The sequence below is a fragment of the Mesorhizobium sp. ES1-3 genome (genome assembly GCF_020164795.1).
Classification (GTDB): Bacteria; Pseudomonadota; Alphaproteobacteria; order Rhizobiales; family Rhizobiaceae; genus Mesorhizobium.
Map to the genome: position 1 here is coordinate 1 of NZ_JAIUGW010000026.1, position 56,461 is coordinate 56,461.

General features: G+C 59.9%; 52 protein-coding genes and 7 pseudogenes (1 of these 59 cut by a window edge). 36 read left to right on the top strand and 23 right to left on the bottom strand.

What is annotated here, in order from left to right; all coding sequences use genetic code 11:
- The 5 genes from groEL to LB536_RS25865 all read left to right on the top strand — a co-directional run.
- On the top strand, window positions 1-878 hold an 878-nt coding region (gene groEL / locus LB536_RS25845), incomplete at its 5' end, for a chaperonin GroEL (RefSeq protein ID WP_224597623.1).
- A gap of 63 nt (window positions 879-941) precedes the next feature.
- Window positions 942-1,196 (top strand): hypothetical protein, encoded by a 255-nt coding sequence (locus LB536_RS25850; protein ID WP_224597626.1) that lies wholly within the window; start codon window positions 942-944, stop codon window positions 1,194-1,196.
- Window positions 1,193-1,483 (top strand): DUF982 domain-containing protein, encoded by a 291-nt coding sequence (locus LB536_RS25855; protein ID WP_224597628.1) that lies wholly within the window; start codon window positions 1,193-1,195, stop codon window positions 1,481-1,483. The genes LB536_RS25850 and LB536_RS25855 overlap by 4 nt, the downstream gene beginning before the upstream one ends.
- 240 nt (window positions 1,484-1,723) lie before the next feature.
- Window positions 1,724-2,209: a cupin gene (locus tag LB536_RS25860; protein ID WP_318013499.1), complete on the top strand. Its 486-nt coding sequence runs from the start codon at window positions 1,724-1,726 to the stop codon at window positions 2,207-2,209.
- Window positions 2,210-2,745: 536 nt separating this feature from the next.
- A complete protein-coding gene (locus LB536_RS25865; protein ID WP_224597630.1) occupies window positions 2,746-2,919 on the top strand; it encodes a hypothetical protein in 174 nt (57 codons plus the stop codon).
- A gap of 281 nt (window positions 2,920-3,200) precedes the next feature.
- Here the strand turns inward: LB536_RS25865 and LB536_RS25870 are convergent, their stop codons facing one another.
- From LB536_RS25870 to LB536_RS25880, 3 genes are all read right to left on the bottom strand, one after another.
- Window positions 3,201-3,665 carry a hypothetical protein gene (locus LB536_RS25870; protein ID WP_140765623.1) on the bottom strand — a complete coding sequence of 155 codons (465 nt, stop codon included), beginning with the start codon at window positions 3,663-3,665 and terminating at the stop codon, window positions 3,201-3,203.
- Between the two features lie 175 nt (window positions 3,666-3,840).
- Window positions 3,841-4,329: a hypothetical protein gene (locus LB536_RS25875; RefSeq protein WP_224597633.1), complete on the bottom strand. Its 489-nt coding sequence runs from the start codon at window positions 4,327-4,329 to the stop codon at window positions 3,841-3,843.
- A gap of 59 nt (window positions 4,330-4,388) precedes the next feature.
- On the bottom strand, window positions 4,389-5,243 hold the full coding sequence (locus LB536_RS25880; RefSeq protein ID WP_140765625.1) for a PRC-barrel domain-containing protein: 855 nt from the start codon (window positions 5,241-5,243) through the stop codon (window positions 4,389-4,391).
- Between the two features lie 425 nt (window positions 5,244-5,668).
- Between LB536_RS25880 and LB536_RS25885 the strand changes: the two are divergent.
- The 3 genes and pseudogenes from LB536_RS25885 to LB536_RS25895 form a co-directional block, all read left to right on the top strand.
- Window positions 5,669-6,591, top strand: a pseudogene (locus tag LB536_RS25885) (IS3 family transposase); the annotation flags it as partial.
- A gap of 279 nt (window positions 6,592-6,870) precedes the next feature.
- Window positions 6,871-7,974: a flavodoxin family protein gene (locus LB536_RS25890; RefSeq protein WP_224597637.1), complete on the top strand. Its 1,104-nt coding sequence runs from the start codon at window positions 6,871-6,873 to the stop codon at window positions 7,972-7,974.
- A gap of 99 nt (window positions 7,975-8,073) precedes the next feature.
- Window positions 8,074-9,039 carry a YihY/virulence factor BrkB family protein gene (locus LB536_RS25895; protein ID WP_263489350.1) on the top strand — a complete coding sequence of 322 codons (966 nt, stop codon included), beginning with the start codon at window positions 8,074-8,076 and terminating at the stop codon, window positions 9,037-9,039.
- Between the two features lie 273 nt (window positions 9,040-9,312).
- On the opposite strand, the pseudogene LB536_RS25900 reads toward LB536_RS25895, so the two are convergent.
- From LB536_RS25900 to LB536_RS25915, 4 genes and pseudogenes are all read right to left on the bottom strand, one after another.
- A pseudogene (locus LB536_RS25900) lies at window positions 9,313-10,406 on the bottom strand (IS3 family transposase).
- A gap of 132 nt (window positions 10,407-10,538) precedes the next feature.
- A complete protein-coding gene (locus LB536_RS25905) occupies window positions 10,539-11,939 on the bottom strand; it encodes a hypothetical protein (protein ID WP_140765779.1) in 1,401 nt (466 codons plus the stop codon).
- Window positions 11,929-13,059: an MFS transporter gene (locus LB536_RS25910; protein WP_224597641.1), complete on the bottom strand. Its 1,131-nt coding sequence runs from the start codon at window positions 13,057-13,059 to the stop codon at window positions 11,929-11,931. Before LB536_RS25910 ends, LB536_RS25905 begins: the two co-directional genes overlap by 11 nt.
- A gap of 174 nt (window positions 13,060-13,233) precedes the next feature.
- Window positions 13,234-14,025: a helix-turn-helix domain-containing protein gene (locus LB536_RS25915; protein ID WP_224597644.1), complete on the bottom strand. Its 792-nt coding sequence runs from the start codon at window positions 14,023-14,025 to the stop codon at window positions 13,234-13,236.
- Between the two features lie 374 nt (window positions 14,026-14,399).
- Between LB536_RS25915 and LB536_RS25920 the strand changes: the two genes are divergently transcribed.
- The gene (locus LB536_RS25920; protein WP_140765773.1) at window positions 14,400-15,395 is read left to right on the top strand and encodes a class I SAM-dependent methyltransferase; all 996 of its coding nucleotides are present in this window, start codon (window positions 14,400-14,402) and stop codon (window positions 15,393-15,395) included.
- Between the two features lie 149 nt (window positions 15,396-15,544).
- Window positions 15,545-16,534: a LysR family transcriptional regulator gene (locus LB536_RS25925; protein WP_224597648.1), complete on the top strand. Its 990-nt coding sequence runs from the start codon at window positions 15,545-15,547 to the stop codon at window positions 16,532-16,534.
- 774 nt (window positions 16,535-17,308) lie between these two features.
- On the opposite strand, the gene LB536_RS25930 is transcribed toward LB536_RS25925, so the two are convergent.
- Together LB536_RS25930 and LB536_RS25935 are read right to left on the bottom strand one after the other, a co-directional pair.
- Entirely contained in the window at window positions 17,309-17,923 is a 615-nt protein-coding gene (locus LB536_RS25930) for a class I SAM-dependent methyltransferase (protein ID WP_140765769.1), read from the bottom strand.
- 112 nt (window positions 17,924-18,035) lie between these two features.
- Entirely contained in the window at window positions 18,036-18,353 is a 318-nt protein-coding gene (locus LB536_RS25935; RefSeq protein ID WP_140765768.1) for a YMGG-like glycine zipper-containing protein, read from the bottom strand.
- Between the two features lie 238 nt (window positions 18,354-18,591).
- Here LB536_RS25935 and LB536_RS25940 point away from each other — a divergent pair, with 238 nt between their 5' ends.
- Window positions 18,592-20,157 carry a recombinase family protein gene (locus tag LB536_RS25940; RefSeq protein WP_140765766.1) on the top strand — a complete coding sequence of 522 codons (1,566 nt, stop codon included), beginning with the start codon at window positions 18,592-18,594 and terminating at the stop codon, window positions 20,155-20,157.
- On the top strand, window positions 20,154-21,017 hold the full coding sequence (locus LB536_RS25945) for a plasmid partitioning protein RepB C-terminal domain-containing protein (RefSeq protein WP_224597651.1): 864 nt from the start codon (window positions 20,154-20,156) through the stop codon (window positions 21,015-21,017). The genes LB536_RS25940 and LB536_RS25945 overlap by 4 nt, the downstream gene beginning before the upstream one ends.
- A 324-nt stretch (window positions 21,018-21,341) precedes the next feature.
- Here LB536_RS25945 and LB536_RS25950 read toward each other — a convergent pair.
- Window positions 21,342-21,947 (bottom strand): annotated as a pseudogene (locus tag LB536_RS25950) (integrase core domain-containing protein); the annotation flags it as partial.
- Window positions 21,948-22,549: 602 nt separating this feature from the next.
- On the opposite strand from LB536_RS25950, the gene LB536_RS25955 reads away from it, so the two are divergent.
- The 3 genes and pseudogenes from LB536_RS25955 to LB536_RS25965 all read left to right on the top strand — a co-directional run bounded on the left by LB536_RS25955 (window position 22,550) and on the right by LB536_RS25965 (window position 24,582).
- A complete protein-coding gene (locus tag LB536_RS25955) occupies window positions 22,550-22,855 on the top strand; it encodes a preprotein translocase subunit YajC (RefSeq protein ID WP_140764545.1) in 306 nt (101 codons plus the stop codon).
- Between the two features lie 318 nt (window positions 22,856-23,173).
- The gene (locus tag LB536_RS25960; protein ID WP_224597653.1) at window positions 23,174-23,995 is read left to right on the top strand and encodes a Ku protein; all 822 of its coding nucleotides are present in this window, start codon (window positions 23,174-23,176) and stop codon (window positions 23,993-23,995) included.
- Between the two features lie 66 nt (window positions 23,996-24,061).
- Window positions 24,062-24,582, top strand: a pseudogene (locus tag LB536_RS25965) (SOS response-associated peptidase family protein).
- A gap of 11 nt (window positions 24,583-24,593) precedes the next feature.
- Here LB536_RS25965 and LB536_RS25970 read toward each other — a convergent pair.
- Window positions 24,594-24,857, bottom strand: a complete 264-nt coding sequence (locus tag LB536_RS25970; RefSeq protein ID WP_140764539.1) for a hypothetical protein — start codon at window positions 24,855-24,857, stop codon at window positions 24,594-24,596.
- Window positions 24,857-25,156 (bottom strand): hypothetical protein, encoded by a 300-nt coding sequence (locus LB536_RS25975; RefSeq protein WP_224597657.1) that lies wholly within the window; start codon window positions 25,154-25,156, stop codon window positions 24,857-24,859. Before LB536_RS25975 ends, LB536_RS25970 begins: the two co-directional genes overlap by 1 nt.
- Before the next feature lie 106 nt (window positions 25,157-25,262).
- Between LB536_RS25975 and LB536_RS25980 the strand changes: the two genes are divergently transcribed.
- The 4 genes from LB536_RS25980 (at window position 25,263) to LB536_RS26000 (ending at window position 27,081) form a co-directional block, all read left to right on the top strand.
- On the top strand, window positions 25,263-25,487 hold the full coding sequence (locus tag LB536_RS25980; protein ID WP_140764533.1) for a hypothetical protein: 225 nt from the start codon (window positions 25,263-25,265) through the stop codon (window positions 25,485-25,487).
- Window positions 25,487-25,948: a hypothetical protein gene (locus tag LB536_RS25985; RefSeq protein WP_140764531.1), complete on the top strand. Its 462-nt coding sequence runs from the start codon at window positions 25,487-25,489 to the stop codon at window positions 25,946-25,948. Before LB536_RS25980 ends, LB536_RS25985 begins: the two co-directional genes overlap by 1 nt.
- Window positions 25,949-25,962: 14 nt before the next feature.
- A complete protein-coding gene (locus LB536_RS25990) occupies window positions 25,963-26,304 on the top strand; it encodes a hypothetical protein (protein ID WP_140764528.1) in 342 nt (113 codons plus the stop codon).
- A 336-nt stretch (window positions 26,305-26,640) separates the two neighbouring features.
- Window positions 26,641-27,081: a hypothetical protein gene (locus LB536_RS26000; RefSeq protein ID WP_224597665.1), complete on the top strand. Its 441-nt coding sequence runs from the start codon at window positions 26,641-26,643 to the stop codon at window positions 27,079-27,081.
- 1,463 nt (window positions 27,082-28,544) lie between these two features.
- On the opposite strand, the gene LB536_RS26005 is transcribed toward LB536_RS26000, so the two are convergent.
- The gene (locus tag LB536_RS26005; protein ID WP_224597668.1) at window positions 28,545-28,976 is read right to left on the bottom strand and encodes a hypothetical protein; all 432 of its coding nucleotides are present in this window, start codon (window positions 28,974-28,976) and stop codon (window positions 28,545-28,547) included.
- Between the two features lie 448 nt (window positions 28,977-29,424).
- Here LB536_RS26005 and LB536_RS26010 point away from each other — a divergent pair, with 448 nt between their 5' ends.
- Entirely contained in the window at window positions 29,425-29,706 is a 282-nt protein-coding gene (locus LB536_RS26010) for a hypothetical protein (RefSeq protein ID WP_224597671.1), read from the top strand.
- 2,097 nt (window positions 29,707-31,803) lie between these two features.
- The gene (locus tag LB536_RS26015) at window positions 31,804-31,950 is read left to right on the top strand and encodes a hypothetical protein (RefSeq protein WP_181182871.1); all 147 of its coding nucleotides are present in this window, start codon (window positions 31,804-31,806) and stop codon (window positions 31,948-31,950) included.
- 318 nt (window positions 31,951-32,268) lie between these two features.
- Here LB536_RS26015 and LB536_RS26020 read toward each other — a convergent pair whose 3' ends face one another.
- Window positions 32,269-32,472, bottom strand: coding sequence for a hypothetical protein (locus tag LB536_RS26020; protein WP_140810090.1), 204 nt, complete (start codon window positions 32,470-32,472; stop codon window positions 32,269-32,271).
- 121 nt (window positions 32,473-32,593) lie between these two features.
- Here LB536_RS26020 and LB536_RS26025 point away from each other — a divergent pair.
- A pseudogene (locus LB536_RS26025) lies at window positions 32,594-32,793 on the top strand (hypothetical protein); the annotation flags it as partial.
- Between the two features lie 439 nt (window positions 32,794-33,232).
- On the opposite strand, the gene LB536_RS26030 reads toward LB536_RS26025, so the two are convergent.
- Window positions 33,233-33,379: a hypothetical protein gene (locus LB536_RS26030; RefSeq protein WP_181178801.1), complete on the bottom strand. Its 147-nt coding sequence runs from the start codon at window positions 33,377-33,379 to the stop codon at window positions 33,233-33,235.
- Window positions 33,380-33,684: 305 nt separating this feature from the next.
- The gene (locus tag LB536_RS26035; protein ID WP_140764508.1) at window positions 33,685-33,993 is read right to left on the bottom strand and encodes a hypothetical protein; all 309 of its coding nucleotides are present in this window, start codon (window positions 33,991-33,993) and stop codon (window positions 33,685-33,687) included.
- A gap of 74 nt (window positions 33,994-34,067) precedes the next feature.
- Between LB536_RS26035 and LB536_RS26040 the strand changes: the two genes are divergently transcribed.
- Entirely contained in the window at window positions 34,068-34,160 is a 93-nt protein-coding gene (locus tag LB536_RS26040; RefSeq protein WP_140764505.1) for a DUF768 domain-containing protein, read from the top strand.
- Window positions 34,161-34,676: 516 nt separating this feature from the next.
- On the opposite strand, the gene ligD is transcribed toward LB536_RS26040, so the two are convergent.
- Window positions 34,677-35,822: a non-homologous end-joining DNA ligase gene (gene ligD / locus LB536_RS26045; protein WP_224597673.1), complete on the bottom strand. Its 1,146-nt coding sequence runs from the start codon at window positions 35,820-35,822 to the stop codon at window positions 34,677-34,679.
- Window positions 35,823-35,941: 119 nt separating this feature from the next.
- Between ligD and LB536_RS26050 the strand changes: the two genes are divergently transcribed.
- Entirely contained in the window at window positions 35,942-36,085 is a 144-nt protein-coding gene (locus LB536_RS26050; RefSeq protein ID WP_181182872.1) for a hypothetical protein, read from the top strand.
- Here LB536_RS26050 and LB536_RS26055 read toward each other — a convergent pair.
- Both LB536_RS26055 and LB536_RS26060 read right to left on the bottom strand, forming a co-directional pair.
- On the bottom strand, window positions 36,071-36,388 hold the full coding sequence (locus LB536_RS26055) for a hypothetical protein (RefSeq protein ID WP_224597677.1): 318 nt from the start codon (window positions 36,386-36,388) through the stop codon (window positions 36,071-36,073). The genes LB536_RS26050 and LB536_RS26055 overlap by 15 nt on opposite strands.
- Window positions 36,384-36,742, bottom strand: a pseudogene (locus LB536_RS26060) (IS5/IS1182 family transposase); the annotation flags it as partial. The gene LB536_RS26055 and the pseudogene LB536_RS26060, both read right to left, overlap by 5 nt.
- Window positions 36,743-36,858: 116 nt before the next feature.
- Between LB536_RS26060 and LB536_RS26065 the strand changes: the two are divergent.
- On the top strand, window positions 36,859-39,537 hold the full coding sequence (locus tag LB536_RS26065; protein ID WP_224597679.1) for a PAS domain S-box protein: 2,679 nt from the start codon (window positions 36,859-36,861) through the stop codon (window positions 39,535-39,537).
- Entirely contained in the window at window positions 39,534-40,031 is a 498-nt protein-coding gene (locus LB536_RS26070; RefSeq protein WP_224597680.1) for a response regulator, read from the top strand. The genes LB536_RS26065 and LB536_RS26070 overlap by 4 nt, the downstream gene beginning before the upstream one ends.
- A gap of 311 nt (window positions 40,032-40,342) precedes the next feature.
- Here LB536_RS26070 and LB536_RS26075 read toward each other — a convergent pair whose 3' ends face one another.
- A complete protein-coding gene (locus LB536_RS26075; protein WP_140764496.1) occupies window positions 40,343-40,642 on the bottom strand; it encodes a DUF1236 domain-containing protein in 300 nt (99 codons plus the stop codon).
- A gap of 953 nt (window positions 40,643-41,595) precedes the next feature.
- Here LB536_RS26075 and LB536_RS26080 point away from each other — a divergent pair.
- Window positions 41,596-41,838 (top strand): hypothetical protein, encoded by a 243-nt coding sequence (locus tag LB536_RS26080; protein ID WP_224597682.1) that lies wholly within the window; start codon window positions 41,596-41,598, stop codon window positions 41,836-41,838.
- A 273-nt stretch (window positions 41,839-42,111) separates the two neighbouring features.
- Here LB536_RS26080 and LB536_RS26085 read toward each other — a convergent pair.
- A pseudogene (locus LB536_RS26085) lies at window positions 42,112-42,258 on the bottom strand (endonuclease/exonuclease/phosphatase family protein); the annotation flags it as partial.
- Window positions 42,259-42,393: 135 nt separating this feature from the next.
- Between LB536_RS26085 and LB536_RS26090 the strand changes: the two are divergent.
- Together LB536_RS26090 and LB536_RS26095 are read left to right on the top strand one after the other, a co-directional pair.
- On the top strand, window positions 42,394-42,825 hold the full coding sequence (locus LB536_RS26090; protein WP_224597684.1) for an FAD-dependent oxidoreductase: 432 nt from the start codon (window positions 42,394-42,396) through the stop codon (window positions 42,823-42,825).
- A gap of 222 nt (window positions 42,826-43,047) precedes the next feature.
- Window positions 43,048-43,611 (top strand): DUF1003 domain-containing protein, encoded by a 564-nt coding sequence (locus LB536_RS26095; RefSeq protein WP_411908752.1) that lies wholly within the window; start codon window positions 43,048-43,050, stop codon window positions 43,609-43,611.
- Window positions 43,612-45,010: 1,399 nt separating this feature from the next.
- Here the strand turns inward: LB536_RS26095 and LB536_RS26100 are convergent.
- A complete protein-coding gene (locus LB536_RS26100; protein WP_140764490.1) occupies window positions 45,011-45,247 on the bottom strand; it encodes a DUF6894 family protein in 237 nt (78 codons plus the stop codon).
- An 18-nt stretch (window positions 45,248-45,265) separates the two neighbouring features.
- Window positions 45,266-46,000, bottom strand: a complete 735-nt coding sequence (locus LB536_RS26105; RefSeq protein ID WP_140764551.1) for a Crp/Fnr family transcriptional regulator — start codon at window positions 45,998-46,000, stop codon at window positions 45,266-45,268.
- A 241-nt stretch (window positions 46,001-46,241) separates the two neighbouring features.
- Here LB536_RS26105 and LB536_RS26110 point away from each other — a divergent pair, with 241 nt between their 5' ends.
- From LB536_RS26110 to cyoD, 7 genes are all read left to right on the top strand, one after another.
- Entirely contained in the window at window positions 46,242-49,601 is a 3,360-nt protein-coding gene (locus LB536_RS26110; RefSeq protein WP_224597686.1) for a DEAD/DEAH box helicase, read from the top strand.
- Between the two features lie 395 nt (window positions 49,602-49,996).
- Window positions 49,997-50,356, top strand: coding sequence for a hypothetical protein (locus LB536_RS26115; protein ID WP_224597691.1), 360 nt, complete (start codon window positions 49,997-49,999; stop codon window positions 50,354-50,356).
- Window positions 50,357-50,365: 9 nt separating this feature from the next.
- The gene (locus LB536_RS26120; RefSeq protein WP_224597694.1) at window positions 50,366-52,462 is read left to right on the top strand and encodes a pyrroloquinoline quinone-dependent dehydrogenase; all 2,097 of its coding nucleotides are present in this window, start codon (window positions 50,366-50,368) and stop codon (window positions 52,460-52,462) included.
- Between the two features lie 225 nt (window positions 52,463-52,687).
- A complete protein-coding gene (cyoA, locus tag LB536_RS26125) occupies window positions 52,688-53,647 on the top strand; it encodes a ubiquinol oxidase subunit II (RefSeq protein ID WP_224597697.1) in 960 nt (319 codons plus the stop codon).
- Entirely contained in the window at window positions 53,637-55,640 is a 2,004-nt protein-coding gene (cyoB, locus tag LB536_RS26130; RefSeq protein ID WP_140764478.1) for a cytochrome o ubiquinol oxidase subunit I, read from the top strand. Before cyoA ends, cyoB begins: the two co-directional genes overlap by 11 nt.
- Window positions 55,637-56,344, top strand: a complete 708-nt coding sequence (locus LB536_RS26135) for a cytochrome (ubi)quinol oxidase subunit III (RefSeq protein ID WP_224597700.1) — start codon at window positions 55,637-55,639, stop codon at window positions 56,342-56,344. The genes cyoB and LB536_RS26135 overlap by 4 nt, the downstream gene beginning before the upstream one ends.
- Window positions 56,341-56,461 carry the beginning of a cytochrome o ubiquinol oxidase subunit IV gene (gene cyoD, locus LB536_RS26140; protein ID WP_140764472.1) on the top strand. The gene runs 344 nt beyond the window's last position, so 121 of the gene's 465 nt are visible here — the first part of the coding sequence; it begins with the start codon at window positions 56,341-56,343; its stop codon lies beyond the right edge, outside the window. The genes LB536_RS26135 and cyoD overlap by 4 nt, the downstream gene beginning before the upstream one ends.

The window sequence follows — 56,461 nt, forward strand, 5'->3', positions numbered from 1 at the left end:
AGGATGTCGAGGGCGAGGCGCTGGCGACGCTGGTCGTCAACAAGCTGCGTGGCGGCCTCAAGGTCGCGGCTGTCAAGGCTCCGGGCTTCGGCGACCGCCGCAAAGCCATGCTGGAGGATATCGCCATCCTCACCGGCGGCACGGCGATTGCGGAAGATCTCGGCATCAAGCTCGAGAATGTGACGCTGGAGATGCTGGGCCGCGCCAAGAAGGTGGTGATCGAAAAGGAAAACACCACCATCGTCGATGGTGTCGGGCGCAAGGAAGAGATCCAGGGCCGCGTCGCCCAAATCAAGGCCCAGATCGAGGAAACCACCTCCGACTATGACCGCGAGAAGCTGCAGGAGCGGCTGGCCAAGCTCGCCGGCGGCGTCGCGGTGATCCGCGTCGGCGGCTCGACCGAGGTCGAGGTCAAGGAGCGCAAGGACCGCGTCGACGATGCCCTGCACGCCACCCGCGCGGCTGTCGAGGAAGGCGTGCTGCCCGGTGGCGGCGTCGCGCTGCTTCGGGCGGCCAAGGCGCTCGATGCAGTCCAGACGGACAATGCCGACCAGAAGACCGGGGTCGAGATCGTCCGCCGCGCCATCGAGACGCCGGTTCGCCAAATCGCCGAGAACGCCGGCGCGGAAGGCTCCATCATCGTTGGCAAGCTGCGCGAGAAGAGCGAATTCGGCTGGGGTTGGAACGCCCAGACCAACGAGTTCGGCGATCTCTATGGCCAGGGAGTGATCGATCCGGCCAAGGTGGTACGCACGGCGCTGCAGGATGCCGCGTCGGTCGCCGGCCTGCTGGTGACCACCGAGGCAATGGTTGCCGAGAAGCCGAAGAAAGAAGGCGCCGCTCCGGCGATACCGGCCGGCGCCGGCATGGACTTCTGAGGTCCCGACCAGTGCGCCCGCTCCCTTGGACAGGGAGCGGGCATCAGTTGAAGGGAGAGAGACATGGATGCAATGGCTGACCTTGGGCCCGTGCCCGGGCCGACACATCAGGCAAAGGAGTTTCTGGCCTATGAAAGCGAATGCCGCGGCGTGCTGAAGCCGCTGCTGGCGGGACTGCTCGACACGGCCGAAGCCGCCGGCTGGAAACGGCGGACCGCCGCCTCGGCGCTGATGTTCCTGGCCGCGCAACAGGTGTCGGACGCGTCCCGAGGCACGGCCGGCGCGGCCCTGCACAATCGAGAGGAGGCAAAGCCATGAATCGCGGGCAGTTTGAAGAACCGGTCACCCTTCTGGTCGGAATGGGGTTTCCGAGGAAGATCGAAAGCGTGATGGACGGGTATGTGCTGTTGCAGGACTGGCCCGCCGCCTGCCGCAACGGCGCCCATGCCGTCGCCCTCAATGCCTGCAAGGCGGGCATCGCCGGTGAGATCGACCCGGAGACGGTGCGAGCGACGCTGGTCACCTTCGCACGCCGCAACGACATATTGCTGCCGGATATGGTTTCGCCGGCCGCGGCGATGGGCAATGAGATGCATTCGGGGTAAGGCGACAGGTCCGTCCGATGTGCAGCGATCGCCTCGCGCACCTCGCGGGGCGCAGAGCCCTGCCGGGAACCAGCGACGGCCACGCAGGTTGAATCAGCGTCGGGTCCCCGAGGCGAGGCAACGTCATGAGCATCCTGCAAAGCATCAAGGAAGCGGCCGAACAGGTGACCGGGGCCGCCAGACCGGACAGACAACAGGCGGTCGATCTTGTCAGGCCGCGAAAAGCGAACGAGTTCAGGCTTGGGATCTGGGCTGGTACCCAACCGTCCGTCCTGGCCGCTGGTGGTCTACCGCGGTGCCGTCACGCTGCCGGAGGAGTTCGATCCCGCGGCAGTCATGGAGGAGCTTTTCTCGGCCAACGGCTGGGGGGACAGTTGGCGCAACGGCATCTACGACTATGTCCACTACCATTCGCGCATCCACGAGGTGCTGGGCGTGGCCCGCGGTATCGCGAAAGTCCGGTTCGGCGGCAAGAAGGGACGAACGCTGGCGCTGAAGGCCGGCGATGTCGCGGTTCTTCCGGCCGGCACCGGGCACCAGCGCATCTCCGCCTCCGACGACTTTCTCGTGGTTGGCGCCTATCCGCCGTCCGGCACCTATGACGAATGCACGACCGCCGCCGATCACGCCAAGGCGGTGGTGACGATCCCCAGGGTCGGTCGTCCGGGCAAGGACCCCGTCTATGGAAGCAAGGGCCCGCTGCTGGCGGCGTGGAAGAAAGACTGAGTTCGCCGAAGCCCAGGAGAGCAAAGCTCATTGGCGCAAGCCCTGCCTCCGCACGAATGCGCGGTGACGCAATAGTCGTCATGTCGGTGGAACGCTCTCGGCCGCTTCCATGCCAGACAGAGAGCTTCGGCCATGGTCCGGAGTGACCGGTTGCTTGCTTGACTGGCGAAGCCAATTGCTTCGCTGTTGGGCCGCCATGACCTCGCATACGGTCGAATGCCTGCGGCAGGGTAGTGGCGCTGCCATTCTTTTGCGGTCAATCTGAAGCGGAGGATGAGCGGAACGCAGCGCTTCCAAGTTGGTTGCTGCATTGCAGCATAAATTGCTGCACGTCCCGCCTATCGCCTAGGGAAAACCGAAACGCCCCATAGGGCTTCTTACAAGGGGACAGCGACAGGAGGAGGCTCTTATGATTCGTGGAAGCTGCTTGGCTTTTGGCGGTCCTGTTTTCTATCGGGTTTGTCGTGTTGGTTGCAGGCTTGGTGCGGGCTAGATGGAACCCGGCACTCGACCGCTTATTCCTAGGACATCCATGATTGCTGGACGTCAAAGGCGCCAAAATCGGGCAATTGCAGCGTCACAAGAGCAAGGAGGCCGGCACTGCCGCGCCTTTCGCCATCCCGCTGATCGGGCATCGGCTTCGCTGCAAAGCCAGCGTTCACCATTGCCTGTCGAGATTACGGTTCGATCGTAATATTGCTGCCCCGTAGCTGCGCCCGACGTCTGCCCAGTTGGGGCAGCGAGCCTTTTTGGCGGGTCATCCTATGGACCGGGGGCGAGATGCCGATAAAACGCCATCGCATAGCGCGGTCGTCGTTCGCGCCCGCCTCGTCAATGATCAGAGGCCGCGGACCGGCTCGATTGGCAAAAGGAAACGGGCGACGCTCGCCCGTTGTTGTCACGTAAGCGACGTCGAGGTCCAAAACACGTCGTCGTTCACGTGCTTGCACCTTGTCAGATCGCTGGCTAGTTCAGCGCCCTGAGGCGTCTTTTACTCCCTCGCATGGGTTAAAATGCGGAATACCGGCCAATGGGCAATCGCTTCGCGCAATTTGCTGAAAAGCTTGCCTTCTTTGTTGATGGCAGATCGAACTTGAACGGCAGCCCATCCGGCTTTCATCGCGCCGCCGACATGGCAATGGCAGACAACAGCGTGCAACTGCCAATCCGTAAGCTCGAAGAAGCGCTTCGCTTCGCCATACGTATCGTTCTTCAGCCCTTCAGCCCGCAAAGTTGGATCGGCGAAAGCGATGCTGAGCGCGGAGCCGAGGGACTGGGTTTTGTCGCGCACGTCCAAGGTCATGTATTCCGTCCCGGGGAAGGCGGCGAGGTACTGCTCGGGATTTCGCTCGAGCAGCATGGCCCAATGTTCCAAACGCTGGCGCCGCGTCATAGCCGGAAAGGATGCTTCGACCTCCGCGACCCCATGCAGTTCTGCAAGTGTCTGATGTTTCATGGCCGTCTCCTGTTGGCGAGGCGCTCCGTCTGCAACACAGGCCGAAACAGCCTCAATCGTCCCTATGCAGGCGAACCAGCATTCCGTCGGGAAGTTCCATTGGCGAGAAAATTTGACAGTGTGCCTGCTTCAATTTCCCGATGTCTCCGTGCCTTGCACCATCCCACGCAACGAGCTACTGCGATGCTTGGACCAGCCGCCGGAGCAACGGGTAATCCTTCAGGTCCTTGTAAGGGGTGAGATCTAACTCCCTTGGCACGCAGCGAAGCTGTTCCTCATCAATTGCTTTCTCATGCCCTTTAATGACGCTTTGGTAGTGCCGCCAAGTCAGGCCAGCCCCTCTGACCGCGTCTCTCTCGATGCGCGAAGCGATTTGATGGGCGTGCAGATAATGAAGCCGCAATTCGTCCAAGAGAGCTTTTTCAACAATTTCGTGGCACACCAAAAACGGCTCCAGCCGCACGTCCTTGGCTTTCCATCTGATGGTGCGCGGCAGATGTCGGTCGATGTAAATTGTAGTTGCATCCCTGCTGTACCCAGCGATGTAGGGAATATCGAATTCGTGGCTAACCTTAACTCGTCGATGAAGCGCAGAAACGACATCAGACAGAACGAGGTCGCTGATATCTTCAGAGCTATGACGGACTTCGTCGGCTAATTTCAAGCCCGCTCCTACCCATAGACGGCCGAAGCGCCCGCCACAGGCGAGCGCTCCAGGTGTTTTTACTTGTTGACGATGATGCGCTGCTTGTCCCGGTTTTGTGCGTAAGTAGCCTTGTCGTAGGCAGTCTGCGCCTCCAACTGGTCCTTGGTGAAGTTCGTATAGAGGTAACGGTTGCCGTTTTTGTCGGTCATGAACTTGAGGTTCTCCATGCCGACCGCAACCTTCTTTTCGCCAATGCCCAGAAAGCCGCCTACATCAACGATTATCGAGTCGACCTTCTTATCACCGGTCAGGATAACGTCGCCGATCTCGCCGACCTTCGCATCATCTGCGCCATAGACGTTGGTTCCGATCAGATTTGCCGCGCTGATTTTGTCTGACGGCATTTGGGTCAAGGTCGACTTGTCGACCGAGGCCGTCGCAGTCCTGTCGGTTTTGGCAGTTGTCGCTTGGGTGTCCGCCGTGCCGTTGGCCGGCTGGGTCGTCGACGTTGCCGCGGTATCGTAAGCCTTCGTATCGAAATTGGGCTGAGCTTTAAGCTCATCCTTCGTCGTCTTCGCGACTAACCAGCGATCGCCCTTCTTGTTGACCCATTCAAGCTTATTGAAGTCGTAGGCGACATTTTTTTCGCCCACGCCAAGGAAACCGCCGACGCCAATGACCACGAGTTTGGCGTTCCCGTCCTTGTCCAGGACGATGTCATTAACATCACCGATCTTCGTCGCGTCATCAGCGCTGCTGTCATAGACCGCGGTTCCCATGATCTTGGAGACGAGTTTGCCATCAGTGACCGGAGCAACAACCTCTGTCTGGGTAGCGGGCTTGCTCGTGTTTGCGGCGTGTGCACCGGCGGTGCAGAGCGCCGTCGTAATGAGAGCGGCCGTCGCCACCGTAGCGAGTATCTTGCGGACCATTGTGAGATTCCTCCTGTTGTTGATAGACCGTCGGTTTCCGTCAACGTCATTTCAATCAACGTAAACAAAGGCCCTACGTTCCGGGGTCCATGGTCCTGCCGGCGTCGCCTGAGGGCGCATGCCGAACCTGTGCTACCTTGGGGACAGGGTCCGCGCGACTGTTTCCGAGGAGGGAGCGATGCCTAGGCCCGGTCGGCGGCATGCTTTCTGGACGGCTTTCGAGCGGCGCCGCCGAAACATGGCTCTCAAATTTGGATCCGAGGGCGACCCTGAATTGGCCCTGATGGTTAGTTAGCCAGCACTGTCTCCTGGCGGATAATATGCGCCTTTTTTGGCGTCTAGCTCATATCCGGAACGTCAGGACTGGCCTGCTGCCGGTTTCGTGGACACCGAGATAAGGTGTTTAACGGAACTGGAGAGTGGGAATGCAGGGAAGGAAATTCAGCCGCGAGTTCAAGCTTGAGGCGGTGAGATTGATAAAGGATCGGGGCGTTGCGGTGGCCCAAGCTGCCCGCGATTTCGATCTCCACGAGAATGTGCTGCGCAAATGAGTGCGCGAGCTGTCGACCGATCCACATCATGTCATGGGCAGATGAAGCCGGAGCAGCAGGAGATCGACCGGCTTCGCAAGGAAGTGGCGAAGCTGAAGGCGGAGCGTGACATCCTAAAAGAGGCCGCAGCCTACTTCGCGAGGGAAGTGACATGAGGTTCGCTTTCATCGCTAGGCACCGGAACATCTGGCCGGTGGCATGGCTGTGCAGTGCGCTGGATGGATCCCGGTCGGGCTTCTATGCCTGGCTCAACCGCAGCCCCAGCACTCGCTCCCGGCATAACGAGATCCTCGTTTCCCGGATTGACCGAAGCTTCAAAAGCAGCGATCGGACCTATGGTGCCCGCCTCATCTGGCACGACGTGCTGGCCAAGGTCTTTCCTGCGGTCTGCATCGTATCGAACGTCTGATGCAGGAGAACGGGCTGCGGGCCCGGCCTCGGCGCCGCGGACTGCCAAAGGATACCGGCGAGCGCTCGGCAGTGTCGGACAACCTCCTAGACCGCGCCTTCGAGGCATCGGAGCCGAACCAGAAATGGATCGCCGACTTCACCTACATCTGGACTGCGGAAGGTTGGCTCTACGTCGCCGCAGTGGTCGACCTGTTCTCGCGATGAAGGCCGAAATGACAGCACAACTCGTCACCGATGCGCTCATCATGGCGATCTGAATGGGGATCTGGAGGAGAGGCAAGCCCGACAGCCTGCTGCCTCATTCCGACCAGGGATCGCAATATACGAGCGAGCAGTTCCAGCGGCTGATGGCCGACCACGGCATCACCTGTTCGATGACCGGCAGCGACATGCCGGTGATCAAGCCGGGCGAGGTGCCACCGAAGACGTCGAAGTAAGCGGCCGGCGGGGACCGCCCCGGCCGGAACTCATCGCGCCCTGCCGGTTGGGTTTTGGGGGGCGGGTCACCACACCTCTGACCCGCGCGGCCTTTGGGCTCCCACGGCCCGATGCTTGCCGATCTCTACACACCGGGCGGGCCTTTTTCTCAACCGGAACCAACCGTCGCGCGCCGAATTGTCATTCGCGGGCCGCCCAGCCCGCTGCGTATTGGGCTTGGGTAGAAAATGGCAGAGCAGACGCGATCCGACAAAGCCGACATTGAACCGCGCAAAGGGATGCCCAGCCCGCGCCTCGGCGAGGCGGAATTCAAGCAGCGCTACAGGAAACTGTTCTACGATCCAGCCTTCGAGGGGGAGGCCAAATCCCTCGGTAGGTTGGCTGAGATCGCCTGGCAGGCCTATAGCGAGGAACGCAAGAGCCCCGTTACCCGTAAGGCCGGAGAGGGCTTCCATGATCCCGATTACGATCTGTCGGTCGAATGGATCGCCGCCCATGAGGCGGTCGAGGCAGCACAGCGGCGCCACGAAGACAAAGCCGCGCCCTCGCGCATCCTGATCATCAACGGCTCGTCGCGCAGCGAGCACACCTGCCCGGGCGAGATGTCGAAAAGCTTTCGGCTGGTCGAGCTGGCGCGCGATGCCATCGCGCAAAAGCCCCGCTTCTCGGTCGAGGTGCTTGACCTCTCGCGGCTGGCCTCCGAATACGGTCGCAAGATCTATCCCTGCAAGGCGTGCTTCTCGACGGCGGCGGCACTCTGCCACTGGCCGTGCTCCTGCTACCCGAACCATTCGCTCGGCCAGGTGCAGGACTGGATGAACGACATCTATCCGCTCTGGGTCGAGGCGCATGGCGTGATGATCGTGACGCCTGTCAACTGGTATCAAACCTCATCGCCGATCAAGCTGATGATGGACCGCCTCGTCTGCGCCGATGGCGGCAATCCCGACCCGACCCTGACGCAGGGCAAAGATGCTGCCCTTGCCAAGAAAGCTGAGCTTGCCGGTTGGGACTATCCGCGCCATCTCGCCGGCCGGCTTTTCTCGGTCGTCGTGCATGGCGACACGGAAGGCGCGGCAAACGTGCGGTACGCGCTTGCCGACTGGCTGCGTTCTATGAAGCTCGATCCGATCGGAGAGCTTGGCGAGCTCGACCGCTATATCGGTTACTGGAAGCCCTATGCGACCAGCCATGAAGAGCTCGACGCCGACAAGGCCGTCCAGGCCGAAGTGACGAACGCCGCTCTGGCGCTCGCCGAAGCGGTCGAGAAGCGCCGGGCAAGGGAGTTCCCTGCGATCGGCGCCGGTCTCGAGGATCCACGTCCGAAATAAGTGAGGAAAGATGCCGCGCTGGGTCGATGAAGTTGGACGATCCTGAAGGAAAGCGTCACCGGCTATATCAACGACAATGCGCTGAGCCATGGCGCGGCGATGGCCTTTTACGCCACCACCTCGCTGGCCCCGATCCTTCTGATCGTCGTGGCGATCGCCGGTATCGTCATCGGCAACGATGCCGCCCAGCTGGCGCTGTCGGCCGAGATATCCGGCGTCATGGGCCCGCAGAGCGCCGACCTTCTCAAGGCCACGATCGAAACCGCGTCGCACCGCTGGTCGGGCACTTTGGCCACCCTCATCGGGCTGGTGACGCTCTTCGTCACCGCGTCCGGCGTCTTCGGCGAGATGCAGCAGTCGCTCAATAAGATTTGGAAGGTGAAGCCCGACGGCGTGTCGCTGTCGCGGCTGGTGCGGGCGAGGGCGGCGAGTCTCGGTCTCGTGGCCGCGCTCGGGTTCCTGCTCCTGGTGTCGCTCGCGGCGAGCACGGCGATCGCCGCGCTCGGCGAGTTGATCAACCGCAGCCTGCCGTTCGGAGAATTCATCGTCAGCGCCATCAACACGGTCGTCTCCTTCGTGCTGATAGCGCTGCTCTTCGCCGCGATCTACAAAGTCCTGCCCGACCGCAGGCTCAAATGGCGTGATGTCGCGATCGGAGCGGTGGTCACGGCGCTGCTGTTCACCATCGGCAAGTCGCTGATCGGCTGGTACATCGGCACCAGCGCCATCGCCACCTCCTATGGCGCGGCCGGCGCGCTGATGGTGGTGCTGGTCTGGGTCTATTATTCGGCGCAAATCTTCCTCTTCGGCGCCGAGATCACGCGCGCCTATTCGGTGCGCCGCGGCAGCCGGCGCGATCTTGCGCCGGTTGTGGCGGACGCAAACGAGCGGGCTGCGTCGCGCCACGCCAGGGCAGCGGCCAAACCCGAGGCGACAATTCCGGCTAACGCTGGCGGCACGGCGGCGCCTCGGCCAACGGCATTCGCCGGCGAGATCGGCGTATGGATTGTCATCTCCAGCCTGATCACGCTGCTGGTCACGCGGATATTGCGCCCAAAAAGCTGAAGTATCCATCGAGGTAGATCCCGCAAGAAATCAGCAGGCTTTCCCTCGATCTTCATCACTAAACCGTTGGAACGAAAGCCAGTTCTGCGAATTGGTATTTCGTCTCGAGAGCAACAGGAGATCACAACGTGAACAGCGCTAACGTATAGACGCGGACAAAACGGAGAGCACGTCAATCCCCCTCGCAACTGCGCCACAGCTCACCCGGGCTATTGTGACCTGAGACCCTTGTTCCCTCCATTTCAATGGAGGTCCGGCGCTTCGTTTCTGGCCTCATGCGGCCTGTTTTTCCAGCGCCATTTTTGTGGCGAATTCGATGGGCGTGATGTTGCCCAGGGCTGAGTGTGGTCTCTTGCGGTTGTAGTCCTCCTTCCATAGATCGATTGCTGCCCGCGCTTGCGCGAGGGTGGAGAACAGCGTTTCGTTCAAGCATTCGTCGCGAAATCGGCCGTTGAAACTCTCCACGAATCCGTTCTGCATCGGCTTTCCGGGTGCGATGTAGTGCCATTCGACGCCGCTCTCCTGGCACCATTTGAGGATCGCCATCGACGTCCGCTCGGTGCCGTTGTCCGAGACGATCGTGCTCCGCGGTGGCGATGATGGCGTCCAGTTCCCGAGCGACGCGGGCGCCCGACAGCGACTTATCCGCGACCAGCGCCAGGCATTCCCGCGTGAAGTCGTCGACGACGGCCAGAACCCGGAACCGTCGTCCGTCCGTGAAGGCATCGCTAACGAAATCCAGGCTCCAGCGCTCGTTCATCCGGCCCGGCGCGATCATCGGCCTTCTCGTTCCCAAGGCCCGCTTGCGGCCGCCACGCTTGCGGACCTGGAGCTTCTCCTCCCGATAAAGCCGCCGCAGCTTCTTCTGGTTCATCACGATCCCTTGCCGTTCAAGCATGATGTGGATGCGCCGGTAGCCAAAGCGGCGGCGCTCGGCAGCCACCGTCTTCGTCGCGGCTCGAACGATGGCATCGTCCGGCCGGATGCTTGTGTAGCGAACGCTCGAGCGATCGACGAAAAAGAGCCTTGCGCGCCCGACGCTGGCTCACCCCATGCCGCTCGCAGGCGTGGACCACAGCGCATCGCTTGGCATCGGGCGTCACCATTTTCTTGCGGCGAACATCCTTCAGGATGGCATTGTCCAGCATCTGCTCGGCCAGCAGCTTCTTCAGCTTGGCGTTCTCCTCCTCCAAAGCCTTCAGCTTGCGGGCGTCGGAAACGTCCATGCCACCGAACTTGGCCTTGTATTTGTAGAAGGTTGCTTCCGAGATCCCGTGCTTGCGGCAGACATCGGCGGTTTTCATTCCCGCCTCCTGCTCCTTCAAAATCGCGATGACTTGTTCTTCCGTAAACCGTGAACGCTTCATTCGTCCGTCTCCTTGAGCGGGACGAACTCTACCAAAAACTGGAGGAGCTTCAGAGTCTCAGGTCAGCCGGTCAAAGTTAATAGCTTTTTATATTGCAAAGTATGCTTACCGCTCTCTGCAAGTTGCCCGCTCTTAGGAAAAGACGCTTGGGGCAATCGCTCGCTCCCGCAGCTGTGAGCAAAGTTCAGTCCACGACGGATCAGAAACGAAACTGCTCAGACCTCCACAGGCATCAGCGAAAGGCATATCGCCGAAGCGGTCTATGACCTCGCCGGTTTCGCCTATGCTGCCCTTTCGGATTGACTCGAATGGATCCTCATCGCATTCAATGACGCGATGCCCCCAAGCTCCTGGTACTTCATCGCTTGCGAGAGCGCGTCGAAGGTCCGGATCCATGTCCGCGGTCTCTAGAGCCCGACAAATGACGTAGCGCATCAGGGGATAGTAGACCGGCTGGTGACTGCCTCCGAGCGCGCGCACGCCGGGCAGGATCGACAGGACCAGAAACATAAGGAGCAGGTTCGGAATAAGGCTGCGGTTCGTCAGTCGCTCAATGATATCGGGAGCCGCGAAGCGAGCGACCTTCGTTCTGGTCGCCAGATTGATGAGTTCTCCACCCACCATGCGCAGCGGCAGGCGCTTTCCGTTTTCATAGTACCAAAAGAAATCGGTACCGCGGGCTAGCCAGCCACCCCAGGGGCCAGCCGTCAGCCTGTCGATCTCGTCAAGGATATTCAAAGCCAGCTTTGGGCTTTCCAGCAACCTCGTACGCAGCCAGGAACCCTCGTCTGACAGGTGGTCCGCCACCAGGTCGGCAACGTCCTCATCGTCGATTTGCAGGAAGGCAAAGCTCTCTCCGAAAAGTTTTGGCCAGAGGATGCGATTGGCTGCCTTGATGGCATGCGCAGGCCGCTCGAACTGCGTCTTCGGCAGAAGACTGCGAAGCAGGGCGAGGGCATCTCCCTCGGCATTTGGCTCCGCTGGCACCAGCTCGAACCGGTATGATCCAGGCCCGGTCAGAAGGCCGTATCCGATCATCCGGCTTCGGCTGAGACCGAAGACGTTGACCGGCTTCCCGTCAAGCGTGATCCAGCCTGGCCCCTTGCGGGGCTTTTCAACGAGACTCACCGTTGAAACGGCATAGGAAACGTAGCTCGAGCAGCCATGCGCCGAGAGGCCAAGCAGGCTGAAGATGTGGGTGTAGTAGGCCTCTGGCTCCATGAGGAGAAACAAATGCGGGCCGGTCTGCAACACGCGGCGTTGCTCTAGATCTTTGCATATTTGGGAGACGGCGTTGATCGGCAATCCGTTTCGCGTTCCCGCATTCCTGATCGTGTCGAGCAGCTTGGCAAGCGCGCGGCTGCGAATTTCGGGTTCCGGTTTCTGGGTAGGCGCTTCGAACAAGCGGGACGCATAATCGCGAAGCCGGCGGCAATGATAGGAGCGCGTCCAAGGATAGAGCGTCGCCAGAGAGTCCAGCACCGCCTGCTTGGCGTCTGTGTCGGTCGCTAGCTCATCCACCTCACGGTTCATCCTTTCGCTGCGCGATGCCGATGCTCAATGCAGGAATGCTGATCAGGAGCACCACCCCGAATCCGAAGAAGATCGTCGAAGGAAATACACTCTCGCCCATAGCGCCAGCGATGCTGAATATGACCAGTCCCAGCGCGACAGCGAGACTGTGCATGACGCCCTTGGCCCTGCCCAATACATTGTCAGGCATACGCGACTGCAGTGTGACCTCGATGCTCACCCGGCCCAGATTGTAGAGAAACCCAAGCGTGGCGAAGACGATCAATGTCCAGGGCGCGCGCACAGTGATCAATGACATCAACGCGAGCGCCGTTGAGGCCAAAAGCATGAGGTGCAGTATAGGACCACTTGTCGCTCGTGTCAGCCTGACGAGAACAGCCGCCCCAATAACCGAACCAGCCGACCACGCGGCCTCAAGGTAGCCGAAATCGGCGGCGGTGCCTTGCTGCTCTTCGAAGACGAAGCTTGATCCCATCACCGTGACCAGCACCGCGCCTCCATAGAGAAGGGCATAGGCGGCAAACAGATCGAGGAGATGCGTGTCGATGTTCGGTGCCAGGCCTTTGGCCCTTCTGACACCTTGCGGGAGGCGGCCTGGCCGCATCCAGGACAGTGAGACGGCTGAAACGAGGAACAACAGGGCGAGCACCATGAACGTCAGGGCAGGGGAGCGCCCACCCAGTAGTGATCCGGCTAGCAACGCTGCGCCGAGGCTGCCTAACTGCATGATGAAGAAGATGATGGAATTCGTTGCCGCAAGTTCGGCGCCTCCCGTCACGAGCGGGATCATCGCTTGCGAAGCGGTCAGAGCGACACGATCGCAAATCGAAAAGAGCGCCGCTGACAGGCAGAGCGTTAAAAAGGCGTCCCGGTAGAGAAGCGTGCAAGCCGTGGCGAGCAAGATGGCAAAGCGACCGAGGTCGGCCGCGATGTTCAATCGCTGTCGGTCAAACCGGTCCGCTGCCAGGCCGGCTAGAGGGCTTGCAACGAATTCGACGACACTGACGGTCGCTAGCAGTATCGCCACGCCGCCGCTTCCGCAGCCTGCTGCGACAACAGTCCAGGCGGATGCGATGTAATATCCGTTTCGTCCGACTGCCGCCAATAGCGTGCTGGCCATGAATCCAAGCCATAGACGGGACTGGATGCTTGATCTCAGGTCAGCGTGAATTTGAATTGCATTTGACAAGGGCTGCGCATCCAATCGGCGCTTGTCATACCCACTGCCCAGATTGCCGCTTAACAATCACGCTTGTTTTTTCAGTTCGTTGCTGAAATCAGCGGAAGTTTTGAATCAAATCCTAGATCGGCGGCGGTATTCCCTCGGACTAACACCGAATGCCCGCTTAAAGGCGATCGTGAAATGGCTTGAGCTGCCGAACCCGCATTCCAGCGCGATCTCCGTCGCCGACAAGTTGGTCGATCGCAGCATGTCGGCGGACTGGTCCAGTCGACGCCGCGCGATATACGCGTGTGGCGTCATCCCGGTAGATTGCTTGAAAGCCCTGCTGAAATGGAAACGGCTGACACCGACCTCCTTTGCCAGATCGGCGAGGGTGGGTGTCTCGTCCGACGAGGCTTCGATCATTGCGATCGCCCGTTTGAGATCGAAGGCTGACAGCCCGCCTTTCGCCGGCTCGTAATAGTGGCCGTTGCGCCTGACCATCTGAACGAGCAAGTGCATCGCCTGGCTCTCGACCATCGTCACGCTGATCGGATCGGGCTGCCTGAGCTCGATGGCGATCCGCTGCAAAGCCATCTCCACCGTGCTGTCCCGAAATCCGATCGAAGCCGGCAGGTCGCCCGAGCGACGGCGCACCATCCCGCCGAACGCTTCGTCGGCGAACCCTTTTTCAATTGAGACGAGCAGGTAGGCGGCCGTCGGTTCTCCCTCGTCCCACCCCGTCCAATCACTGCCGGCAGGCATATGGATTACCGAGCCAGCCCGCCGTGGCGAAAACGAGATCCGACGCCCGTCGACGAAATCCTCTCCGCGGCTTGCCGCCCCTTTCAGGTTCATCAGGAATATGTGGCCCGGGAACGAAATTGCTGTTTCCTGGCGCTCCAGACCAGTTCTCCTGATCAAGTCTGCTCGTATGTTGCCCCAACTCTCATGTTGGTGTGTAAGCGTCTGGTGCTGTGAACGGCGGATCTTGTTCGGATCGAGGCAAGGGGTGTCCACGGATGGCAGCAGCCTTCATACTAAAAGTAGCCCGCCCTCCCGTGTTGTGCCTAACCAGAGGTTGCTGGACAAATCACAACTAACTCAGGATTGGTAGAAGATGTGACTTTAGTAAAAAAATGGCAATCTCAGGAAAGCCGATCGTATTCAGCAGTCCTACCAGTGCCCCGGCCAAGACTCGAATCAATCTGAAACATTAGATCCCACTTAATTGAGTGGAGTTTTCCCATCGAGCTCCTGGCATCTCACCAAAGCAACGGTGCGGGAGGCATAGTGCGATGCGAGGGCTCAACGATTTTCTGGCCGAGTGCGACCAAGGACCAAGGATCAACCAACTTGCAGGGTTTTTTGCGGCAACCGCAGCGGGCAAAAGCGGGATGCCACTTCGCAAGCCTCAGGCCGACCCCCGCCTTCTGCCCAGCGATGAACTCCTGCGCGATCTCGTTCGCCTGCACGCCGCGAGGCAAGGTTTCTTCGACCGGCACTATCACGGCAGCATTCCCTACAGATTGGAAGAAGAGTGCAGGATGGCCTACGCAGTGCTGAACTATGCTCGGCGCCGTGGATCCGCGCTGTCGCTGTACAGCCTTGGAACAGCCGAAGGCACGATGGCCAGAACCCTGTCAGAATTTTCGGATGGGCAGATTCTTTCGCTGTCCTGCAGCCCGAACCCCGAGAACTACAAATCCTTCATGGCGTATGGCGAACCGGCCCACGCCGAATTCTTCATCGGCCCGTTCCACTGGTTGACCAAGGATGCGCTCGGATCTGATCGGCGGCTGAAGAAATTCACGCGAGGCTTTGACGTCATCCTGGAGGACACAACCTTCCAGATGTACTCGCCCAACAGACCCAAGCAGATCGAGTTCGTGACCCAGCACCTCAAGGAGGGTGGCATCTTCGTCTTCGTCGAAAAATTCAGGGCGGCCGATGAAAGCGACTACCAGCGTCGAGAATCCCAGAAGGATTATGGCTTCAAGGCGAGGTACTTTCCCCCGGACGAAATCGCAAGAAAGAAGGCGGACGTCCTCGGGACCATGTTCAACAATGAGGTGACGCTGGCAGAAATGGCGCGCTCCGTAGGTGCGCATTTCAAGTACTGCACGATGACGTGGAACAGCGGCAATTTCTGCAGCCTTGCGGCGAGCAACAGCAAGGAGAATCTCGACCTCTACGCTTCACAGATGTCAGCGCCCGCCATTCCGCATGAATATGTCTACGAGACCAGCGTATCTGACGCAGCGACGATCGCCATGGCGGACAATCCGATGTGACGCAGCCATGGGGTGGCAGTTGCGCGAGGCTCCAGGCGGGCAGGCGAGACTGTTGATCCGCCTGAGTGCCGCCTGTCCGCAATACGGAACCGATCGCATGGCGGTGAGACAGGCGCCTCCTGTAGCGATGGTCACGAAGCTCGAGGGACATGACGCGGAACGGGAACGCCATCCAGTTGCTAACCTACGCTTTTGCGGCCGTGGATCACGGCAGCATGCGTCAGGCCGCAAGAGCGCTGAGGGTTCAGGAATCCTCGGTCAGCCGCAACGTCGTCAAACTCGAACAGCAGCTCGATATCCAGCTGTTCGAGCGCGATGTGCGCGGCGTTCGCTTGACGAAGACAGGCCGCGCCTGGATCGAAATCGTGCGGGCTCACTACGACGGCCTCCTCGATGCTTTTGCCGAGCGTGTGCGCGATAACAAGGATGCCAAGACACTCAGGATTGGGCTGTGCTGGGCGACAGGAGGAGAATTCCTCAAACGCCTCATCGAGCATTTCGGCAAGCTGTACCCGGACGTAAGGTTGACCATTGAGGATGTCCCATCGGGCCAGTGCCTTTCTGCAATACGCCGCAGACGCTTCGACCTTGTGTTCACACATCACATTGGCACCGCCAAATTCTGCAGCAGCGAAGTGTTCTGGCAAGAGCGCCTCTTCGTGCTCCTGCCGTCCTGTCATTCTCTTGTCGAGAGGCCGGTGCTCAGATGGTCCGACCTCGCGGACATGCCTCTGCTCGTCCCGGTTGGGCTGGAAGGGCCGCCGTCGGACCTGCTCGAACGCATTGCGGCCGGTGGCGGGCCGGCCGTTCATACGTGTCGCGCGAACCGAGCGACCGTCATTTTCCAGGTGCAGCTCGGGCAAGGCATCACTTTGGCAGGGGCGAGCTATGCCAGGAAAATTGCCATCGATTCCGCCCGGTGGAAGCCTCTGGGTGGGAAGAACAGCGTTAGTTCAATCAGCGGCATCTGGCTTGAATCGAATCCAAAGCGCGCGGTCCTGCGTTTTGTCGGGCTTGCCAAGAACATGGGGGTCGCCAGTCAAAGGCCGAGAGCACCAAAAAACGGTACGCCAGGAGCTATGCCCGACGGAATGAGCCGCACGGAGCGCCGCCCCTCAAGACCCATCCTGCGAGACTAAGTCAGTTTCGCATTCGGACGCCGGATCGCCGCTCTCCTGAATGGACAGTTGAAGATGTCATCAGGAAAGGCGACGGGGACGGATCGGCGGCTGATGCCGTCCCTCGAAGACGGTCTTTTGCACCAACGCTCTCTTGAGATTATCGTGCTCGAAGGCGCTCGCCATGCGCTTGACCTCTGCCGATAGGCAGCGTCGCAAGCGTCCTACATTCGAAGAGGGAGTATCCATGCCACGCACGCGATTTGCTCTTCGCCTGTCCGACCAGGCGCGTCTGACCGCCAAAATCGAAATCGACCTGGAAGCCAGGAGCAATTGCCTAGCGGCGCCTGCCTCTTAACGGCTGCGCTACTTCTCCTTCCTCTGCTTGCCACGGCCGCGCCGCTGTCAGTCCCTTTGGCATCGACGGCAACACCATCGAAATTCACGGGCAGCGAATTCGGTTGAACGGCATTGACGCGCCCGAACGCGCGCAGCTCTGCCTTGACGCCGTCGGCAAGAAATATCCTTGCGGGCAAACGGTATCTCCCGCGCTGGCGGATTTTCTCGAGGCGCATTGCCCGACATCCTGCATCGAGGTCGCTCGCGATCAGTTCAGGCGCATGGTGGCAGTCTGCGCCGCCGGCGGGAATGGATGGCGTCAGGGTCATGCGCTCGACTAACGCCGGTACAGCACTGGCTTCTATGCTCAAGCCCAGCGTGAGCTATGGCAGCGCGGTGCGGCATCTGGACTGTTTCGTTCACCGCGCCGTGGGAATGGCGGAAAAAGATCGAACGTTACGACGCCCTTTTTGCGAACGCCCAAACCATCAGCGGGTATTCCTCGTCGTTGCTCAAATCCCGCCACATTCCGTAGGCTCGCACCGGGCCGCCAATATGGGCCTTGGCGCAAGTCTTGTTGCCCCACCCAAATGCCTGCACGTCGTCCTCGGCGAAGCCGCCTTCGATCATCAGCTGTTTCAGCCCTGCGGGTGTCCAGCGGTTGTAGTCGTGCGGCCGCGCATGCACGCGAAACAAGAAAGGTGTTGCCACCATCGCCCAGCCGCCGGGCTTGGTCATTGCGTGGATATTGGCGGCCGCCGCTTGCGGGCGCTGCACATGCTCCAGCACCTGGTCAGCGATGACGATGGAATATTGCTCGTCGGTGCGGTCCTTGCAGATGTCGAACTCGGGAAAATCTACCGACCGGTAATCCGGGCACAGCGCCCGCCAGTAGCGGTTCCAGCCCGGCGAAATCTCGATCACGTCGCGCGACTTGCGGTTGGCGGCTTCGAGGAAAACCGTGAAGGCTTCGATCTGGCGGATGCGCAGCCAGTTGCGGCTGTCGTAGCGAAGCAGCCGCTTCACTGCATGCTTGCCGCGGTTTTTCAGGGCACCGGCAAGGCTTGTCATTCTCGACCTCCTCCTGCCCGCCGCAAAACCGTCATATCCCGCAAAGCGTACAAAAGAATGACGGTGTGTGTGAGCCGGCGTTAACGCGCCGGCTCACACAGTCAGAAGCTCATCAATAATTGCCGTTGTAGTAACGGTCGTCACAAGGCGCCGTGTAGATCCGGCCGTAGCGGTCCTGATAGCGGCAGAGCTGGTCCTCGCGGCGCTGCGGAGTTGTAGCCGAGCCGACGACGGCGCCCAGCAGCGCGCCGCTGGCCGCGCCGATGACCGTGCTCTTGGTGTTACCGCCGATAGCCTGGCCGACGAGCGCGCCGCCGGCGCCGCCCAATAGCGCACCGGTGGTGGCGCGCTGCTGGCCTTCGGTCTGCGACTGGCAACCCGCAAGTGCTGCGGTGATCAGAACCGCCAGAATAGCCTTCTTGATGATCATCACTGGAACTCCTCTGAAGCCCCGCGGACTGACGGACAGGGGCGAACGAAGCCGATGCGGTTGCATTGCGGCGGAACGGCGGCGCGGCTTCTCACGAAGTGAGTCAGGGTTTCCCATGAGTTGAAAGCCATGGTTTCCAAAGTGCAAAAGTAGTCGGGCGGACGCTTCGATTTAATCTTGACTGGAATTGCCATGCGCTGCCCGCTAGAATTGACATTCGTCCCGATGGTGCAAGGCGATGGACAAGGTTGCTGCGGCCCGCGAACCTCCTACGGAGAGGCGAAGGGTTCGCGCGGCTCAATATGTACGAATGTCCACCGAGCACCAGACTTATTCCCTCGAGAATCAGAAGGATGCAATCCGCAGCTATGCAGAGGTCATGGGGTACGACATCGTCGCCACCTATGAAGACCCCGGCCGTAGCGGGTTGCACATAGAAGGCCGGCCCGGGCTCAAGAAGCTGCTGTTCGACATTGAACACGGCCTCGCCGATTACGAGACTGTCGTCGTCTATGACGTGAGCAGATGGGGCCGGTTCCAAAGCGTCGATGAAAGCGCTTCCTACGAATATCGATGTCAGATGGCGGGTGTTCGGATTGAGTTTTGCGCCGAGCAATTCGCGAACGATGGCACCGTCGGATCCGATGTACTCAAGGCCATAAAGCGCAGCATGGCTGCAGAGTACAGCCGGATGTTGTCACAGAGGGTCTTCTTGGGCCAGGTGAGGATGGCCCGCATGGGCTTCCACGTAGGCGGCATCCAGGGGCTTGGACTAAGGCGTCTGATGGTTGACCAGTTCGGACGGCCCAAACTCATCCTCGCCCGCTATGAATACAAGAACTTCCAGACAGACCGGGTGATCATCGTGCCGGGGCCACCGGAAGAGATAGCTACTGTTCGATTGATCTTTCGCCTGTTTGTCCGGTCACGCAAAAACGAACCTCAAATCGCAAAATATCTGAATGACCGGGGGATCCTGAACGACTTCGGTCGGCCTTGGAAAGCCGATGGCGTGCGCCGTGTCCTGACCAATGAGAAATATATCGGCAACAACGTCTGGAATAGACGCTGCACCAAACTAAAAACCAAGGTTGTATACAATCCCCCGGACCAATGGGTCAGAGCGGACAACGCCTTTGAGCCTATCATCAGTCGCCAATTATTCGACAAAGCACAGCAAATATTGAAATCGCTTTATCTTCACATGAGCGATGACGAGATGCTGGCAGTCCTACGAAGACTCTACAAACGTCATGGGAAACTGTCGTCCGACATCATCAACGCAGCGCCCGAATGCCCTTCGGCCTATCGCTATAGCGCGCATTTCGGAGGTCTGCTCGGCGCATACAAGCTGATCGGTTGCCTGCCGCCCAGAAAGTCTCATTTCATCGAAATTGACAGGCGCCTCAAGGCTATCCGCGATCATGCATTAGAAGACCTGCTGGTCGCGATTGAACAGGCAGCCGGCCACGCTGCCCAGGACCCTGAAACGGAGATCATCCGCATCAATGGCGAGTTGACCGTAGCGCTCGCGATCGCCAGGTGTCGCGTTTCGCATTCTGCCTATCCCCGCTGGTCTTCGCGGGCCGTGCGAGAGGCCAGGGCGGGTATTTTCGTCTTGATCCGCATGCAGCCGGGCAATCTGATCATTCGCGACTACCTGATCGCTCCGACGCATGAAATTTCCGGGTTCAAAGGAGATTTCCATGTCAACAATGGAATGAAGCTGGATGCGTTTCTTTTCCGATCGCTAGATCCGCTCGTTGCGCTGGCTGAGCGAACATTCGTCGGGAGCCCCGCATGAGGGAGCGCCGCACAGTTTTAGGCTTGGAAGCCGCCGACCTTCTTTTGCAGAATAACCGCACAAGACATGCGGCGCTTTTGGAAAAGATGCAAGAGCCCAACAGATGGTTCACCGGTCCCTGGCTGTGCAGAACCTATCAGGCGGAATGCCAAAGAACGCGGGACATGATCGCCGAAGCTATTATCTCTCGGCATCTGCTGCAGACGATCGCCGAGGTGTTTCGATATCCGATCAAGCAGGAATCGTTCCGTCGCCTGCTATCGGCCGAAAGCCTGGCCTTCGTGCCGAAGGCCCTGGCTGAAGGACCTACTTTGAACCTGCTTGCGGAGAGTTCAGCGCCAAGCCCGTTGGTCAATGGAGTTTCTCCCGAGGCTCTCAAGCTTTTGCAGGATTGGAATGTGCCGCCACAGGTCTTCGCTTCCTTGCGCAAGATGGTTCCGGAAAGGCAGCTCAAAGCGGCAAGGCTCATGATCGCCCTGAAGAGAGTGAGCTTCCACTATGCGCAACTCCTCTCAACGCTTACTCCGGCGTCGCAGTTGGTGGATCCCTCCAGGCCGAGAAAGAAGTTTGTCGGGGTGACAGCCGACCAGCTGGCCGCCATGGAAGCTGAGTTTGATTTGCTGAACGAAGAATTTCTGTACTGCGCCAGCCTTCGTGGCACCTGGGCGCTGGAGTTGATGGTGGCAAGGCTCTATCTCGACCGGCTGATGGAAAACGCGCGGGTGGTTAGACACCTTGCGCGGGATTTTCCGGAGCAGCTCGCAAGCTTCCAAATGATACTGGACATTCCAGCGGGTCAGGAAGCTTTGACGAGCCAACCGGTAAAAACCGGGCTAAAGCGCACGCATTTTGTCTTCTGAGTTGGCGCCTTCGGGCAAGACGCTGCCCGCTCGCACCAAATGACGCGCTGCTCCCAGCAGCTACACGACCTGGCTGATCCAGGCGCTCACGACAGCGTCGCTGCGATGCAAGCCGGGCCGTAAGGGATCGGTCATCACCCTCAGTTTCGTGGCATGCTGTGGACCTCGAGCCGGACCGGCCCGCCCCGATCGCAGTTCGTGCAGAAAAGCGCCCGTTCGACCGAGCTGAACAGGGCTTCCCTGGCGTAACGCCGGATCAGCCCTTCCGGCTTTACCATGGCGTGATGCGAGCATTTCGTGCACCAGGTGACCTGCCATGAACATTCATCCAGCGGCGATTAGAACCTTGGCCGTTTCTGTTACGCCGTTTGGCGCGGGTTGAGCAACCGGCGGAGGCGCGGAGCCTTCGATCAGCACAGCGTCGGAGCCGGTTGCGGCGACGACCTCGGCGTATCCCGCCGGGGTCTGGTAGCCGAGCGAGGAATGAGGCCTCGCGGTGTTGAAGTCCTCCCGCCATTCGGCGATGGCGCTGCGAGCGTGGTCGAGGCCGAAGAACAGGCTCTCGTTCAACAGCTCGTCGCGCCTCCGGCCGTTGAAGGATTCGACGTAGCCGTTCTGCATCGGCTTGCCCGGCGCGATGTAGTGCCATTCGATCCCGTAATCCTTCGACCAGGCGAGGATGGCGTTCGAGGTGAACTCGGTGCCGTGGTCGGAGACGATCTTGCCCGGCTTGCCGCGCTGGGCGATCAGTTCCGTCAGTTCACGGGCAACCCGACGGCCGGAGATTGAGGTGTCCGGGATCGCGGCCAGACATTCGCGTGTCACGTCGTCGACGATGTTCAGCACACGGAACCTCCGGCCGCAGGCGAATTGGTCATGCACGAAATCCAGCGACCAGCGCGCGTTCGGCTTTGCATTGACCGGCGGCGGGCGGCCGATGTGCCGCCCTTTAGATATGTTCCCGACCGAGGAAACTACACAGATTGCACATTTCCGCTCACGAATAATGTGAGTCGGGGATCAGGGTTGGGGAAATGGCTGTAACTGAGATCATTACCAGACAATTAGACGCAGACGATGACACATCATGGATCGCTAGTATAGCGTGCGGCAATCAGCGGTGTAGTCCAGAGTTTCGCGGTACAGAGGCGCAAGCCATTACATACGCCGCGCTGTGTCTTGCGATCAGCGGCGGGGCAAGCAACCTGCCGCCACAGGAAATGGTGGCAGGTTCAGAATGGTTGCCGCTTGGAACCCTGATCACGACGGCCCATTGGCGTTAGGGTAGACGGCCGCTGCATCTGGCGCGCCGGCCACCTATTCCACTTCCCTGAAGTCTTGCAATGAGGCGTGCCGCAAATCCTCCTCGCCGCGCAAGTGTTTCACGCGGCCGATGATCCCAGCCGCTGCATGTCCTTGGGCCCGGTCGCAGGGTGCTTGGCCCGATGGAGCCGACGGGGCAGAGACTTGCGATTTCACGCAACCAAGTCAGTTTGCCGGCATTAACATGTGGAACGCGCCGGAGGAGGCCTATGCTACACTATAGCGTGCCCCGGGAACTTGAGATCGGTGACGAGGTCGCGCTGACGGGTACGGTCACCGCGATGCTGCCTAGCGGACGGGCCAAAGTAAGCATTCCGTCCTATGACTCGCCCTATTCGGTTGACCCACCGCCTAAAACCCGCGCTGGAGATAAAGTCGTTCTTGTTGGGGACGTCATCCGCATTGATCGCCAAGCCGACAAGTTGACGGTGCGGATTGACTGCGGCGGCGTGGTCACCGTCGGACGCTCGGCGATTACCAGGCTGAGAAAGCACCGGCGCTCTTCATCGCGCTGACGCAGAGTGCGCCACGATGTCTGCCGCGCAACTCGCGGTGGTTAGCAGTCGAGAGCGCTAGCTTTGCTATGTGGGTTCACCAGAGCGAAGCCGAGGCGCCTTCCTATGAGCGGCGGCCACGCCGGATCTCGGCGGAACCGGTGAACGCGATCGGCAATGCCGTGAAGGGGATATCGGCAACAGAGACGGGAGGAAGTTGACAGCATTTTCGCGGCATGGGCGAAGCCGTCGCCAACCTCGCCCGAGTCTCGTGACACTTCGACGGAACGGGTGACGACTTCGCGTGTTCTTTACTCGCGGCAGCAAAGGAGCAAGGTCATGGTGGCACCCCGTGCGGTTTGGAAAGGGTTCCTGAAGGTCGGGTCGGTTTCGTGCGGCGTGAAGATTGTGGGTGCGACCAGCGAGGCCTCCAAGATCCATTTCAAGATTTTGAACCGTGAAGGCGGCCTGCCTGTCAAAAGCGCATATGTGGATGAAGAGACCGGGGATGTCGTCGAGAGCGAGCACCAGGTGAAGGGTTACGAGGTGGACAAGGACCATTTCATCAAGATCGAGCCGGACGAGATCAAGAAACTCAAGTTGACATCGGCGCACACGCTCGAGGTCGATTCATTCGTCGCAATCGAAGATGTCGACACCCGATATCTGGAGAAGCCTTACTACCTCATCCCGGCGGACGAAGCTTCCCTCGAAGCCTTTTCCATCCTACGCGACGCGATGGCGAACAAGCGGGTGGCTGCACGTTCTTGCGTGGTGCTCTACCAGCGCGGGCGCGAGGTGCTGATCCAACCCTTCCAAAACGGGATGCTGCTGACCGAACTGCGCACTCACAACGAGATGACGTCGGAAAAGACCGTGTTCAGTGGCTTGGAAAGCCCCAAATACGACGAAGACCTTCTTGAGATCGCCGGGCTGTTGATCGACAAGAAAGTCACCAAGTTCGATCCGTCGAAGTTCGAAGACACATACGAGGATGCGTTGATCGCGATGATCGACGCCAAGCGCAAAGGCAAAGCACCGCCCAAGCCGGCGCCGGCGCCAAAAGAGAACGTCATCGACCTGGCCTCGGTGCTTCGCAAGAGCCTGGCCAAGGAAGGCATCAAGGGCGGCACCAAATCCAAGGGCCGAAAGTCGGCGTAGTGATGCGGGCGCTGTCAAGCGTCGAGATATTCGTTCTGCTCCTGCAGAACGCGGAAGGGGGCTCCCATGTGCAATGACTACGAGCAGCAAGTCCTCTGGGCCGAATATTGCCGGATGATGGCCTCGCTGGCGTTGAAGATCCCGGAGCATCAGACGGAACTCGATATGCCGCAGGCAGACGACATTCGCATCAACGACCCGGCTCCAATCATGCGTGCCGCCGGCGAGGGCATAGAACTGGCGTCGATGACGTTCGGGTTCCCACCATCCGGACCGAAAGCCGGACCCGTGTTCAACTTCCGTTCCGAAGGCAGGCAATTCGCACACAGCAACCGATGCCTAGTTCCGGCCTCTGCCTTCTTCGAATCGGCACGAAGTATCCGAAAGCCAGACATCGGTTCACCTCAACGGCGCTCCGCTCATGGCGATTGCCGGCCTATGGCGTGGGGGCGCCGGCAACAAACCGCCGACCTTCACGATGCTGACGACCGATCCCGGGCCGGATGTTGCGCCATAACGAAGCCCGAGGCCGAGCTCTTGCGGCCGGGGCGCTCTCAGTGGAGACTATGCGACCCGAAAGCTCGTGACACGGCGGCGCCTATTCCATGTCTGGGACATCGCCACTGACGAACAGCGTTGTGGGCGGACCGTAATCGCCTAATGCAGGGTCGGCATCTCGGCTCCACGCGATCACGCCGCCATGCGTCGAAGCGAGCGCCTTGGCTGTCCTGATCGCGCGCTCCTCGCTTTGCTGATCAGTCGGGCCATAGGCCGTGAACAGTTCGCCATCTTCGCCGCGGTCGAAGGCCACGACAACGATGAGTTTCGGCTTTTTCTGGGAAGGCAGGCCGTGGTCGGACATCAATCCACCAACTCAAGGAATTGATAGTTCTCCGGCGCCGCATCACTTGGCCAGTCAGCGCAGCACGCCATGATTGCCGCCTTGTTGGCGCCCATCCAGATCGCCGCCGCCACATCCTCGTCCTCCGTGGGTGCTTCATCGTCGTCAAAGCTGGAATTGTCCCAGTTTTCGAGCGCGAACATCCCACCCGTTGCCTCTTCCGCGGATATTCCCGCTGCGGCAAGGACAGCTTTGGCCGCTTCGATGCCGCGGTGCTTCTCTTCCGGCGAAGCGCCTTTGATTTCCAGCTGAAGCCTCATAACTCGCCTCCCGCGGCCAATCTGGTCAACAGTGAACGAAATGAGAACAAAAAGTCAAGAGCGGCCTTGACGAGGCAGGAATATGTTCCTTATTCCTGAAAGACATATGAGCAGGAAAGGCTATGGGAAAGCGCCAGAACGCCCGGGCGGCGAAGCTATGTCGGAGTTGGAAACCGCGGCGCAGCCGGCCATCGCCGCAGCCGGCGGCGACTCCGTACTCGCACTGCTGCACGTTCTATCCAGGAACACTGAACTCGAGCGTGAGCTCGCGCTGTCGCGCGCGGCAGTTTCCAACGGCTTCTCTCGCGGCTGGCACAAGGGACGGACCTGATGGCGAATCCGGCCGAGGACAATTTCCGCATCGAAGTCTGGGACAGGGAGGAAAAGACCCATCTCGAAACGATTTCAACGTCCCCGGATGCGACAGTCAGCCAAGCCGCCTGGCAGGCTGCAATTCGCCGTCGACCCGGCACGCTGCTGATCCACTACAACAGCCGGCATGTCATGGAAAAAATATTGACGCCTGGGGAGGTGAAGATCCCGCCACGGGCAATTGTCGACGGAAGCATTCATGCCGGTCTGGACGTCTCCCTCGGGGACTTACGCGAATGGCACAAGCTGCGGGCGTGGTGCAAGACTTGCTCCCATCACGCCGAGGTGAAGGCGGCTGCGCTGATCGGGCGATACGGGAAGGACGCGCTATTCAGTACCGTTGAGCGGGCGCTTCTCTGCACGAGCTGCGATCGAGGTGGCCCGGTGAGACTGGAAATACACAGACTTCCCCGGAACTGAGAGGATGTTCAAAATTGCACGATCTGATCACTTTCTTCCAGACCAATGCGGCTCTGGTGATCGCTAACCCTATAGCCTTCATGACTTTCGCAGTTCTTTTTGGAGGCGGAGGGTTCATCGTTGGCCGCTACTTTTTGACAGAGCGCATCGCAAACTTGGAAAGCCGCATCGCGAGGCGTGATGACGAAATCGAAGCCCTGAAAATTGGACGTAAGCGGAAGATTGAAGAGCCGTCACTGATCCCAATAAAAGGCACTTCGGCAATTGACAACGATGCAACGCCGTTGTTGGGAAAATGGCCGGATCGGCGCCGGTCAGGAACACTGTCTGCACCACCACGTCAACGACGCGGCTAACCATCTGGTTGTTTAGGCTCGGTCGCCCTTAAATTCTGAAAGGGCCTGCGGGGAATTTCTGCGCGAGATATCGAACGACGCTCGCGTTTCGCGCCCATTGAGTCACGAGATTATTCTTGGCGAGGACGATCGCCATCTCGACTTCCGTTTGTCCGTTTGCTTCGAAGAATCCGGTTCGTTCCGCCGACTCGTCGCCACGACGGTCGTGACCTTCAATCATTTGGGAGGGCTGTATCGCGGGAATTGCGCTTTTCCATCGCCTGACCGTAAAGTCGTCTTTGCGTCGAGCAGGCCACTCGACGACCGCCTCTGTCGTCGTGGCGCTCCCAACCTGCCATGAAGAACCTGGGCCAAGGTGCCTCCTTTGGCTTTGAGGATCGCCTCGTCGCCGTTGTGGTAGGCGAATGTGATCTCGATCGAGCCGTCGTCAAGCAATTCAGCAGAGCCATCGCCACCGACCTCGTCCATCTCGTCGAAGCCCGCCCATGTGAAGAATACCATATTGGGGCAATAGCTGAGATCGAGGCCAGCTTGCAGAGCGCCAAAGGCGATCTCGCCGTGGTTGCCCGCTTCAATGGTGATAGCGGCGCGATCGACAAGGTCGAGATGATCGCGATCCAAAGATCGGCCTCGACGATCCGCCAGCGGCCGACCAATTTACAGCCTGCTAAGGCTTGGTTTGATTGCTGCGGCGTCTTTGGGTGCAGCGCGATCAATATCGCGGTCTTATGTAGCAAACGCACCAAACACCGACGACAGGAGGGAACGGTCAGTTAGGAGCGGCGCGGTGCGCGCTGGCGGCGTTGGCCGCAAAAAATCACAAGGACTCCACAAGAGAATCCTGCTTCTCTGTAGGCGGGGCTGCGACCGCTTGCAGGATTGCCTCTGCCTGCTCCTGACTCGCCGCGAATCCCCGTATCAACCGAATGCCGAATATCGATGCCTGGCCACGGCAAGAGCGAATTGCCGTGATCTTCGGGGCGGGAATGTTTTGGCCCGGATAGCCGGGTGCACTTACTTCCTTATGATCCAATCCACCAAGGCAGTTTCAATCGGCTCGCACCCGGTGAACTCGTAAACCAGGGTCCTAGCCACGTTGCGCCATTCACACTTGGACATATTCGTTTCCAAAACCAAATCCTGAAAGGCATTGCGCAGAGATCAGCGTCGAACGCCGATATGCGGTGCCACTCGGCCTCCTTAACGGTTTCGTCTATCGTGCGCTGACGTAGCCGCTTTAGAAGGTCACGTGATGCGGCGATTGCGCGGCGGGACTGATCCATATTGCGGCGAAAGGCGGCTGTTCCACCGTAGGAGCCTTGCCGTACTAGGAAGCTGGATTCAATAGCCGCCCGCGCCAGGTCTATATGGCTTTCAACCATCGCTATCTCCCAATAGAGGTTGTGTTTTACGTCAGGAGGCGAGGGGACATGGACGACCGCTTTCAATATCTCCCTCCTTCGCGGACATAGATTCGGCGCCTGTCAGGTCAATCTTCCGCAACCATGGCCCTCGTTGACCTACAGGTTGAACCCAGCACACTTCAGAACTTGCCCGCTCCCGAAAGGTGGTCGCCTTCTTTGCCGGCTACTGGAACATGTGTGGGAGACCAAGGTTCGGGAGTCGGCCCGCTCTTTCCCGTTGCGGTGCCTTCCCTCGTGTGACTGCCCGCTGGCTCCGGCCGGCGGGCTTTTTGTGCATTATGTGGGAACCTGATATTTGTCGGGGTTCGAAAGGGGCAGCTACAAGCGCTGCTGGTCAGGGTGTCCCAACACCGCCTGGCCGGGCCCGCTTCCCCTGCCAGTGAGGCGGGCCCACGGGAACCTGGCACTTCCGGCTGAAGTTTGTGTGGAATGGGCGGGCTTTAGCTGCCCCGGCTCACGGCCCCGGGTTCCGGGGAGGCGGCGAGTAGTTGACGGAAAGGACGCTGCTCTTCCTCGCCATAAGCGCCGTTCGACACAGCGACCAATCCGGCGCGATCACGGATCTCAAGCGGGCCACGCTTCGCGCTGATGAGCGCCTCGATATTCCAGCATTTGCATTCCAGGGGTCACGCGAGGACGCCCGGTTTCAAGGATGATAGCCAAAAGGTTGTGTGTCAGTTCGATCGATCCTGTTGGAATCGATTCGGTCATGAACCATCAAGAGCTACGCGCCAATCGAAGCGGTGACTGATGGCTGGGGGGTCTTCGGCGACATCACCGTGACCCGCCGCGCAACCCACGGTCAACAGGATCTTGCTAAGTGCCCTTGGCGGTGTCCTCGATCAATTTCGCGAGCCAGTTGTGGAACCTTTCGCCAGATCTTTCCCCTATGTTTCCCACCACCTCCGCCACCATGCCGGGTGCGGAAACTGACACCTCCCCACTAATCGCAACGCTGATCGTGAACGTTGTCCTGCCAGCCTTCCCCAATCCTCCCGTCGTGTAGATTTGAAACCGAACAGAGGGCGCTAACGCTTTGACTTCCCGGCGCGGTTTGGAGTCGATGTCGATGGTCACATCTCTCGCCACCTCAGCCTTGGCCGCCTCTAACGATGCAAGCACGACGTTGTTTAGCCAAGCCCTGGCTTCCGCGCCGAAATCGGCCGTTGGCGCGACCACATCCGCACGCCCCGCTTGCCGATGGTGAGCTGCCTTGCCGCGTTCAAGGGCATCTTTGAATTTGGACATGCTAGTCACCCTCCAAGGCTGGTAGTGAGATCGGCCATCGTTCTCCAGTCAGAAGAACGCGCGCAATCGGCGGACGTTGCGTAGGACCCGACCGTGCCCCGTGACGCCGACCATTGGGGTGCTCTGCGCGGCGCGATGTCGAACTTCGGGTTGCCCAGTGGTGGTGCAGGTATTTCTAGCGAGGGTCGCTTATATGGATCCGACTTCGGGACGCGCGGTTCCAATCGACATCCCGACAGTTCTGCCGTCCGACGCTTTCATGTCGCGCGATGGCAGCGCGGTCGTAGCCGCGTCGCTGCCGAGTCAGCCCAAGGTGATCTCGCCGCGCATGCCCCCCAAGCCGAGATACCCGCTACACGTACGTTGCCGACGTGGTGCGTTGGAACCGCGTTGGGAGATGCACGTTCCTCGTTATGGTCAGGTTTAACGACCTGAACGGAGGATTAAAATGAACATCAAGATGCTCACAATGGGCGCGCTGGCGCTTGCAATGACAACTGGCTCAGCACTCGCGGCTAGCAACACATCCGCCCTCGACGACCCGGCCAAGATGTCGCCGTTCTTCACCGATGCAGGCATGAAAACGTTGCGGTCGGAAGCGGATTTCAAGACTGCTTGGATGTCCATGAAACCCGATGAAAAGAAGGCGGTGCTGAAAGACTGCGGTGATACCACGCTTAACAAGGCGCATGCGGACTTCTGCGCAATGGCGAAGAAGATGGGGGAATGAGCCCAGCCTGTGCGGCCAATGACCAATGAAGGCGGGCTCTTTGTCCGCCTCGCGGCTTAGCCCCTCAACCTAGGCCTCCGCCCCGGGCACCTTTAGGGACGCCCGCCGCTGCCGTGAATGGGGCGGCCGGCAATGACGGGACCGGGCAGCATCTTGGAAGTTGCCTCTCCAAGGGTGGGGCCATCATGGAAAACCAACCGAAACAGCCGCAGTTGAGCCCCCGCGAGGTGGAAGCACTGGCGCGCGAAACTGGCTGCACCGAAAGCCAAATCCGCGAGATTGTTTCGTTTGTCGGGCTAAATCGTGCGTCGATCATCAGAGAGGCCCGGTCTCTGCGACAGGCGAAAGATCTTGACCATTAAGCTTCTCCCGTCTTTTCGAAAGGTGCTGCCGGAAGCTGGCGGGCTTTTTGCCGGGCGGCTGGAACATGTGTCAGAGACCAAGGTTCGGGAGCGGGCCGCCTTGTCCGGGCGGTCCTCCATCCTTTCAGCTGCCCGCTGGCTCCGGCGGCGGGCTTTTTTGTTTCCGTCTGGAACACTTTCTGTTGGCCCTAGTTCATCCCCTGGCGCCCCTAACACCTTCCCTCAGTTAGAGGCGCAAGAGAGCTGTTGATCAGCTTTCAACCAAAACCCGCGACCGTCCCCTCAGTGGCGGGTTTTTTATTGCTAGCTGGAACACGTGGCACAGACAAATGTTCGGGAGCGGGCCGCCTTCTCTGGCGTCTCTCCACTTCTGTCAGCTGCCCGCTGGCTCCGGCCGGCGGGCTTGTTAGTGTTCGGGTCGGGAACAGCTCGACTAGTCGCAAGTTCGGGCGAAGGCGGCGGCGCGTCCGGGTCTTTTCGCGACGCTGGCCGGCCCGCGCGCCTTTGTTGGGTGGGGCGCGGGCCTCATGCTGGTGTGCTGGCTCCGGCCGGCGGGCTTTTTTGCGCAACGTGGGAACTTGTATTTCTCGGCAGGTTCGAATGACGGCAGCCTCCGTGCTGCTGGTCCGGCTCCCTCCTGGCCGGGCCCGCTTCCCCGCCACCCCGAGGCGGGCCCACGGAGCGGGGAACATTCCGGGCTAACAAAGTTCGTCCTGCCATGACCAGGCTGATCCCTCACGACCGATACCGGACATGAGCGGACCTGGCGGGCTTTTTGTGCGCTTATGTGGGAACTTGGCATTTCTCGGCAGGTTCGAAAGGCGGCAGCTCCCCTGCTGCCGGTCAGGTCCCCCAAGACCTGGCCGGGCCCGCTTCGCCGCCAGTGAGGCGGGCCCACGGGCGTCGCGGGTGGTCGGCGCCTTACTTCCTGATGATCCAATCCACCAAGGCAGCATCAGGGCGCTCGCACCCCGTGAGCTCGAAGATGAGGCTCCTAGCCAGGTTGCGCCATTGACACCTAGGTACGTCAGTTTCCGAGACCAAATTTCGAAATACAGACCGGACAATGTCTGCATGGAACGCGGACACGCGGTGCCGCTCATCTCTGAGCGCCTCGTCCATCTTGCGCCGGCGAAACCGCTTCAGAAGCTCCTGCGACGCTGCGATTGCACGCCGGGTTCGGGCTATGTCACCCTGAATTGAGGTAATGTAGGCCCTGGAGTGGTGCTGCAATAGCAAACTGGCGTCAAGCACCGCCCGCGCGATGTCTGTACGGCTTTCGATCATAGCTACCTCCCAATAGCTACAATTTAACAAGCCGAATCTAATGCAGTGCTCAGAAGGATTCAAATGTCGGTTTTCGCCCGAGCAGACCCGCCGGCCGCGGACTGGGACAGGATACCGCGCCTATCGCGGGAGCTGATCGAAAAAGGTCGGCCGGCGCTCAGTGGGCGGGGGGACTTCAGGGTCTAGAATGAGCGCCGGCCGCTGGCGTCCGATAGGTCCGCCGCGTGGCAATGTAGCGCCCGACGAATGGGCGTCAAACGGGCGTGATGATGAACTGCGGATGCTGCTCTTGACGGAAGCAAATTCGTCCCGCGCCACTCATGTCGGCTTGTCCACCAGCGGCTTCTTCCGTGTCGCCTTGCGGGTTTATGGGTGCTGCACAGGGGAGCTATTTCCGCAGCCCTGGGAATAAAAGGATCGTTGCGCCATCTTGCGGATCCAGCCGCTCATGGCTCGGCTGCTCGTGCCACATCACCTGACGCAGATCGCGCATGTCGACCGGCTGTCCGCAGATCTCGCACTTATAGAAATGTTCGCCCTCGTCGGCGGGCTCGCCGTCGTGCGGCTTGCCGGGGATCGGCGGGCCAAGGTCTGAAAGCTTTGTCATTGGGCCAGCAACATGCTGAGATGGTAAAAGTTCCCGGAGCTATTTTAGCTAAAGCTGATCGAATCGCGGTATAGCAATAGCTGGGTGGCGCAACATGCCACAATATCGGGTTGAGATCATGGCCGGGGAATCGGTCGTGTCTTGGCGCATGCTCATGGCGCAGCTTCCATCAAGGCGGCCCAGGCATACATCGGCAAGTCTGTCACATTATGGCGCCAGGAGGAACACTGCTGCGTGTCGCGGAGACCAAGGGCGAAAAGCGAACCTTCGCTTACGTTTCTCGGACGGCATGAGCCGGCGGCGAGCTTAGGCACCAGCCTTGACCTTCATCAGCTGCTCTCTGGCTTCAGCGACCCGTCTTTGCGCGTTTCGTATGGTGTCACAGAGGGCAATGTCGATGCTCACGCCATATCGCTTGTCCAGCATCCGTTCGAGACGAGTGAGTTCGGATTCAGCTTGGTTTACACTCAGCCTGGCCTTGGCAAGCTCCAGCTCCAAAATTTCAGCCATTGTTTTCGTCCGTTGCGTTCCCTTCCATTAGGAAATCGACATATTGCGCTTTGGTTCCGGCTCGCTCGTCCGGCGCTTCAGTATGAGCGGAACCTAATATCCCCAAGCGACTTGTGTCGAAATGAGCACGCGTGGCATGAACTTCCTCGACCGATGGATCGCGAACAACGTCCCTGAGACCACAAACGCGGATGTCATCTCGGTCGACGAGTTGACGCACAAGCTCATCGCCGATGCCAAGTCGGTATCAAGCGGGAGGAGATCGACGAAGAGGTCGACAGCCTCTACCGCACCATCTTCGACGCCCTAGTGCGCACACAGCAGGCGTGCAGCGGCCGCGGCCCGGCGAACTTCGGCTTCGCTCGGGGCGGGGTTTTTATTGCGAGCTGGAACATGTATCACCGACAAAGGTTCGGGAGCCAGCCGCCTACTCCGGGCGGCCCTCCACTTCTGTCAGCTGCCCGCTGGCTCCGGCCGGCGGGCTTTTTGTTGCCGGCTTCGTTTCCGTTTCCTGAGCTTCTCTTTGTGCCTTCAAACGGGCAGTCTTAGCCTCGCGCTAGGCCCGCTCCTCCGCTTGAATCTCCCTTGAGGCCCGGTCCGACTCGGCGTGGACCTTCATCATGTTGCGCACTGCTCGTCGAGCCATTTGCTTTACCTCAGATCCCCGTAAAAGCCGTGGATCGGCCTGTGGTTCCGATGGGCGGCCTGACTCGTAATTCGGTGTCCGAAAGCGTACAAACCTCTGTCGCGATAAGCGGCGTCAGCTAGAAATCTGCTGGATAGCCCTGCCGGGAAACATGTCGACCGGCTGTCCGCAGATCTTGCACTTATAGAAGTGATCGCCCTCGTCGGAGGGCTCGTGCGGCTTGCCCTTGATGGGCGGTCCAAGGTCTGAAAGCTTCGTCATGGGGCCAGCAACATCCCGCCTTGGTAAAAGTTCCCGGAACCAATCGCGATCCGGCCTGAACTCCTATATGCTTCGCGGGAAGCATGGGACCTTCAATGGCATTCACCGTCATCTGGTATGGACGAAAAGGCATCATCGACGAGCTGACCTTTGACGCTGAGAAGGTGGCTAAGGATCATGCAATCGCAATGTTCCAAACTCGAAGAGGTGACGACGGGGTCATATGCGTTGAGGTGCGCAGGGACAACGGGTCTGTCGTCTTCAGCCATTCGGAGAACTAGCGAGGCCCCAAGGATTGCCGCCCCTCATGTCGGCTTGTCCACCAGCGGCTTCTTTCTCGTCGGCAGCCTGTATGCGCTCACCAGCCTGACGACAGCGGCATCGACAGTGACGGGAACGCCCAGGTTCACCGTCACGCGGTTTTTGTCGAGTAGGTGGGTAACGTTGCCGATCAGCTCTATGTGCTGGCCTTTCCGCACGTTCGTTGACTGATCGATAATGGAATGGGGCTGACCATAGGAGGGGATGGAAACGCTCACGCGATCCTCTGTCACCCGCCGCCGAACGGTCGCGGTGATTGCGACCTCATCGCCGATGTTGATGCCCTTCGCCATGGCTTGAGTCTGGAGCGGCTCGCTGCGGAGTCAAGATAAGCGGAACCTAATATGGGCCGGCTGCTTATGGAAAAATGAGCACACGCGGCGCCAATTTCCTCGACCGGTGGATCGCAGAGCATCTGCCTGATGCGGTGACCGACGACCCGGCCGCGATAAATGACTAGTCCGTGATGGAAGCTGCGGACCGAGAGGGCATCGCGGTAAGCGAGATCTATGAGGAAGTCGGCAGCGTCTTCGGAGTGATCGCGGAGGCGATGCGGCACGGCGATAGCAGTTTACCCGAGGCCTTCCCATAAGTCCCGGCTTATGCAAAATCCGCAGCATGCGCGATCACGAACTTATCGAACGGCCGGGCCGCTGGCAGCCGTTGCCGTCTACCGGATCGAGCGGGGGCTTGAGAAGGTGAATCCCCGGTTTCCTCTCAAAGTTTAAGTGTCTCGGGAATGCACTTGAAAGCACGTGCGGTAACCGTTAGTTCAACCATTGCTGGTACAAAGTAGGTAGGTAGCGGCTCCGACAGTTTGGCGGGGGCTGGGTTGCCGGAGCCGCCTGCGCAGTCCCGGTTGGGATCTGACCGCGCTGTCCTATTCTGAGACAGCGCGGTCAACGATCCGTTAAAATTCTCTGGAATTTATTAAGGGCACGCTAATTGAACCGGCGGCCTGCTGCCTCGTCGCGCGTCAGCCAGCAGTCGTGCGGTGCTGCTTTCGCGGGCAGCACGTTGCGAGTGTGCTCCATCTCCGGGCGCGCCGGCCGGGCTCGGTGTCCTGATGATTCTGCGGCCGCACAAGCTGTTCCTTCGAGGGGCAAACCGCATCGGGGAGCAGCTGCAGGATGTTCTCGCGAGGAACCCCATGGTCCCGGTCCGCCTCTCGTCTCTTTGATGGAGCGGGCGGCCTTGCCGGGATCGACACGAGGTCTTCGCGCAGGCCCTTGAACACTGCCTCGCGCAGGATCCCACGATCGGTGGCGCCGCTGAACTGCACCTCGGCCAGAATGTCCGGCTTCACCCAGGTCGCTTTCGGCTTGTCGACGGCTATCGATAACGGCGACCTTTCGATGATCAGCGGGTCAAGCCGCTCACGGACACGCCGCGCCGCCTCCAGCGTATATCCACTCTGGGCCTTGCCGGCATAAAGCAACCGGTCGCCCTCGCGCCGGCCGATGTACAACGATGCGATACGGCGGGGCTGGGCGCCGAGTTTCTCGACGAAAGCCACAATCGGAAAAGTGTCGCTCTTGATGCATTTCACCTTGAGCCAGCTCGCCTGGACACCTGAGCGATACGGGGCGTCCGCTCGCTTGGACACGATCCCCTCCAAGCCCATCCGGCATGCATGTTCAAACACGTCATTGCCGCTCACCTCCAGATGCTCGGCAAAGGTCAGTGTCGGCGCCGCGTCTTTCAGCAGCTGCTCTAGCGCGGCCTTCCGCTTCGTCAGTGGCTGCTGCCGAAGATCGCGCCCGTTGAGGTGCAGCAGGTCGAACGCATAGAAGATGATCTTCGGCGAGTTTGGATTGCCCAATTCCCGCTCCAGGGCTTGGTAGTCGGGCAACCCGGTTTCGCCGAGGACGACAGCTTCCCCGTCAATGATTGCCCCTTTAACCGGCAGGTTCGCTGCCGCCTGGACGATACCCTTGTAGCGATGCGACCAGTCGTGACCGCGGCGCGTGAAGGCGCGTGCCGAATGGCCTTCGACTATTAGCTGTGTCCGGTAGCCATCATATTTGATCTCGTGAAGCCAGTCGCAGCCCTCAGGCGCCCTCTCGACTAGCGTGGGCGATTGAAACTCGATAAATGAAAGCCGGTCTGCGGCGTTACTCATGCATCAGCGACTCCGGGAACCGCGACTCAAGCCGCAAGGCGGCAATCGGTTCCGGAGCATTTTAGCAAAATTGAATGTTAAGCCGAGTGGGACGACGAAGTTCGAAATGGACAGCCGCCATGGCAGTAAAGATCGGCGATGAAGTGACACTCACCGTGACAATCTTGAAGGTGCTGGACGACGGCATGGCGAGCGTGAGCATATCTGCGCAAACCCTGCAGCCGGCCTACCAGGAGCGGATGGCCGGCCTAGCGGGCTGTTGAAGAAATATCTCGTTTGGCTTTGAGGATCGCCTCGTCGCCATTGTGGTAGGCGAATGTGATCTCGATCGAGCCGTCGTCAAGCAATTCAGCAAGAGCCTCGCCAGTGACCTCGTCCATTTGTCGAAGCCGGCCCATGTGAAGAATACCATATTGGGGCCATAGCTGAGATCGACGCCAGCTTGCAGGGCGAAAGGCGATCTCACCGTGGTTGCCCGCTTCGACGGTGATAGTGGCGGGATCGACAAGGTCGGGATGATCGCGATCCCAAAGATCGGCCTCGACGATCCGCCAGCGGCCGACCATAGGGTTCGACCATGTGCAGCGCCGCCACCCGTTCGGCATGCCCGTCGGCTTGCGTCAGGCAAGCATCGACCAGCAGGCCATGGCGGTTCTCCATCAGCCCACGCCCCATGAGGCAGAGCTTCGCCTCCTTGCCCCGCCCCTTGCGATAGAGCCTCGCATCCGGATCGGTGGTCGATGCCTGCCTCTTGTTAGATCGCTTCTGGCCATGGAAGCTTCACGCTCTTCATCGATGCCCACGATCAGCGTGCCGTCGACCGAGAAGTGATCCGTGGACAGAAGCTTCTTCACCTTGGGTTGCGCCAGGACGGCCGCCAGGAACTTCGCCACGATGTCGCCTTCCAGCAGCCGGTCGCGAACACCGAATGCAGGCCAGATCGTCGATGCCGATGACTGGCCAACACTCTCGGTATTAATTCGGAACGTTTTTTCGGCTCGTGAATTTAAGGAGGTTAAAGGGGTTCGAGATCTATATGGAACAAAGGGTTTTGGGTGCCGGAGCCTTTGTGAAGGGGTTCGCCGACGAGAAGAGCCGCGAACGGCAGGCCTCCGATTTTGTCGTAACCAGCGAGTTCGAGGATTTCTTCGAGAATGCGGCAGTCCCTCTCCACCTGGTTGCGAATGACGGAACCATTCTTCGCGCCAACCGCGCCGAACTGGACATGCTCGGCTACACGGCTGACGAATATGTCGGCCGCAGCATTCGTGACTTTCATGCTGATCCTGCCGCGATCGACGAAATTTTGAGCCGCCTGTCGCGGCGCGAAGACCTTCAAAATTACCGCGCCAGGCTGCGGGCCAAGGATGGTTCCGTGCGTTGGGTGGAGATCACATCCAACGTGCGTGCGGTTGGCGGGCGGTTCCTCAGCACGCGCTGCACTAGCTTTGACGTCACCGAAAAGGTCAACGCGGAAGAGTTGCTACGAGAACACGAGCAGAGGCTCGCTGTCACCTATCAAAGCGCTGGGACGGGCATTGTAGAGGCGGATGCCGAAGGCCGGCTGCTTCGGGTGAATGCCCACTTGTGCGACCTGTTGGGCTGCGCGCCGGAGGATCTGGTTGGACGGTCGATTTTTGATCGGACCTTCCTGGCTGATGTGAAATCCGACCGCGAGCAGTACCGGCAACAAGTTGCTGGAGAGATAAAAAGCTACACGATGGAGAAGCGATTCGTTCGCAACGATGGGTCGCTGTTCTGGGCGCTCGTGACGTCCTCCAGCGTCTTCGACGCCAAGGGGCGGTTTCGTTATGCGGTGCGCGTGCAGCATGACATCAGCGAGCGCAAGGCGATAGAAGCCACACTTGCCCGAAGGGCGGAGGAGCAGGCTGCGCTGCATCGATTCACCGAAAGGCTGCAGCATGCCCGCACACCGGCTGACGTCCATGAGCCTGCGCTCGACGCAATCCAGCGTGCGCTGGGTTGTCAGCGCGCTTCGATCCTGTTGTTGAACGATGGGGTCATGAAGTTTGTCGCTTGGCGAGGCCTCTCGGACGCTTATCGCGCCGCGGTAGAAGGTCACTCGCCCTGGCCGGCGGATTGCGCTGATCCTCAGCCGATTTGCCTGGGCGATACGGAAAAAGCCGAGCTTCCGGAAGAACTGAAGCGGACAATCCGAGCCGAGGGCATCGGCGCGGTTTGCTTCGTTCCGATAACGGAGGGAGGGCGACTGCTTGGCAAGTTCATGGCCTACTTCGACCAGCCATGGGATTGCTCCGCCGACCAGGTCGAGGTCGCCCGCACAGTCGCTCGCCAACTCGGTTTTGGAATCGAGCGCCTGAAGGCACAGAATGCCGCCCAACAATTGGCAGCGATCGTGGAGTCATCCCATGATGCGATCGTCAGCAAAGATCTCAACGGCATCATTTCGACCTGGAACCGAGGCGCCGAACGCCTGTTCGGCTATTCGGCCGCGGAAGTGATCGGCAAGCCCATCACCATTATCATCCCGGGTGACCGGTTGGACGAGGAACCGCTGATCTTGGGCCGCATCCGCAGGGGTGAACTCGTCGACCACTTCGAAACGGTGCGCCGCCGCAAGGATGGGACACTGGTGGATATTTCCCTCACAATATCGCCGGTGCGAGACGCAAACGGCCGTGTCGTCGGTGCTTCCAAGATCGCGCGCGACATAACCGATCAAAAAATAGCCGAAGCCAAGGTACGCGACAGCCAGCGTCACCTTCAGGATCTGCTCGCCGCCATTCCTGCCGCGATCTACACCACCGATCGCGATGGCAAGATCACCTATTTCAACGAAGCCGCGGTTGCACTTGCCGGGCGCACCCCGGTAATCGGCAGTGACGAATGGTGCGTGAGCTGGAAGCTCTTCTGGCCCGACGGCACGCCGCTTCCCCACGATCAATGCCCGATGGCGATCTCGTTGAGAGAAGGTAAGCCGGTCCGCGGATACGAAGCGGTTGCCGAGCGGCCGGACGGAACCAGGATCCCGTTCATCCCCTTTCCGACACCGATGCGGGACGCGGATGGGAACGTCATTGGCGGCATCAACATGCTGGTCGATGTCAGCGAACGAAAGCAGGCCGAGACCCAGCAGCGGATCTTGCTCGACGAGCTCAACCATCGCGTCAAGAACAACATGATGATGCTGAAGTCCTTGCTTTCCGTGGCGGCGAGGACGAGCCGAAGCCCGGAAGCGCGCGACACCCTAGACGAGGCAAGCAAACGGGTCGCTGCGATGGCGGCGGCACAGCGCGTTCTTTACGATACCGCCGACGTGGGGAACTTCAGCGCGCAGCCCTTCCTCGGGGCGGTTTGTGAGACTGCCAAGCAAATGTTTCCACAGAATGTACGGCTGGTTTGTGAAGCTGACAGTATTCAACTGCCAAACGACGTGGCGATGCCGCTGGCCCTCATCGTCAACGAGCTTTTGACGAATGCGGTGAAATATGGCCTGAACGGCAGCGTCGGCGGGACCGTCCACGTCAGCATCAGAAAGAACGGGGAGGGCAATTCGCTGGTGGTCGAGGATGAAGGCTCCGGTTTCGACCTGAACTCTGTACGCGGGACGTCCTCGGGACTGCGGCTGGTCGAGGGCCTCGCGCGGCAGATCGGCGGAAATTTCGAGGTTCATCGAGACCCATGTCGATGCACGGTGACTTTTCTCTCAAACCCCGTTGGAGATCGGCGTTGAGAACGGAAACCGTGATGACCGAAGTTAGCTCCGCCGGAGAGTTCGACCGAGCATTCAAACCCCGGCTGGCTTTCTCGCGAGACGACATGGGCGCCGGCCCGGCAACGCGCATGGCCGGTAGGTCGATATTGATCGTCGAAGACGATTACCTGATTGCGCTCGACGCGGAAGCCGGACTGACCGCGGCGGGGTTCTCGCTGGCAGGAACGGCGGTTAGCGCCGACCAAGCTGTCAGCATCGCGCTGTCGACAAGGCCTGCCCTTGTTCTCATGGATATCCGCTTGCTGGGAAAGCGGGACGGAATTGATGCCGCACTGGAACTCTATCGGGACCACGGCATACGAAGCATATTCACAACGGCGCATGGCGACCATGAAGTGAAGCTCCGAGCCGAAGCGGCAAGGCCGCTTGGCTGGGTGCAAAAGCCCTACTCGATAATGGTGCTGGTCGAGGCCGTCCGGAATGGTTTTCAAGAGCTCGACCAACAGAACTGAGTAGCGGCTGACCTAGTTGCAACATTGCTGGAGTACATGACGGCTATCACGTCTCGGCGGGGTCGACCGACGAGGCATGTCGGGCCGCCGCTTTGATCATCCTGGAACCTCGGCCAAACGCACCTTCAATTGCGGCGAGCTTTTGAAGTTTTAATTTCTCCTCTACATCTGCGCTTCTTGCAACCCGACTTAGAGGTCGGTCACCTGTTTTGCACGGTATGCGACGTTGACCGGTTCGATATGACGATCATCATTTCTGAATCGGGCACAGCCCGTCGCCTCATTCAGCGACGGGCCTACCAGAACTTTCATTAGTTATAGATCTTGATGATCTTCCGGGTGCTCGGCTCCACGAGGACTGTCCGGTTGTGGACCACGACATAGCGATACTTGACGTTGGGAACCTCGCGAAGCTCGACGGTGTCGGGAAGCGCGGCGCCAATGTTGAGTTCGACGCCGGGGACTTCCACGGAAGCGAGGGGCTGCTTGTGCACGTACTCCTGAATGACCGTGTCCTGTTCAGGGGCGATAACGACGTCCTGGGCTGCAGCCACGCCGACACCGGCAAGGAGCAGAAACGAGGCGGCGGCAGCGGTGAAATGCATTCTCATGTGAAAGCCTTCCTGTGAGCTTGGGCACAATCGCCCTGGGTCGAACGTGTGCGAATCCGAAACGTTCCAAGCCCACACTTTAGGCCTGATTCCATCCCGGACTTTGGGCTTGGAATGATGCTGCAAAGGTCTGCGTTCAGCAAAACCGGGGAACCGCCATATGACTGGGGGCGTTGACAGTCGCAATTGGGGAGGAAGCTCATGGAAAAAAGTATTGGCCAGGCACGCTGGTTGCTGGCACCCGTATTCGCGATGGCGATTACTTTCCTGGCGGTCGGCATAGCCCTTGTTTGACGGGGCCACGAGATCTGCGCAGCCATGTCCCTTCCTGCGCGGATAGGACTCGCCCGCTGCTCGCAAGTGTAGCGAGCGAGCCCTAGAAGAGGCGCCAAGGATTCTTTACACATCGTTAACATAGGTAATTCGGCTTTAGCAGGCCTTGGGTGTTTCTTCAGGAAGATGGGGAAGAGGTGGGGCGCATCGGGAGCGCGAAATGATAGCCTACATTGGCCGAGCCGGAAGAAGCTTCGAGGCTGCAATGATCCTGATCATGGCCGTAGCAGCAATCGGAATCGTCGTAGTCCTCACCACGGGAATTCTCTGAAAACATCAGAGATCACGGCCGCTTTGTTTGCCGATGGCGGCCTCGTCGAATCTGTTTTCGACAGGTCGCTCCAGAAGGTGGCCCGCCGGCGTTTTTGTGTCTACAAGCGACGCCTTCCTCAACTCGTCTCGTTGTGCTTGGTGGGCTCTTGGACCCGGAAAACCGCTCCGTGTGGTTGGGCGCGGCAGGGGATGAGCGAGAGCCTGAATCCTTTGTGCGCAAACTTCGCGCGGTACATCAAAGGTTAGCGACACATTGTGCGCTGTGTCGCATAAGTGTGAGGTCAGCGGCATGTAACGGGCCCCGCTGCTTGGGAGATCACGCGCTCTCGCTCGTTTGGAGATGTTTGATGCTTGACCGCACAATTCGCACGGACACCCTCTACCCGAACGACCTGGATACGCTCCGTGCGGTCTTCGACACGATGTGCCAGGAGTTTGCCATTCTGCCGGACGCCTCGGCGGCCCATTCCATCGCGAGAGAACTGATCAGGCTTTTCCAGAATGGCATGACGGATTCGGCCATGCTGATGATTGCCGTGCGCGCGCGTTGTCAGGGCGACTGGAAAATGGAAGGCAGCAACGCAGCCTGACTTCCGACGGTCAGGTGCGCACGGTCTGGCCCCCAGAGAGGCGAAGCGTTCAGCCAGGAAGCCATGCTTGCGGAGATGTAGATGGCGCGGGCCCGACCAGTTGGGTGACGAAAATCTACGACGAGGCGACTTATCTCGTTGTCACACCTGGATTTCGATCTGGTCGCCGCTTCAGGGGAATCGGAACGGTCCAAAGGAGCGACGAACGTACGTCATGAGGTCCGGCTCGAGCCCGGATTTCTTAAGTCACCGGGGCGAGTCGAGCTCGCCGTTCCTGATGGCATCGGCTGGAAATCTTTCGTCCGATGTCTTTAATTCCTGAAGACAAACGATGTCGTAGTGCGTTTCGCTCAGCCATTTGAGCAGAACCGGCAATCGACCGTTGACGCCGTTCACGTTCAAGGTCGCGACTCGGGTCATCAGAAGCTTTAAGGCGACCTGTTCATAAATGGCGCTCTCCGTTGGCGAGTTCGGCAATCCCGTGTTGCGCGGCCTCAGATCCTCATTCATTGCCTGCAGCCCGTCCGTGGCGGCTGAAGGCATGGTGACAGTGCCTTGCAAGAGGCCATTTTCCTCAGTCGATTCACACCACATGTCGCGATGCTGGCGACCCACGCATCGGACTTTTCAACCAGCACGCGTCGTGCGGCCGGCGAAAGAGGAATAGCCATCCATCACACTCTCGACAGGTACAGCCCGGCTGCTGACGGTTGTGCGGCGATTTTGAAAGGTGGAGCGATATGCCGCTTCGATGCAGTTTTCGCGGCATTGGGGTGCAAGGTGCGCTCCCAACTCGCCCTTGCTGTCGGCGCGAGATGTCGCGAGGAGGGCTACGTCACCGTCGATGAGCACCAGCGGACTTCCGTCGACGGCATGTACGCCATCGGTGATGTTGTAAAAGCGCTGAACCAGATAGCCGTCGCCTTTGGACAGGCTGCGATCGCTGCGTCACATGTCCATAGAGAGCTTACCCTCCCTGCCGTTTGAGCGGTATCAAGCATTGTCTTTGTCTGGGGAACAAGCTGTCATCCCGAAGGTTGGGCACGGCGGGCACCGAGCAAGACAGTTCCTCGCAGGCACTGACATGGCGTTCGACGGAGATGGACCGAAGCTCTCGACCGTGCTGCTTCTTGCCGCATTGGCGGCACTTGCCGGATCAATCACGTTCGCGCCAAACGGGCGCTTGCCGGCCGGGCGGACGGGTGTGTGATGGAGATTGACGGCCTGCAGCCGGACTTTGACATGACCGACCAACCTCCAGCCGACATGCAGTCGGTGCTTCACCAGAACATACAGGCGCTGGTCGACGACAGGCGACAACAGGAGGAGCACGAAGACGTTCAGGTGCGAATTGCAGGCGCCATTTCGCGCTTCGCGGGAAGCATGACCTTTGTCTATTTGCACCTTGCAATTCTTGTCGTCTGGATTGTAGCGAACCTTGGCGCGATTCCCGCCGTCCCAGCTTGGGATCCGACTTTCGTAATCCTGGCCATGGCCGCCTCGGTCGAGGCAATCTTCCTGTCCACTTTCGTGCTCATCAATCAGAACAGAATGTCTGAACACAGCGAACGCCGAGCGGAGCTGGACCTGCAGATCAGCCTTCTCAACGAGCATGAAACCACCCGGCTCATCGAAATGGTGGCTGCGTTGACGGAGCGTCTTAAGGTTTCGACACCCGCCGACGAGGAGCTGCCGCAACTGGCCGAGAATGTCGATCCCCGGCAGGTGATGACGCAAATCCAGCAAGCTTCCGGAGATCAGGAGGAACCTTGAGCGAAAACGACAATGCCCGGGTCGGGTGGGGCGCCGCAGAGACTGATCCAACGAGAGCTCACCGCGAGGAACATTCGCTGCAGTTCAAGGTTCGGTTGCAGGCCTGCAATCCTCCATCATTGTCTGGGCCTTGAGGCTGACAAAGCAGCTTCAGCCCGCCTCGGCCTTGCCCGAGGCGGGCTTTCGTGGCTCCGTCGCGAACCTGCGGCGGGTAAGGCTTCGAATTCAGCTAACAAAAGACCGATGCGTGTCAGATGGAACCAAGTTGACGCCGAAGTCGTGGTCGTGCGACTTGGGGAAATCCCGATGAGCGATGGCGCTGTTCTGATCGTCGAAGATGGGACGATGATCCTGCTCGACCTCGGGTCAGCTTTGGAGAACCTGGCTTCCAGGTCGACAGCGAAAAAGCGGCCGAGGCGCTGGCTGCATTCGGCCTAATCCCAAGAGGTTCGAGGCCGTGCTCACCGACATCCGGTTCGGGGTGGAGGTCGCTCGGCATTATGGAGGTCCAACTCGACAATGCCAGGTATCAGTGGGGACAGCGCGGTTTTTCTCAATTTGTAAAGGCGCACCAAGGTCTGGAACCTCACACCCCGGGATCGGACCTTGGCTCTGACTGTTCACTAAGCGGCTTACTCCGGTCGATTTGGCTTTGTGCTTCGTTCTACGAAGACGTGAGGAAATTCTTTGCCGTCCAGCGTTAGGGCGCGCGCCGGACAATGCTTGTTGTACAATCCTTGTTCTCCGGCATCAGAGGCTGGTATCAACAGCTTCAGGCCGCCTCGGCCCCGTCCGAAGCGGATGGCGCGGGAGTTGAGATGCGATGCATAGAGATGCCTTCACCCCAACAGAACTTGCCGTACTGAGCCGCGTCCTTGCACGCAGCAATCTCAAAAACGAGACCGAAACCGAGCGAGAACAGCGCGCATCGCATCCTGGCTTATTATCAAGCCGGGATCACGGACGAGAACGAACTTGAACAGCTTTCCCGACAACCCCTGGGAAGGTGAGGACTAGTCTCCGTCTTCAGAGCTTCCGCCTCGTGACCGTCCTGGAAAGTACACGTCGCGATAGAGTGCCAGTTGGATTTGTCTTCCTGCAGGCAAGCTCGTCGAGCTTTCGGTCGAGTTCGTCAAGCCGTGAGCGATGCTCGCGGGGCATGTCCGCATCAGTCGGCAGATCCAGCAACTGGCGAAGCTGGCGACGGCTGGCGTCCGACGAAATCCACTGACGTATAAGACGGGCTATTGCCTTCTGTTGCGGCTTGCCGATTTCTTCCATGTTGGAACCCGAGCTTGTCCGTGGGTTCGAACTTGGCGGGCCGCTGATGGTTCCCTTTCATGCATACAAACAGTAGCGGTTGAGCAACCGCGGCGCGGTGCGGACATCGGGTTTGAATTCATCTCATCAATCTGATCTCAAGTGAGAGGCTCAACCGCAGAATCTTGTCGCCATTTTCGTCACGCACCTCGACAAATAATTGCTCTCCGTCGACGCTTTTCAATGCATCTCTCGTCAGATCGACAAGGCCCTCGAATCCGACGCGGCGGATCTCTTCGATGCCACCGCATTCGACACCTATCTCATCCTGCAAGACTATATCGCGATCGCCGCTGTCGAAGAAAAAACGTGCCATCGAGAGCTTCCGTCACAACTAAGCTGCGGGGTTCTTTTGGTGCAGGTAGGTCGTGTCGAAATCTCCTGCATGGGTGAGGCCGGGCCAGTCGGTTGCATGCACTCGCGACCCCGTGGTGGCGATGAGGCCTTCACGTCGTAATTCCTGAAGCGTTCGGTTGACGTGAACCGTTGACAACCCCAATGCATCGCCAAGGGCTGCCTGGGTGATGGGAATATCCGCAACGTGATCCTGAATGCGTCCGACCGATCGCAAGCGAAAGATGAGTTCGCACAGAATGTGAGCCATGCGGGGATAAGCCTCCCGTCTCCCTACATTGGTAACCCACTCCCTGTATATTGCGGCGTCGATCAGCGTCGACCGCCAGAAAGCGGTAGCGATGCGAGGGTGCTGGTCGCAAAGGTTGCGTAGAACGTCGTGTCGCATGAAGCCCATTCGGGCTGGCGTCAGGGTCGAGAAATTGCAATCCATGACAGACAGATGCAGCCCGTGCAGATCCGGAATGTCCCCGGCGACGAAGAAAGATGTGATCTGTCGCTTTCCATCGCCGGTGTATTTGGTGGAGCCGACCAAACCATCCAGAACCACAAACGAGTAAACGGGATGGTCGCCCTCCCGCACCAGGTCGTAATTGGCCGAAAAATCCTTCTCCTGGATCGGTATGCTTTTCAAAATCGCAATTTCAGCCTCTCGAATCTCCGAGATGGTCTGAAGCTTGCGGACAAGTACATCCGAGGATGAAGTGGGAGACAAAATGGCCACCTAGCTGATTTTGCCTACCGAACTTTTATCCATGCCAAAAGTTCCGGATAGCGGTGAAGGCTTCCGAGCCGGCTACCGTCGCGTGGGGTCCCAGTTCTGCGCTTCCACTTAGGATCTGTTTGACGGAACGCGATCAATCGTACGCGCCTCCACTGCCTGGCCCCTTCAATGCGCACCACAGGAACAGGGTTGCTCCGCTGACGTTCACCACTGGGTGCAAGGTGAGGTTTCAGTGAACAGACCGATTTCGCGGACGGAAACTATCGAGGAGGCCGATCATCCGTCGAATGACCGAAAACGTCCGGGAGAACAGGGCGTCCCGCCTTCTGCGGCAATTGCGGCGGCGCTGGCCGACTCGCTGGAGGAGGGTCCGAACAAACATCTGGTCCATATCACCGCCTCGGAACGCAGCGCCGAAGAAATCGCCGGGGCTTTGCATCAGTTTCTGCCGAGCGCGGACATCATCTTCCTGCCCTCATGGGACTGTCTGCCTTACGACAGGGTGTGGCCGACACGCGCCAATATGGGGCGGAGGCTTTGCGCGCTCCGTGAGATCGCAAGCGAGCCCAAACGTGCGCGCGTCGTGGTTCTGTCGATCGAGACCACTCTGCAGCGAGTGCCCCCCGCACCAGTCATCGCCAGCGGCTTCACAATCCTGGAGCCCGGACAAAGGTTCGACCCGGATGATTTCCGAACGAGAGCCGAGGCGGTCGGATACGGTGTCGACGAGAGAGTCGATGAACCGGGAGAGATAGCCTTTCGGGGCGACCTCATGGATATTTTTCCCGCCGGCGCCGATCACCCCGTTCGCGTCGTCCTCGGTCCGGATAGCCGCATCCGAGAACTCAGGACATACGACCCGATCAGCCAGCTTAGCGAACGACCGCGTGAGTCGATCACGGTTGGACCGGCGTCCGAACTGATTTTTGAAGCGGGGAACCATCCCGAGTTGGCGGCCATGCGCGCGACGTCGATGGAAGATCGCCTTGTCGCCTTGTATGTCGGTATGCCATCAGTATTGGATCTGGCATCCAGCGCCTGTGTCTCCTTGCCAGAAGGTCTCGAGGGCCCGCCGCTCGATCGGTTCCTGGACCTGATCGAAGACGCACGTCGTGCCAGGCGAGAGGTTACCGGGCCAGAAAAGCCCCTGCCGGCACCGTTTTACCTGTCGCGTGGGGAATGGGACGCCGTAGTTCGAAAACACTGCAGAACAAATGCTACTGTTTCGGCCACCCGAGTTGCCAAATTCTATCAGCAAGCGCGATCCCGGGATCAATTCGCCGAGTTCGTCGAAAGGCAGACAAGGTCGGGCGTCAGCGTGGTGTTCACGGGAGAGGCCCCTGAACTGCACCGAGCGGATCGTCTGCTCGATCGGAAGCTTGGCCGGCGCATGGAAGCGGCGGCGGACTGGCCGCAAATCCGTTCGGCCGAAAGCGGCTCTCTTCTCAAGGCTGAATTCGTCATCGACGACGGGTTTGTCGACGAGCAATCCTGTGTCGCGGTGGTGACGGCGACCGACCTATTTGGTCCTGCCTTGAAGGCAAACGGCAGCGCGGCCAGCCTGCTCGAACCCGAGTTGCGCATTGGCGATGTCGTCGTCCATGAGGACCATGGCCTGGCCGTGCTCGTGGCGGTCGAACAGGTCGACTTGGCCGGGCAACAACAGGATGTCGTCAGGCTGGAATACGATGGCGGAGCTTCCTTGCTGGTTCCGGTCGATGAGTTTGGGCTTATATGGCGCTACGGGTCGGAGCCCGGTGCGGTGCCGCTCGATCGCTTGAACAGCGACGGGTGGCTCAGCCGACGCAAGGCTGCGTTGCGCGAGATCGACAGGCTAGCCAGGGGCCTGGTGGGCCTTGCCAAGGCCAGGTCCAGCCAGCCAGCCGAGATCATAAAACCTTCCCGCCAGGACCTGGCCCGGTTTGCGGCGAAATTTCCCTATACGGAGACTCCCGACCAGGCTGCCGCCATCCACGACGTGCTCGACGACCTGTCGTCTGGGAGAACAATGAACCGGCTTGTCTGCGGCGATGTCGGTTTCGGCAAGACTGAAGTGGCCCTGCGTGCCTGCGCCGCCGCAGCCCTCTGTGGGAAACAGGTTGCGGTAATAGCGCCGACAACGGTCTTGGCACGGCAGCACTACGAGACGTTCAGCCGCCGATTTGCGGGAACTGGCCTCGAGGTCGCCCACCTTTCAAGAATGATCGGAGTGGCGGAGGCGAGAACGGTCAAGGAGCGGCTGCGGAGCGGCCAGCTCGCCGTGGTTGTGGGTACGCAAGCCCTGGCTGCCAAGAGCGTCATCTTCGCCAATCTGGGACTGCTGGTGATCGACGAGGAGCACCGGTTCGGCGTCAAGTTGAAGCAGGCGCTGCGGAACATGGCGCCCCGCCTTCATACGCTGAGCATGAGCGCCACCCCGATACCGCGGACGCTACAATCGGCGATGTCGGGTGTCCAGGAGGTCAGCGTCCTCAACTCTCCGCCCGCCAAAAGACGCCCCGTCCGCACGATCCTGGCGCCCTTCGATCCAGCTTCGGCTAGAGCCGCCCTTTTGCGCGAATTTCGCCGGGGCGGACAGAGCTTCCTAGTGGTTCCGCGCATCGAAGACATCGATCCGGTTCGCCAGCAGCTAAACAGACTGGTGCCGGAACTCGCGGTCAAGACGGCGCATGGCGCAATGAAAGGGAGACGGCTAGACGAAATCATGGTGGGATTCGCTGACGGTGACGGCGACGTGCTGTTGAGCACAGACATCATCGAGAGCGGCCTCGACGTACCGCGGGCCAACACCATCCTGATCTGGCGGGCGGACAGATTCGGTCTGGCACAGTTGCACCAGCTTCGCGGCCGAGTCGGAAGGGGAGCGGTGCAGGCCATTGCCTTTCTTCTGACCGAGCCTGGCGTCGAACTGGCCGAAGGCACAAGAGCTCGACTTTCGACCATGATTGCGCTCGATCGGCTTGGCTCCGGCCTCGCGATCAGTCAAAGAGACCTCGACCTGCGCGGGGCAGGAGACCTCTTCGGCGAAGATCAAGCCGGGCACATGAAGCTGATCGGAGCGGGCCTTTATCAGCATTTTCTGGAGCGGGCTGTCTCGCTGGCTGGAGGTGGGGCCAATCCCGACAAGCAGCTTGCCGACATCAACGGCCCCGGCAATGGGGCCTTTCCCGCAAGCTACGTCAGCGAGCCCACGGTGCGTGTCGGCCTTTATGCGAGGCTGTCTCACATGACTTCGGAGACGGACCTCGACGCATTCGGCGAAGAGCTTGAGGATCGCTTTGGAGAGATTCCCGGCGAAGTCGCGGATTTTCTGGAACTCACCAGGTTGCGCATAGTCGCGGCGGAACTGGGCGTCAGCAAGATCGATGTGGGGCCCGAAGCCATCGCGATCACCTTCCGTAAGAAACCGGTGGCATCCGAATGGCGCTTCAAGAACGCACAGGGCTTCGAGTTCCGCAACGGTCGCTTGATTTTCAGGCCATCGATCCCGCCTCGCGGTTCAGATATCGATGCCGTCCGCGCGGTGCTCGGCGCCTTGCGTGCCAGGGCCGCCAGCCGACTATCCAGGCGCGATCGGTTCCCGGGCGACTAAGGCCGAGGCAGGGACTGTCGACCAAGGGAAACATCGATGGATAACGAAGGCGCGTCCGGTCTCCACGGTGATAACCCGATCGCCGTTACCGATCGCGCTATGCCTGATGTAAAGGAATTGGCTGCGATAGCCTTCCAACGGACGCGAATGCCGATGGCGGTAACTGAAGCCACCCAGAAAAATCTTCCTATCGGAATTGCTCGCCTATGTGCCCGCCCTCGGTGCGGCGCGGGCCGCCCAGCGCTGAGGCCTACGCACAGCCGCGCGCTTCCGCCGCTCACCAAATCTTGAAGCCGCGGTTGGAACAGACCGTCCGGCTTCAGGTTAGCAAACTTGCCTCGCCGCAGGCGCAAGACGCCCGCGGGCGGCTATCCCAAGACCTCGCAGGAATGATCATGAAGACCCATCAACTGCCGCACGTCACCGCTAGTGGGCCGCTCGTCATCATCACGGCGGCGGTGCTGGCGTCCGCGATCGCCTTCTATTACTTCGCGGCCCCGTTGACCGGGGTAACCGGATCCGCCGGAGCCATGCTCGTGCTCATCGCCAGCTTGGCGCTTGCGCTGGACGGCTTCGTCTTGCGCTTCAGAAATAGCGGGCCCGTTTTCATCCTGGCCTGGATCTTGGGCCTTCTGGGAGCGCTCGGCACATTCACTGCCGCCGTCTTTCTCCACGCTTGGTGGCTCGTGGCGGTCGTTGCCGTTGTGCTGGCCGGACTGTTGATCACGCTAGGTTTCCGCCAGACCAAGACTTAGGACACAACCATGAGAACTGCTGTCTTCCGCTCGGCCCTGAGCTTTGCCGTCTTTCTGTTGCTGGCGTTTGGCCTTCATCCCGTCTCTGCCCAAAATGACAACAATTCACCCGAGTCACAACCGGGCGGCATACCGGATGCCGCTAAACAGCCGAAAGAGACGAGCGGGGGCAGCAATCCTTCGGCCGTGGATGCAGGATCGCCGAAGGAGGCGGCAACAGCCCCGCTGCCTGCGCCCAAGCCAATTCCGCTGATCCCGCCTGGACCGATCTGGAACAGCTTTCACGGCCAACTCAACGGCCAAAAGTATTCGCCGCTCACCCAGATCACCGTGCGAAACGTCGGCTCGCTGCGTAAGGTATGGGAGGTGCATACCGGCGATATGTCGGATGGCTCAGGCGCATTGCCGGCGTCCGTCTGGTCCGCAACCCCCATTTTCGCCAATGATACGCTTTATATCGGGACCCCCTTCTACGGGGTGCTGGCGCTCGATCCCGGCACAGGGGCGATCAAGTGGAAGTTCGAGTCCAAAACCACCTTGAAAGCCTTGACACAGCCGGCTCTCAAGAACCGAGGCGTCGCTTACTGGGAGAGCAAGAAGCCCATTGCGGGCGAGGGCTGTCAGAAGATCGTGTATCTCGGCACCATGGACGCGCACCTCTTCGCGCTGGACGCCGATACCGGACAGCTCTGCAAGAAATTCGGCTCGGCTGGCGTGCTGGACGTGAACCAGTGGAACGATGTCAATGCCAAGTTTCCGCTGTCGCTCTTGCAGCCGCCGACCGTGGCGGGCAATCATGTCATCATCGGCTGGGCCGGCAAGGATTGGGCCTATGCCGAGGCGCCTCCCGGCACGGTGTTCTCGCTGGATCCGCAGACGGGCGCGCGACAGTGGTCGTTTTCGGCGCTGCCGTCGCGGATCGCCAGACGCACCGGCACCGCCAATGTCTGGACGGCAATGTCCGTGGACGAAGGACTTGGGCTTTTGTACCTGCCAGTCTCCAGCCCGTCGCCGAACTATTGGGGCGGCAACCGTACCGACCCGATACCGCTTGCAACGTCCACCACCGCCCTGGACCTGGAATCCGGCAAGGTCGTCTGGTCGAGACAGTGGGTTCATCACGACATCTGGGATTACGACATCAATTCGGCGCCCACGCTCATGGACATCACTGTTGCGGGCAAACAGATTCCCGCCCTGATGCAGGCGACGAAGATGGGCTTTCTGTTCGTGGTCGACCGGCGCACCGGAAAAGACGTCTGGCCGATCGAGGAGCGCCCCGTGCCTGCCGGAGACGGTGCCGTGCAAAGGGAGGTCTACGCCCCCACCCAGCCATTTCCGACCAAACCCGCGCCGCTGCTGGACCAGTCCAGAAAGCCACCAATCTGGCGAATAGCTGATGTCGTCGGCCTGGGCGAGTGCAGCCGGTTATGGGACAGCCTTTCGTACCGTGGCATGTACAGCCCGCCCACCCTCAAAGGCGACGGCGTGCTGGCTTACCCGGATTCGGCGGGCGGAGTGCAATGGGGTGGGGTCGCATTCGATCCTAACCCCCAAACTGCGGTGGTCAATTTCTCGCACGTCGTCCAATCCATAAAGCTCTATCCCCGCGCCGAATACGAGCGGCTTGCTGGCAATTCCGGCAATGAGCAGGGCTACTATCCACAGGAGGGCGCACCGTACGGCATGTCACTGCGAAACGCTCTCAATTGGCTTGGCATGCCCTGCTGGGCGCCGCCCTTTGGAGAAATCGCGGCCCTCGACATGACCACCGGCGACATCAAGTGGCGCCGGCCGATGGGGGCGTCGCAAAAGTGGGGCTTCTATATGCCCGAAGACCTCGGCTCCGTGACGATTGGCGGCCCCGCGGTGACGGCAAGTGGTCTGATCTTCATCGGCGCTTCCATGGACGCCAAGGTACGCGCCTATTCGCTCGCCAGTGGCAAGGAACTGTGGTCCGACATCGTCCAGGCGCCCGCCGTGGCCAATCCGGCCGTGTATGAATATCACGGCCGCGAATACGTCGTGTTCGTTGCCGGCGGCAACACCATTCTGAAGCACCAGGTCGGTGATCAGGTTGCCGCTTACGCTCTCCCGGGGCCGTAGCCACGAAATGCCGGTTTTGTCGGGACCGTTGGCAAGCCCATGTTGGGGGCGCTGCAGCGCTGTGATCGTGTCGCGGATTCAACATCGGCCACGCCGGGAGGCCGTGAAGGGTTGGTTCGAATGAGAGCTGGGAACCGCCAAAGCGCAGGGATGGCGCTGTGCAGGGCGCGCAGGGGCGAGGTCGAAGGACGCGCCTGGGAAACGTGCGATTGCCACCAAGCCGCCATGGCGCGCATCTCGCGAGCCGTCCCCACCTTGTTGGGCATGTCGGCGATTTTGACCGGGTGTTCGGGAGGGGTGTTGGACCCGCAGGGACCAATCGCGGCCGGCAACGCCAAGATCCTGCTCAACTCCCTGGCCATCATGCTGGTAATCGTGATCCCGACATTGGTTGCTTTGCTTTTTTTCGCCTGGAAATACCGAGCCTCGAACAGCCAAGCCCGCTACGATCCCGAGTTTGTCTACTCCGGTCGCATAGAGCTGATCGTCTGGGGTATTCCAACCTTGACGATCCTCTTCCTGGGGGGGCTTATCTACTACGGATCACAGCACCTCGATCCGCGCACGCCGATAGCCTCCGATAAGCCGCAGCTCAACGTCCAGGTCGTGGCGCTCGACTGGAAATGGCTCTTCATCTATCCCGACCAGCAAGTCGCCACCGTCAACAATCTGGTCATCCCGGCTGGTGTGCCCGTGCATTTCACATTGACTTCCGCCAGCGTCATGAACGCGTTCTTCATACCCCAGCTCGGCAGCATGATCTACGTCATGAATGGCATGCGGACGGAGCTGCACCTGCAGGCAGACCATGTGGGCACCTACTATGGGCAGTCGGCGCATTTCAGCGGCGACGGCTTCTCGGACATGCATTTCCTGGTGCATGCGGTTCCCGCGCGGGAATATGGCGCGTTCCTGTCCGGCCTGAAGGCTGATACCGGCGTCTTGAACGCGGACCTCTACCGCAAGCTGGCGCAACAAGGCTCCGAAGTGCCGGCGTCCGTGTTTGGTCATGCACAACAAGGCTTGTTTGATGCCATCGTGCGCCAGGCGCTGCCCCCGGGCCCCGGTCGGGCCAAGAACCAGTCCGGCGGCGAGCCGGCCATCAGGCCCAAGGCAGCGCCGTCGCCCACCGGTTCGGCAAGCCCAACACCGCAGGAACGAGAGGAGGCGAACGATGCTCGGTAAGCTCGACTGGTCGGCCATTCCGTTTGACCAGCCGATCCCACTTGGAGCGGCGTTGATCGTGTTTATTGCCGGCCTCGCCGTGCTGGGCTGGATCTCGCTCAAGGGATACTGGCCTTATTTGTGGCATGACTGGATAACGTCGGTCGATCACAAGCGCATCGGTGTCATGTACATCGTGCTTGCCATGCTGATGTTGCTGCGTGGCTTCGTTGACGCAATCATGATGCGTACTCAGCAGCTGTTTGCGATTCACGGACCCGGTTACCTGCCGCCCGAGCACTTCAATCAGATATTCTCGGCCCACGGGACCATCATGATCTTCTTCGCCTCGATGCCGTTCATGATCGGACTGATGAACTTCGTTGTGCCGCTGCAACTGGGAATACGTGATGTGGCCTTCCCCACCCTCAACTCGGTCAGTTTCTGGCTGACGGCGACGGGCGCCCTCCTGGTCAACATGTCCCTGGTCGTCGGCGAGTTCGCGCGTACCGGCTGGCTGCCCTATGCGCCACTTTCCGAGCTCGCATATTCGCCCGGGGTCGGTGTGGACTACTATCTGTGGGCGATCCAAATATCCGGCGTCGGGACCCTTTTGACCGGCGTGAACCTGGTTACCACCATCTTGAAAATGCGTGCCCCGGGCATGGGCTATCTGCGCATGCCAATGTTCTGCTGGACATCGCTGGCCGCCAATCTCCTGATCGTGGCTGCCTTCCCGATCCTTGCCGCAACGCTGGCGATGCTGACGCTCGACCGTTACCTCGGCTTTCATTTCTTCACCAACGAAGCCGGTGGGAACCAGATGATGTTCGTCAATCTCATCTGGGCCTGGGGCCACCCGGAAGTGTATATCCTGGTGCTTCCCGCCTTCGGTGTGTTCTCCGAAATCTTCTCCACGTTTTCGTCGAAGCCGCTGTTCGGCTACCGCTCGATGGTGACGGCGACGATGTTCATCTGTCTCGTGTCTTTCATGGTCTGGCTGCACCACTTCTTCACCATGGGCGCGGGCGCAAATGTAAATACGGCCTTCGGCATCGCCACCTCGGTGATCGCTGTCGGGACGGGGGTGAAGATCTACAACTGGCTCTTCACCATGTATGGCGGGAAGATCCGCTTCGACACCCCAATGCTTTGGGCGCTTGGCTTCGTCACCACATTCACCATCGGCGGAATGACCGGCGTTCTGCTTGCCGTCCCGCCAGCCGACTTTGTCCTTCACAACTCGCTCTTCCTGGTGGCGCATTTCCACAACGTGATTATCTCAGGCGTTCTCTTCGGCGCGTTCGCCGGCTTCACCTTCTGGTTTCCAAAGGCGTTCGGCTTTCGCCTTCACGAGGGCTGGGGCAAGGCGGCTTTCTGGTTCACGCTGCTCGGCTTCATCCTCGTCTTCGCACCGCTTTACGTGGTGGGTCTGCAGGGCATGACGCGCCGGTTGCAGCATATCGAGGTGGACGCCTGGGTACCGTGGATCGTCATCGCGGCGGCCGGTGTCGCGGTGATGCTTGTTGGAGCGGCGTGCCAGATCGCTCAGCTCTTACTGTCGATCAGGGACCGTGACCAGCTTCGCGACGACACGGGCGACCCTTGGGACGGGCGCTCGCTGGAGTGGTCCACACCGTCGCCTCCGCCTCCATTTAACTTTGCGCACCAGCCGCATGTTGAAAACCAGGAGCCCTATTGGAGCATGAAACAACACGCGATCGAAGGCCAAGATCCAAAGACGGACAGGCAGTACGAGCCGATCGACATGCCCAAGAACAGCCCGACGGGTTTCGTGTCAGCCTTCTTCGCGACGATCATTGGGTTCGCACTCATCTGGCACATATGGTGGCTGTCAATCCTCGGGTTCCTCGGCGCCTATGCCACATTTGTCGTGTTCGCCTGGCGCGACCAGGCCGAGATCGTGATCCCGGCCGAGGAGGTCGAACGGATCGACCGCGATCGCACGGCCGCGCAAATCGCCAGGCTGCGGCGCAGGGAACAACTGACATGAGTGACCACTCCGACACGATGCCCAGCGACATCGCCGCTGGAAGTGCCAGACGCGATCCCTACGTGCTGGGCCGTTCGAGCGGGCAGGGAGAAGGGCGCTCACGACACCAGGGTGCCACCGGACACGGCGAGGGCGGTCCCGCCTCGAAATTTGTAACCGTCACCTACGGATTTTGGATCTTTCTCCTGTCCGATATCATTATGTTCTCGGCGTTTTTCGCTTCGTACGCGGTGCTAGCGAATGCAACCGATAACGGGCCGACCGGCAAACAGCTGTTCGACCTCACACGCGTTGCCATTCAGACCGGACTTCTGTTGACCTCGACCTTCACCGCAGGCTTGGCCTCCCTGGCGGTCGAAAGACGTTCGATGATCCGCACACAGGCGTGGCTCCTGGTCACCGGCGTGCTTGGCGCGTTGTTCCTGCTCCTCGAGGGACAGGAATTCATCACCATGATCGGGGAGGGTGCCGGTCCCGCCCGAAGTGCGTTCCTGTCGGCCTTCTTCGCATTGGTCGGCTGCCATGGCGTCCATGTGGGGCTTGGGATCCTGTGGCTTGGAACCATGATGGCCCAGCTTTGGGTGAAGGGCTTTCGGGTCGAGATCTTACGCAGGCTCCACTGCTTCAGCCTTTTCTGGCATGCCCTCGACATTATCTGGGTCGCCATTTTCAGCCTGGTTTATCTGCTGGGAGCATCACAATGACAGACGAGACCGTCTCATCCGACGCCTCCAGGGACACCCGCGATACCGCCCCCGGTGAGGAGACGATCGCGCGCAACGAGCCCGCGGCTGGACTGCCGGGATATCTACTCGGCTATG

What these genes read in the sequence shown, in the direction of transcription:
- LB536_RS26030 (WP_181178801.1), bottom strand. Translation starts at nt 33,379, where the DNA reads ATGACGAAGCTTTCAGACCTTGGACCGCCCATCAAGGGCAAGCCGCAC.
- LB536_RS26120 (WP_224597694.1), top strand. Translation starts at nt 50,366, where the DNA reads ATGAGAACTGCTGTCTTCCGCTCGGCCCTGAGCTTTGCCGTCTTTCTG.
- LB536_RS25960 (WP_224597653.1), top strand. Translation starts at nt 23,174, where the DNA reads ATGGTGGCACCCCGTGCGGTTTGGAAAGGGTTCCTGAAGGTCGGGTCG.
- LB536_RS26065 (WP_224597679.1), top strand. Translation starts at nt 36,859, where the DNA reads ATGGAACAAAGGGTTTTGGGTGCCGGAGCCTTTGTGAAGGGGTTCGCC.
- LB536_RS26000 (WP_224597665.1), top strand. Translation starts at nt 26,641, where the DNA reads ATGAAGAACCTGGGCCAAGGTGCCTCCTTTGGCTTTGAGGATCGCCTC.
- LB536_RS26050 (WP_181182872.1), top strand. Translation starts at nt 35,942, where the DNA reads ATGGCAGTAAAGATCGGCGATGAAGTGACACTCACCGTGACAATCTTG.
- ligD (WP_224597673.1), bottom strand. Translation starts at nt 35,822, where the DNA reads ATGAGTAACGCCGCAGACCGGCTTTCATTTATCGAGTTTCAATCGCCC.
- LB536_RS25880 (WP_140765625.1), bottom strand. Translation starts at nt 5,243, where the DNA reads ATGGTCCGCAAGATACTCGCTACGGTGGCGACGGCCGCTCTCATTACG.
- LB536_RS25985 (WP_140764531.1), top strand. Translation starts at nt 25,487, where the DNA reads ATGGCGAATCCGGCCGAGGACAATTTCCGCATCGAAGTCTGGGACAGG.
- LB536_RS26080 (WP_224597682.1), top strand. Translation starts at nt 41,596, where the DNA reads ATGCTTGACCGCACAATTCGCACGGACACCCTCTACCCGAACGACCTG.
- LB536_RS25905 (WP_140765779.1), bottom strand. Translation starts at nt 11,939, where the DNA reads ATGAACCGTGAGGTGGATGAGCTAGCGACCGACACAGACGCCAAGCAG.
- LB536_RS25895 (WP_263489350.1), top strand. Translation starts at nt 8,074, where the DNA reads ATGGCCTTTTACGCCACCACCTCGCTGGCCCCGATCCTTCTGATCGTC.
- cyoA (WP_224597697.1), top strand. Translation starts at nt 52,688, where the DNA reads ATGGCGCGCATCTCGCGAGCCGTCCCCACCTTGTTGGGCATGTCGGCG.
- LB536_RS25855 (WP_224597628.1), top strand. Translation starts at nt 1,193, where the DNA reads ATGAATCGCGGGCAGTTTGAAGAACCGGTCACCCTTCTGGTCGGAATG.
- LB536_RS25970 (WP_140764539.1), bottom strand. Translation starts at nt 24,857, where the DNA reads ATGTCCGACCACGGCCTGCCTTCCCAGAAAAAGCCGAAACTCATCGTT.
- LB536_RS25975 (WP_224597657.1), bottom strand. Translation starts at nt 25,156, where the DNA reads ATGAGGCTTCAGCTGGAAATCAAAGGCGCTTCGCCGGAAGAGAAGCAC.
- LB536_RS26005 (WP_224597668.1), bottom strand. Translation starts at nt 28,976, where the DNA reads ATGTCCAAATTCAAAGATGCCCTTGAACGCGGCAAGGCAGCTCACCAT.
- LB536_RS26135 (WP_224597700.1), top strand. Translation starts at nt 55,637, where the DNA reads ATGAGTGACCACTCCGACACGATGCCCAGCGACATCGCCGCTGGAAGT.
- LB536_RS25910 (WP_224597641.1), bottom strand. Translation starts at nt 13,059, where the DNA reads ATGGCCAGCACGCTATTGGCGGCAGTCGGACGAAACGGATATTACATC.
- LB536_RS25945 (WP_224597651.1), top strand. Translation starts at nt 20,154, where the DNA reads ATGAGGGAGCGCCGCACAGTTTTAGGCTTGGAAGCCGCCGACCTTCTT.
- LB536_RS26075 (WP_140764496.1), bottom strand. Translation starts at nt 40,642, where the DNA reads ATGAGAATGCATTTCACCGCTGCCGCCGCCTCGTTTCTGCTCCTTGCC.
- LB536_RS26035 (WP_140764508.1), bottom strand. Translation starts at nt 33,993, where the DNA reads ATGGCGAAGGGCATCAACATCGGCGATGAGGTCGCAATCACCGCGACC.
- cyoB (WP_140764478.1), top strand. Translation starts at nt 53,637, where the DNA reads ATGCTCGGTAAGCTCGACTGGTCGGCCATTCCGTTTGACCAGCCGATC.
- LB536_RS25980 (WP_140764533.1), top strand. Translation starts at nt 25,263, where the DNA reads ATGAGCAGGAAAGGCTATGGGAAAGCGCCAGAACGCCCGGGCGGCGAA.
- LB536_RS25930 (WP_140765769.1), bottom strand. Translation starts at nt 17,923, where the DNA reads ATGACAAGCCTTGCCGGTGCCCTGAAAAACCGCGGCAAGCATGCAGTG.
- LB536_RS26020 (WP_140810090.1), bottom strand. Translation starts at nt 32,472, where the DNA reads ATGGCTGAAATTTTGGAGCTGGAGCTTGCCAAGGCCAGGCTGAGTGTA.
- LB536_RS26115 (WP_224597691.1), top strand. Translation starts at nt 49,997, where the DNA reads ATGAAGACCCATCAACTGCCGCACGTCACCGCTAGTGGGCCGCTCGTC.
- LB536_RS26095 (WP_411908752.1), top strand. Translation starts at nt 43,048, where the DNA reads ATGGAGATTGACGGCCTGCAGCCGGACTTTGACATGACCGACCAACCT.
- LB536_RS25940 (WP_140765766.1), top strand. Translation starts at nt 18,592, where the DNA reads ATGGACAAGGTTGCTGCGGCCCGCGAACCTCCTACGGAGAGGCGAAGG.
- LB536_RS26055 (WP_224597677.1), bottom strand. Translation starts at nt 36,388, where the DNA reads ATGGTCGGCCGCTGGCGGATCGTCGAGGCCGATCTTTGGGATCGCGAT.
- LB536_RS26015 (WP_181182871.1), top strand. Translation starts at nt 31,804, where the DNA reads ATGGCTCGGCTGCTCGTGCCACATCACCTGACGCAGATCGCGCATGTC.
- LB536_RS26040 (WP_140764505.1), top strand. Translation starts at nt 34,068, where the DNA reads ATGAGCACACGCGGCGCCAATTTCCTCGACCGGTGGATCGCAGAGCAT.
- LB536_RS25935 (WP_140765768.1), bottom strand. Translation starts at nt 18,353, where the DNA reads ATGATCATCAAGAAGGCTATTCTGGCGGTTCTGATCACCGCAGCACTT.
- LB536_RS25890 (WP_224597637.1), top strand. Translation starts at nt 6,871, where the DNA reads ATGGCAGAGCAGACGCGATCCGACAAAGCCGACATTGAACCGCGCAAA.
- LB536_RS26010 (WP_224597671.1), top strand. Translation starts at nt 29,425, where the DNA reads ATGAACATCAAGATGCTCACAATGGGCGCGCTGGCGCTTGCAATGACA.
- LB536_RS25955 (WP_140764545.1), top strand. Translation starts at nt 22,550, where the DNA reads ATGCTACACTATAGCGTGCCCCGGGAACTTGAGATCGGTGACGAGGTC.
- LB536_RS26100 (WP_140764490.1), bottom strand. Translation starts at nt 45,247, where the DNA reads ATGGCACGTTTTTTCTTCGACAGCGGCGATCGCGATATAGTCTTGCAG.
- LB536_RS25870 (WP_140765623.1), bottom strand. Translation starts at nt 3,665, where the DNA reads ATGAAACATCAGACACTTGCAGAACTGCATGGGGTCGCGGAGGTCGAA.
- LB536_RS25850 (WP_224597626.1), top strand. Translation starts at nt 942, where the DNA reads ATGGATGCAATGGCTGACCTTGGGCCCGTGCCCGGGCCGACACATCAG.
- LB536_RS25920 (WP_140765773.1), top strand. Translation starts at nt 14,400, where the DNA reads ATGCGAGGGCTCAACGATTTTCTGGCCGAGTGCGACCAAGGACCAAGG.
- LB536_RS25925 (WP_224597648.1), top strand. Translation starts at nt 15,545, where the DNA reads ATGACGCGGAACGGGAACGCCATCCAGTTGCTAACCTACGCTTTTGCG.